At 37.8% G+C, this 57,671-nt stretch carries 30 protein-coding genes and 1 pseudogene (1 of these 31 running past the window's edge); all 31 read left to right on the forward strand.

Annotated elements, in window-relative coordinates; genetic code table 11:
- Window positions 1–4 precede the first annotated feature (4 nt).
- Window positions 5–835, forward strand: a complete 831-nt coding sequence (locus RM539_RS17170; RefSeq protein WP_432264639.1) for an SDR family oxidoreductase — start codon at window positions 5–7, stop codon at window positions 833–835.
- 12 nt (window positions 836–847) lie between these two features.
- A complete protein-coding gene (uxuA, locus tag RM539_RS17175; RefSeq protein WP_311504653.1) occupies window positions 848–2,035 on the forward strand; it encodes a mannonate dehydratase in 1,188 nt (395 codons plus the stop codon).
- Window positions 2,036–2,158: 123 nt separating this feature from the next.
- The gene (locus RM539_RS17180; RefSeq protein ID WP_311504654.1) at window positions 2,159–3,205 is read left to right on the forward strand and encodes a LacI family DNA-binding transcriptional regulator; all 1,047 of its coding nucleotides are present in this window, start codon (window positions 2,159–2,161) and stop codon (window positions 3,203–3,205) included.
- A 309-nt stretch (window positions 3,206–3,514) separates the two neighbouring features.
- Window positions 3,515–4,186, forward strand: a pseudogene (locus tag RM539_RS17185) (3-keto-disaccharide hydrolase); the annotation flags it as partial.
- A gap of 11 nt (window positions 4,187–4,197) precedes the next feature.
- A complete protein-coding gene (locus RM539_RS17190; protein WP_311504655.1) occupies window positions 4,198–5,526 on the forward strand; it encodes a Gfo/Idh/MocA family protein in 1,329 nt (442 codons plus the stop codon).
- A 9-nt stretch (window positions 5,527–5,535) separates the two neighbouring features.
- Window positions 5,536–6,726 carry a Gfo/Idh/MocA family protein gene (locus RM539_RS17195; RefSeq protein ID WP_311504656.1) on the forward strand — a complete coding sequence of 397 codons (1,191 nt, stop codon included), beginning with the start codon at window positions 5,536–5,538 and terminating at the stop codon, window positions 6,724–6,726.
- Window positions 6,727–6,972: 246 nt separating this feature from the next.
- Complete coding sequence (locus RM539_RS17200) at window positions 6,973–8,649, forward strand: sulfatase family protein (protein WP_311504657.1); 1,677 nt, start codon at window positions 6,973–6,975, stop codon at window positions 8,647–8,649.
- 162 nt (window positions 8,650–8,811) lie between these two features.
- Window positions 8,812–11,841, forward strand: coding sequence for a SusC/RagA family TonB-linked outer membrane protein (locus RM539_RS17205; protein WP_311504658.1), 3,030 nt, complete (start codon window positions 8,812–8,814; stop codon window positions 11,839–11,841).
- Between the two features lie 12 nt (window positions 11,842–11,853).
- Window positions 11,854–13,587, forward strand: coding sequence for a RagB/SusD family nutrient uptake outer membrane protein (locus RM539_RS17210; protein WP_311504659.1), 1,734 nt, complete (start codon window positions 11,854–11,856; stop codon window positions 13,585–13,587).
- A 52-nt stretch (window positions 13,588–13,639) separates the two neighbouring features.
- Complete coding sequence (locus tag RM539_RS17215) at window positions 13,640–15,697, forward strand: twin-arginine translocation signal domain-containing protein (RefSeq protein WP_311504660.1); 2,058 nt, start codon at window positions 13,640–13,642, stop codon at window positions 15,695–15,697.
- Between the two features lie 90 nt (window positions 15,698–15,787).
- Window positions 15,788–17,812: a GxGYxYP domain-containing protein gene (locus RM539_RS17220; RefSeq protein ID WP_311504661.1), complete on the forward strand. Its 2,025-nt coding sequence runs from the start codon at window positions 15,788–15,790 to the stop codon at window positions 17,810–17,812.
- Between the two features lie 65 nt (window positions 17,813–17,877).
- Entirely contained in the window at window positions 17,878–19,356 is a 1,479-nt protein-coding gene (locus RM539_RS17225; protein WP_311504662.1) for a glycoside 3-dehydrogenase, read from the forward strand.
- 32 nt (window positions 19,357–19,388) lie between these two features.
- Complete coding sequence (locus RM539_RS17230) at window positions 19,389–20,213, forward strand: 3-keto-disaccharide hydrolase (RefSeq protein ID WP_311504663.1); 825 nt, start codon at window positions 19,389–19,391, stop codon at window positions 20,211–20,213.
- Between the two features lie 99 nt (window positions 20,214–20,312).
- Window positions 20,313–21,713: a sugar porter family MFS transporter gene (locus RM539_RS17235; RefSeq protein WP_311504664.1), complete on the forward strand. Its 1,401-nt coding sequence runs from the start codon at window positions 20,313–20,315 to the stop codon at window positions 21,711–21,713.
- A gap of 16 nt (window positions 21,714–21,729) precedes the next feature.
- A complete protein-coding gene (locus RM539_RS17240) occupies window positions 21,730–22,260 on the forward strand; it encodes an RNA polymerase sigma factor (protein ID WP_311504665.1) in 531 nt (176 codons plus the stop codon).
- A 721-nt stretch (window positions 22,261–22,981) separates the two neighbouring features.
- Entirely contained in the window at window positions 22,982–24,148 is a 1,167-nt protein-coding gene (locus RM539_RS17245) for a FecR family protein (RefSeq protein ID WP_311504666.1), read from the forward strand.
- 402 nt (window positions 24,149–24,550) lie between these two features.
- Window positions 24,551–27,658, forward strand: a complete 3,108-nt coding sequence (locus tag RM539_RS17250) for a SusC/RagA family TonB-linked outer membrane protein (protein WP_311504667.1) — start codon at window positions 24,551–24,553, stop codon at window positions 27,656–27,658.
- Between the two features lie 18 nt (window positions 27,659–27,676).
- The gene (locus RM539_RS17255) at window positions 27,677–29,455 is read left to right on the forward strand and encodes a RagB/SusD family nutrient uptake outer membrane protein (protein WP_311504668.1); all 1,779 of its coding nucleotides are present in this window, start codon (window positions 27,677–27,679) and stop codon (window positions 29,453–29,455) included.
- A 26-nt stretch (window positions 29,456–29,481) separates the two neighbouring features.
- Entirely contained in the window at window positions 29,482–32,313 is a 2,832-nt protein-coding gene (locus RM539_RS17260; protein WP_311504669.1) for a SusC/RagA family TonB-linked outer membrane protein, read from the forward strand.
- Between the two features lie 70 nt (window positions 32,314–32,383).
- On the forward strand, window positions 32,384–33,982 hold the full coding sequence (locus RM539_RS17265; RefSeq protein WP_311504670.1) for a RagB/SusD family nutrient uptake outer membrane protein: 1,599 nt from the start codon (window positions 32,384–32,386) through the stop codon (window positions 33,980–33,982).
- A gap of 327 nt (window positions 33,983–34,309) precedes the next feature.
- Entirely contained in the window at window positions 34,310–36,475 is a 2,166-nt protein-coding gene (locus tag RM539_RS17270; protein ID WP_311504671.1) for a hypothetical protein, read from the forward strand.
- A 145-nt stretch (window positions 36,476–36,620) separates the two neighbouring features.
- Window positions 36,621–39,896, forward strand: coding sequence for an alpha-mannosidase (locus RM539_RS17275; RefSeq protein WP_311504672.1), 3,276 nt, complete (start codon window positions 36,621–36,623; stop codon window positions 39,894–39,896).
- A 101-nt stretch (window positions 39,897–39,997) separates the two neighbouring features.
- Window positions 39,998–41,344, forward strand: a complete 1,347-nt coding sequence (locus RM539_RS17280; RefSeq protein WP_311504673.1) for a sugar porter family MFS transporter — start codon at window positions 39,998–40,000, stop codon at window positions 41,342–41,344.
- Window positions 41,345–41,371: 27 nt separating this feature from the next.
- Window positions 41,372–42,835, forward strand: a complete 1,464-nt coding sequence (locus tag RM539_RS17285; RefSeq protein ID WP_311504674.1) for a sulfatase family protein — start codon at window positions 41,372–41,374, stop codon at window positions 42,833–42,835.
- A 49-nt stretch (window positions 42,836–42,884) separates the two neighbouring features.
- Window positions 42,885–44,933 carry a GxGYxYP domain-containing protein gene (locus RM539_RS17290; protein ID WP_311504675.1) on the forward strand — a complete coding sequence of 683 codons (2,049 nt, stop codon included), beginning with the start codon at window positions 42,885–42,887 and terminating at the stop codon, window positions 44,931–44,933.
- Between the two features lie 110 nt (window positions 44,934–45,043).
- Complete coding sequence (locus RM539_RS17295) at window positions 45,044–46,522, forward strand: MGH1-like glycoside hydrolase domain-containing protein (protein ID WP_311504676.1); 1,479 nt, start codon at window positions 45,044–45,046, stop codon at window positions 46,520–46,522.
- A 14-nt stretch (window positions 46,523–46,536) separates the two neighbouring features.
- Window positions 46,537–48,747, forward strand: coding sequence for a GH92 family glycosyl hydrolase (locus RM539_RS17300; protein WP_311504677.1), 2,211 nt, complete (start codon window positions 46,537–46,539; stop codon window positions 48,745–48,747).
- A gap of 178 nt (window positions 48,748–48,925) precedes the next feature.
- Window positions 48,926–51,205, forward strand: a complete 2,280-nt coding sequence (locus tag RM539_RS17305; RefSeq protein ID WP_311504678.1) for a GH92 family glycosyl hydrolase — start codon at window positions 48,926–48,928, stop codon at window positions 51,203–51,205.
- 39 nt (window positions 51,206–51,244) lie between these two features.
- Window positions 51,245–53,539: a GH92 family glycosyl hydrolase gene (locus tag RM539_RS17310; protein ID WP_311504679.1), complete on the forward strand. Its 2,295-nt coding sequence runs from the start codon at window positions 51,245–51,247 to the stop codon at window positions 53,537–53,539.
- A 131-nt stretch (window positions 53,540–53,670) separates the two neighbouring features.
- Window positions 53,671–56,181, forward strand: coding sequence for a M14 family metallopeptidase (locus RM539_RS17315; protein ID WP_311504680.1), 2,511 nt, complete (start codon window positions 53,671–53,673; stop codon window positions 56,179–56,181).
- Between the two features lie 37 nt (window positions 56,182–56,218).
- Window positions 56,219–57,671 carry the 5' portion of a GH92 family glycosyl hydrolase gene (locus tag RM539_RS17320; protein WP_311504681.1) on the forward strand. Its footprint extends 890 nt past the window's final position, so only the first 1,453 of its 2,343 coding nucleotides appear in the window; its start codon is at window positions 56,219–56,221; its stop codon lies beyond the right edge, outside the window.

A 57,671-nucleotide genomic window follows, 5' to 3' on the forward strand; every position in this document is an offset into this window, starting at 1 on the left:
TAAAATGAATAATAAAATGAAAACGATTGTAATAACAGGAGCTGGAGGAATCTTATGTAGCACTTTAGCAAAAGCTCTGGCTAAAGAAGGCCATCAAATAGCTTTACTTGATCTTAATGTTGAAGCAGCTCAGGATATAGCTGATTCTATTAAGAAAAAAGGAGGCAAAGCCCTGGCCATAAAGGTGAATGTTTTAGAAAAAGATTCTTTAATGCAGGCCAAATATAATGTGAATGAAGAATTTGGATCTTGTCAGGTTTTAATTAACGGAGCGGGAGGTAATCATCCTGCGGCTACTACAGATGATTCTTTTTACAATAGATCCTCCGATCAGAAAGAAGAACTCAAAACTTTTTTTAATCTTGATATGAGCGGAATCAAATTTGTATTTGACCTGAACTTTATGGGGACCCTGTTACCAACCCAGGTCTTTGCAGAAGATATGGTGGATGCAAAGGATGGAAATATCATAAATATTTCTTCCATGAATTCTTTTCAGCCTCTTACTAAAATACCCGCGTACAGTGGAGCAAAAGCGGCAATATCTAATTTCACACAATGGTTGGCTGTATATTTTTCTAAAGTTGGTATACGAGTGAATGCCCTTGCTCCTGGTTTTTTCTTAACTGAACAAAACAGAAAACTGTTGACAAAAGAAGATGGCAGTTTAACAGAGCGTGGAGAGATCATTATAAAAAGAACACCATTAGGAAAGTTTGGCACTCCGGAAGATCTTATTTCTACCACACGTTGGTTATGTGAAGACGGATCAAATTTTATAACAGGAATAGTCGTTCCCATTGATGGAGGTTTCAGTGCATTTAGTGGAGTTTAAAAAAGGTAAAATATGAAATTAGGATTAGAGCAAACATGGCGATGGTATGGGCCAAAAGATAATGTTTCTCTTGCTGATGTTAAGCAGGCAGGCGCAACCGGGGTTGTAACCGCATTACATCATATTCCAAATGGAGAAGTTTGGACAAAAGAAGAAATTTTAAACAGAAAGGAACAAATAGCAGAGGCCGGCTTGGTGTGGTCTGTAGTGGAAAGTGTGCCAATCCATGAAGATATAAAAACGCAGAGCGGTGATTATAAAAAATATATTCAGAATTACTGTGAAACTATTAAAAATCTTGGAGAGTGTAATATAAACACCATCTGTTATAATTTTATGCCTGTTTTAGATTGGACAAGAACAGACCTGGATTATGAAATGAAAGATGGTTCTACAGGATTACGTTTTGAGAAAGCGGCCTTTACAGCTTTTGAACTATTTTTATTAGAAAGGCCCGGGGCTGAAAAGAGATATTCAGAGGAAGAAATTAAAAAAGCTAAAACTTATTTAGCTTTAATATCAGAAGAGTCTAAAGAGAAACTAATCAATAATATTATAGCTGGATTACCGGGAGCTGAAGAAAATTATAGTTTAAATGACTTCAACAACATTTTAGACCGTTATAATACGATCGATGAAAAGAAATTGAAAGATCACCTGAATTATTTTCTTCAGAAGATCATTCCTATAGCCGATAAAGTAAATGTCAATATGTGCATACATCCTGATGATCCGCCATATTCTTTATTGGGATTGCCGCGCGTAGTAAGTACGGCTAAAGATATTCAGGATATTTTTGAGGCAGTTCCTAATCGAAGAAATGGACTTACATTTTGTACCGGATCTTTTGGGGTTAGAGAAGATAACGATCTTCCCGAAATGGTGAAGCAGTTTGCGGATAGAATCCATTTTATTCATTTAAGAAGTACTTTAAGAGATGAATGGGGAAATTTTCATGAGGCAGATCACCTAGACGGAGATGTAGACATGTATCAAGTAATAAAAGCTTTATTAGAAGAACAAAAAAGAAGAATTGCAGAAGGGCGAAAGGACTCCAAAATGCCTATGCGTCCAGATCATGGGCATAAAATGCTGGATGATCTTCAGAAAACCACCAACCCGGGCTATTCGGCTATAGGGAGGCTAAGAGGGCTGGCAGAGCTTAGGGGATTAGAATATGGGCTTATACGTATGCTTTGAATGTAGTGTGATAAACAATTCCCTAACATGGGGCTTTAAGAAAAGTTATAAATAATTAATATTTTATAAAAACAGAGTTTATCTTTGGAATTTATGAATTTCAGTGAATTTAGTTAAAAGAAAATGACGATAAAAGAGATAGCAAAAAAAGCTAATGTTTCATTAGGAACTGTTGATAGAGTGCTTCACGACAGAGGAAAGGTGTCAAGAAAAACAAAAGAAAAAATTCTGGCAATTTTGGAAGAAGTTAATTACCAGCCAAATGTATATGCCAGGGGATTAGCCTTAAATAAATCTTTTATAGTTGCAGTGTTAGTTCCAGACTTTGAAGAGGGAGAGTATTGGGAGGTACCAAGTTTAGGAATTAAAAAAGCCTTAAAAAATCTGGGTCAATTTGGTCTAAAAGTACATTTTTTATATTTCGATCAAAATAGTGTAAAGTCTTTTATAGAAAGAGCAGCAGAGGTGTTAGAGTTAAAGCCAGATGGTGTTATTTTAGCTCCAGTAATCGATTATGAAGCAACAAAACTCTGTTTTAAACTTAAAGCTGAAGATATTCCATTTACTATAATAGATTCAAAAATTCGGGGATGTGATCATCTAAGTTTCATTGGTCAGGATTCATTTCAAAGTGGACGTTTAGCCGCCAAATTACTGGTATCTTCAGTATCAAAAAATGGGAAGGTTCTCATTATTTCTATTAAAAATAATGAGAACCACAATCGCACATTACATCGACGAATAGAGGGATTTAAAGATTTTACACTACAGGATATTAATCAGGATCTAATATTGGAAGAGGTTAATATTGATCAACGTAATACGGAATGGCAAAGCTATTTGGAAGAGGCTTGTTCCGCGAAGGATGTTGACGGAATATATGTGCCAAGTTCTAAAGTTCATTTTGTAGCAGAAACTCTTTATAATCAAAAACTGTCCATTAAACTGGTAGGAAATGACTTAATCAGCAAAAACTATAAATATCTAGAATCAGGGGTAATAGATTATGTAATAGGACAGCGACCTGAAACCCAAGGCTATATGGCACTAGAAAATTTCTATAAATCTCTCGTTGCTAAACAAGAGGTTAAAAAAAGTATCTTTTTACCACTGGATATAATAACAAAAGAAAATCTAATGTATTATAAATCTCAGATTGAACTCCCATAAAGAGTGATTTCTGTTAAAAAAATTGTGTGCGTACACATTTTTGTTAATTTTTTTTGATTTATCGGTTTTATTAAATTATATTGGCTCATAATTAGATTTTACGAAAACGTTTAAAATTGATATCTAAAGTTTTCTTCAAAATCGTTTAAGAATGAATGCAGATAAATAATATTAAAAATTTCTTACATGAAAATCTCAATTACTAAAATTGCAGTTTTATCCACTTTTTCTTTTTTGGTGAGCTGCGGCAATAGCAATACGGAAAAATCAAATCAATTTTCTGAGGAGACATCAGAAAATTCTATTACTACTGAAAATACACTAACTGCAGAAGAAAAAGAAGAAGGTTGGGAAATGCTTTGGGATGGAGAAACCACGAAGGGGTGGCGTGGCGCTCGACTAGATGAATTTCCAGAAAAAGGGTGGGTTATAGAAAATGGAGCACTGGTTGTACTTGCCAGTGGAGGTGCGGAATCTGCTGCGGGTGGAGATATTGTGACTGAGGAACTTTATGATGATTTTGAATTAAAAGTAGATTTTAAAATAACAAAAGGAGCTAATAGTGGGATTAAGTACTATGTCAATACCGACCTTAATAAAGGACCTGGTTCTTCTATTGGTCTAGAGTATCAAATTTTAGATGATGCGAACCATCCAGATGCAAAAAAAGGTAACCACAAGGGTAGTAGGACAGTAGCTTCTCTTTATGATTTAATTAAAGCTGATTCGAATAAGCCGATCAATCCTGTGGGAGAATGGAATACTGCGCATATAATCTCTAAAGATAATCATGTAGAACATTGGTTGAATGGCGAGAAGGTGCTGGAATATGAAAGAAAAAGTGAGGATTATCGCCAGCTGGTTTCCGAGAGTAAATATAAAAAATGGGAAAAGTTTGGAGAATTAGATAGTGGTCAAATTCTGTTGCAAGATCATGGAAATCGCGTAGCTTTTAAAAACATAAAGATTAAAGAACTTTAAATTATAGTTTAATGACAACAAGAAGAAATTTTATTAGAAAAGCGGCTCTTGGAAGTGCAGGGGTGACATTTGGGAATTTAATTTTTCCTAAGATGGGGTATGCTAATATTTTAGGATCCAATGATAATATAAATGTTGCTGTTATAGGTGTAAGAAGTAGGGCAAAAGCTTTAATTAGAGGGATTCATGAATATCCAAATGCTAAAATCGTATACAGCTGTGATGTAGATGAAAAAATCTTGAACTATCACAATGAATGGTGTCAAAAGAATATTGGTTATATACCAAAAAATGAAAAAGATTTTAGAAAAGTTCTTGAAGATAAGGATGTTGATGCGGTTTTTATAGCTACGCCTGATCATTGGCATGCTCCAATTGCCATAGCTGCTCTCCAGGCAGGAAAACATGTGTATGTTGAAAAGCCCTGTAGTCATAATCCGCACGAGAATGAGCTTCTAGTGGAGGCTCAGAAAAAATATGGAAAAAAAGTGCAGATGGGTAACCATCAGCGTTCTGCGGCCACCTCACAGTTAGGTGTAAAAGAAATTCGCAACGGTATAATTGGAGATGTTTATAAAGGAGAGGCTTATTACTCTAACAACAGAGATTCTATAGGTAAGGGAAATATTGTTGAAGTTCCAAAAGCATTTGATTGGGATCTTTGGCAGGGTCCGGCACCTAGAGAAGCCTACAAGGATAATATTCATCCTTATAATTGGCATTGGTTTCGTAAGTGGGGTACCGGGGAGGTTCACAATAATGGAACTCACGAAATAGATATTTGCCGTTGGGCACTTGGAGTAGATTTGCCTAAAAATGTTTCCTCTTACGGAGGTAAATACACTTATGAAGACGACTGGGAGTTTGCCGACAACCAAGAAGTTACATATGGATTTGAAGACGACAAATATATTACTTGGACTGGACATAGTCGAGGAAAGATTGTGCCAGAACAACCTGGCAGAGGAGCAACGATTTACGGTAGCAAGGGAATTATAACTTTAAGCAGGAATGACTATAAGCTCTACGATCTTGATGGAAACCTAATCAAGGAGAAAAAAGAAGAGAGCCAGGAAGCTACTATTGATACTCAAGGAGGGGGTAGCCTTACCGGAACTCATGTGGCAAATTTCTTTGAGTCCATTAAAAAAGATGAGCAATTGAATTCTCCTATTAATGATGCGGCTATCACTACTATGCTTTGTCATTTAGGAAATATTGCCCAGGACGCAGGACCATATATCAAAATAGATCCATCTTCAGGTAAAATTGTAGATAATGCCGAAGCTATGTCTTATTGGAAACGAGAATATGCAGAAGGATGGGAACCAAAATTATAAGGATAAATAATGAAGAGAAGAGAGTTTGTATTAAAAGGAAGTTTAGCAACTATGGCCGTAGCCACCTCCACTTCTATGTTAGGTAATTTTGATTCCTTTCAAGGAGCCAACGATACTATTAATATTGGAGTTATTGGGACCGGCAGTAGAGGTAGCGGCTTAATTCCGTTTATGAATGAAATAAAAAATCTAAATGTAATAGCCTGTTGTGATATTCTTCCTTTTCGATTAGAAAGAGGGATATCAGCAACAAATGGAACAGCCAAAGGTTATAAGAATTATCACGAGTTATTAGATAATAAGGAAATAGATGCTGTTTTAGTTGCAACTCCTTTTAGTACGCATTCCAAAATTGAAATAGACGCCCTGAACGCTGGAAAACATGTTTACGGAGAAAAAACTTTAGCCAAGGGCTATGACGGTATTAAGAATTTATTAAATAAAAATAAATCTTCGGACCAGATTTTTCAAACTGGACACCAGTATCATAGTTCTCGCTTATATCGGCATGTGGTGGATTTGATAAAAAATGGAAAGGTTGGGAATATCGCCGCTTTTGAATGTCAATGGAACAGGCATGGGGATTGGAGGAGAAATGTGAGAGATCCAGAATTGGAAAGATTATTGAACTGGAGATTATATAGAGAATATTCTGGGGGACTTTTGGCTGAATTATGTTCTCATCAAATAGATTTCGTGAATTGGGTTTTAGATGCTACTCCAAAACAAGTCATGGGAGTTGGTGGAATAGATTACTGGAAGGATGGAAGAGAAACTTTTGATAATATCCATGTGATTTACAGTTATCCTAATGGGGTGGAAGCAAAATTTACCTGTCTTACAACTAATTCCAAGGATGATTATCAAATTAAAGTTCAGGGCGATAAAGGAACCATAATCTTAGATTATACCAGAGCCTGGTTTTATCCGGAAGGTGATTATAAAAAGGAAATAGGAAATGTAGACGGTGTTTCCGGGGCGACTATAAAATGGGATGAGGGAAAAGGAATTCCTATAGAAGTAGGCCATGAGGATCCAAGTAAACAAGCAATTTTAGATTTTAAGAATAATATAATAAATAACAGAAAACCGGAATCAGATATGATTACTGGTGCTAAAGCAGCAATTTGTGTGCAAATGGGATTGGATGCTATGTGCAATAATCAAATTGTGAAATGGAAAGATGAATTTGAGGTGTAAACCGCCTCTTTAACATTTTACGAAAACGATTGATGTTTAGAGAGTAATTTTAAAATTGTAACGTGAATAATTTCAAAAAGCGTTAACGCAACTGATTTTTGAATTTGGCTACTGAAACTCTTAAAAACCCTTGGTCCTCGCGATTTCTTTTCAAAGTGGAAAATTAATCATAAGAGAGTAGTAGGAAGGATAACTTAAGCAAGAGAATACTAAACACTAGTAAACTAAAGAACTAAAGATTTTAAAATGAGTAAAGAATTTTTTAAAAGCTTAGCAGTAAAATTGAAATTTAGCATGTCTGTTTGCTTTTTGGTTGTTTTTCTTCCATTTATTTCTTGCGATAATAATGCAAAGAACCTATCTGCTAATGCGGGAAAAGGGGCTGTTAAAAATGCCCCTAATATATTGTTTGTCATTTCTGATGATCAGTCATATCCACATGCTTCTATTTATGAGGAGAACTGGATCAAAACTCCGGCTTTTGATAGGATAGCCGGTGAAGGCGTCATATTTACAAATGCTTTTTCTGCTTCTCCAGGCTGCAGTCCCAGTAGAGCTGCAATTTTAACCGGTATGAATGATTGGCAATTAGAACAGGCTGGAACTCATGACAGCGAATTTCCTATTGAATATACTGTTTTTCCAGATATTTTGGAACAAATAGGGTACAAAGTCGGATATACCGGTAAAGGCTGGGGGCCAGGGAATTGGGCCAAAAGTGGGAGAAAGCGAAACCCTGCTGGCGAAGCTTATAACGATAAAGAACTGACGCCTACCATTAGCGGTGTAAGTACTACCGATTATGTGGGTAATTTTGTAGAATTTTTAGAGGAAAGAAAAGAAGATGAGCCATTTTATTTCTGGTTTGGATCACACGAGCCCCATAGGAAGTTTGAAAAGGGATCAGGAATAGAAGCGGGTAAAAATCCAAATGAAGTAACTGTACCATCCTTTCTTCCAGATACTCCGGAAGTGCGAAGTGACCTGCTAGATTATGCTCTTGAAATTGAATATTTTGATCAACAGCTTTCCGGAATGTTAGAAGAATTGGAGAAAATCGGTGAGTTGGATAATACTATTATAGTAGTTACGTCTGATAATGGTATGGCCTTTCCTTATGCCAAGGCAAATGCAAATGAATATGGAATTCATGTACCCTTAGCTATAAGGTGGGGTGATGCCGTGGCTGGAGGAAGAACTATTAATGATCTTGTAAGTCTAATAGATATAGCTCCAACTTTTCTTGAGGCAGCATCAAAAGGAGGATCTTCTAATCTTTTAGATCAACATCCCATGGAAGGAAGAAGTCTTATGGAGTTGTTTAAGAAAAGTTCCAAAAATCAAAATGAAGCAGCAAGAACGGCCATTTTTGCAGCAAGAGAAAGACATTCCAGTTCGCGTTGGAATAATTTGACCTATCCGCAGCGAACTATCCGAACTCAGGATTATATGTATGTAAGAAATTTTAAACCTGAAAGATGGCCTGCAGGTGCACCGCAAAAATTTAATTCCGATGGAACCTTAGGCCCAATGCATGGTGGATACCATGATATTGATGCCTGCCCTACTTTCGACTTTATGATAGAGAATCGTAATGATCCTGATGTTCGCCCTTACTTTGAATTAGCTGTTGATAAAAGACCTTCAGAAGAACTTTTCGATATTAAAAACGACCCGTACTGCTTAGTAAATTTAGCAGAAGACCCAGATTTCAAAAATGTTTTGGAGGAACAAAGGGCGGCATTGGGTGGTTATCTTATGCAAACCAATGATCCCAGAGTAACTGGTAATGGAGATATATACGAAGCATATATCCGATATTCTTCAATTAGAGAATTTCCTAAACCAAATTGGCTTGATAAATCTTCTTTAAATATTCTGCCTATAGTCAAAGGCAAAAGAAGTAATAGAAAACCCGATTAGGTGTACTCTTATCACTCATTAATTTACTCTAGAGTGAACAAACTAAACAACTAAAAAACTAACTATAAGATTTTATGTATGTCAACTACAAGAAGAATTAAATCTGATGCCACAGAAATGATTTCAGTGTATGGAGAACCATTTATTCGTAAAACTAAAATTATGAGAACAAAAAATAAGAATAGGTATTACCTGCTGTTATTGGGGTTACTATTATTTGTACCCATGTATGGTCAGGAATCTGTAAATATAACAGGCACAGTTGTATCTTCAGAAGACGGTCTACCCCTACCGGGTGTAAATATTCTGGAAGAAGGCACCAATAACGGGGTAATGACAAATTTTGATGGAGAATTCGGCATTGAGGTTACAGAGGGAGCGACACTTCAGATTAGTTTTTTAGGGTATGCTACTACAGAAATGCTGATTGAGGGCCAAACAGAACTAAAAATTACACTAGATCCTGCGGCCTCCGAGCTTAGCGAAGTTGTTGTAATAGGTTATGGAACAATGGAAAAAAGCGATTTAACCGGGGCAGTTTCACAGGTTGATCAGGAAACCGTTCAGCAACGGGCCACGATCTCCCTTACAGATGCACTTCAGGGTGCAGCTCCTGGATTGAATGTTGGACAGGTAAATAGCGCTGGTGGAACCCCCACGATTAGAATCAGGGAAAGGACTTCCATTTCAGGAGAACAGTCTCCTTTGCTTGTATTGGATGGGGTTATTTTTCGGGGTAGAATAAACGATATAAATCCTAATGACATTCAATCCATAGATGTATTAAAAGATGCGAGTTCAACTGCCATTTATGGTTCCCAGGCGGCCAATGGGGTTATTATTATCACTACAAAAACCGGTAGGATACAGAAAAAACCGACGATAAATTATACAACTACTTATTCTTTTCAGGAACCAACCAAGAGTTTCAAAACTGAAAGTCCTGAAGAATTCATTGAACGTGTAAGAGCCGGATATTTTTTTGATAGTAGAACAGAAGAATCTGGATATTTAGAACCAAATCCGGATTTTGATATCACCACTATATTTTCTACCCCTGAGCAAAGGGAGGCATATGAAAATAATAACCCTACAGATTGGCACAATATTCTTACCAATGACAGAATGTATACCCAAACCCATAATTTATCAATGACTCAGAGGAATGAAAATAGCGGGTATTTTGTTTCGCTTGGTCTCGTAGATCAACAGGGTTTTCTGGTAAATGAAAATTATGATAGATGGAATGCCAGAATAAATCTTGACAATTCAATTACAGACTGGTTCGATGTTGGAGTACAGACATTTTTTACATCTAGCGATTATTCAGGAGCAAATGCAGGTATCGATGCAATCTGGAATCAAAGCCCCTATGCTCCTGCATATAATGAAGATGGTTCTCTTGTACAGTCCCCAAACAGTACCACTATCAACCCTTTATATGTATTGGACCGGGATAATTTCAACAAAAGGCTAAATTTATTTGGAAATATATATGCTAACATTGAGCTCCCTTTTATAGAAGGATTGTCTTTTAGAACTAATTTTAGTGCTAACTACTATACAAACCATACATATAATTTTCAAATATATGGGAGAAGTTTTACAGGAAGTGGAGATAAAACAGAGGGAAGAAGAACCGACTGGATTAATGATAATATCTTAACCTACAAAAGGGCATTTAATGATGTGCATGAGGTTAATCTAATGCTAGGTTACGGTAGAGAAAAGCGTGAATTTACTCGTACTACAGCCGGTGCTGCGGAATTTAACTCACCGGTATTAGGATATAATAATCTTCAGGCAGGAAATGCGGAATTACAGAGAGCTGAATCTGAAGCCTGGATGGAAACATCGCTCTACCAAATGGGCCGTTTACACTATAGTTACGACGAAAGATATTTTATAACAGGTACAGTTCGTAGAGATGGGTTCTCAGGTTTTAGCGAAGAGAATAAATATGGAGTTTTTCCTTCACTTGCTGTAGCCTGGGATGCGTCCAAGGAATCATTTCTAAAGGACAACTTGCTTCAAAAATTTAATCAATTAAAATTAAGAGCATCCTATGGATCTAACGGGAACCGTACCATAGGTAGGTATCAAACTTTAGCCACCGTAGGAGATGCCTTTGGATATGTGGATGCAGATGGTACTCCGTTATATATAAAAAGTATTTCTGGACTCGCAAGTCCAAATTTAAAATGGGAAACGACCACCGGTTTTAATCTGGGCCTGGATTACGCTTTGTTTAAGCATAGATTAAGTGGTTCTATAGAATATTATAATAATAATACTAAGGATTTACTCTATAATGTGGATGTTCCTGCAATCTCGCGCTTTACTAAATTCCCCGATAATTTGGGGAAATTGCATAATTCGGGACTTGAAATTTCACTTGCTACAGATAATATAAGAGGAGATAACTTTAACTGGTCGTCTCAGTTCTATTTCTCCCGTAGTAGGAATGAATTGAAAGAACTACTTGGATTTGATAATGACGGCGATGGAGTAGAAGATGACCTGGTGTCTGAAGGCCTATTTATTGGAGAGTCCTTAGGAACTATTTTCGATTATTATACTACCGGAGAGCTTTATCAGCTTGGAGATGAGATCCCTGAAACAGCAGATGTAGGAAGTTATATTATTGAAGATGTAAATGGTGATGGGCTTATTAATCCTGATGATCGAAAAATTATCGGACAGGCTGAACCTGATTTCAGGTTTAGTCTAGGAAATGAATTTTCCTATAAGAACTGGGATCTTTCAATCTTTATTAATTCCGTTCAGGGAAATGATAATTATTATTTAGGACAGGATGTTAATCAATTTATTTATCCTAATTCTACTGCTTGGGAAAGAGATGCTTTCCCCCGAAACCTTGATGTCTGGACACCTGAGAATCCAAACGCAAGATACCAGCGATTAGGAGTGCAATTTTCAGGAGGATTAGGAGCTCAGCGATATATGCCACGAAGTTTTGTAAGACTTCAGGATGTACATCTGGCTTATAATTTTAACGCAGATTTTTTGGAACAATATAACATCAGTAACCTAAGGTTATACTTCCATGGAAAAAATCTTAAAACCTGGACAAAATGGCCAGGTTGGGATCCTGAAACAGGAGAAGCTATAACAAGAGATGGTAGACCTGTAGTACGAAATTTCACTTTTGGTCTTAATGTTGAATTTTAAAAAAAAGAAATCATGAAAAATTTAAAATATTTATTCCAAAAGCACTTAAAAGAATGTGTGTTTACCATCTGTTTAATATTCCTTTTTTCTTGTGATGATGATGGCTTCTTAGAAGAGGAACCCCTTAGTTTATACACGCCGGATAATTCTTTTATTACTTCTTCAGATTTTGAGGCTGCAATTAACAATCTTTATTCAGGATTTCGTGGAGGGTTTTATACGGATACGAACGATTGGGAATTGTCTCCAAGAAATAAGGTGGAGGGTACAGATTTAACCACTTGGTCTCAAAACGCAAATAACTATCCTAATGAATTGATCCCTACAAGTGGTTTAGTATATAGTGCCTATTGGCGACCTGCCTATAATATTATCTATGATGCCAATGTTATTATTGCGTATGCTCAAGCTGAATCTTCTGAACTTTCTGAAGAAGAAAAATTAAGGGTAGAAGCTGAAGCAAGATTTTTCAGGGGGTATATGTACAAGCTTCTGGCCAATTTCTATGGGGGAGTTCCTATAGTACTAGAAGAAGTTACGGAGCCAAAAAGAGACTATGTAAGAGCCACCCGCAATGAAACCTATGAGCAAAGCGTAATTGACTTAAATTTTGCGGCAGAAAATCTGCCTGGAATAGCTGAAGTTGCCAGTTACAGGATAAGTGCTTTGGCGGCATACCATGCTTTGGCTGAGGCTTATATTTCATTAGGAGAATGGGATAATGCCATTGCCGCGGCAAGTGTGACTATTGATGATCCAAATACAGCGTTAATGACAGAAAGATTTGGTGAACGTTTAGATGATGAATTTAATCCTGCTATTCCTTGGGCTAATGGAGGGGACGTCTATTGGGATCTTTTTAGAAATGGAAATCAAAATCGTTCAGCGGGGAACACAGAAGCTCTGTGGGTAATTGAATTTGAATTTGGTACACCAGGCGGTATGGGTGGAGGTACTAGGTGGGAGACTTTTGCTGTTCCACAATTGTATAATCTTCAGGTTATCAATAGTGATGGTAGTAGATCAGATTTAATTCCTGAAGTAAATACTTATTACGGAGGAAGAGGAAACGGCCACTTAAATCCAAGTGATTATTTTCTTACTCAAATCTGGGATGAAAGTGGCTTTGAAGAGGATATTAGGAATGCTGATCATAACATCATCCGTGATTTTAAAGTAAACAACCCCGCATCTGAACACGATGGAAAGTGGATATATGAAGATAATCTTGAGCTAAGAATCAGTAATCCAAATAGGGTTGTATTTCCTTTGATTGCAAAGGTGACCAGTATGGGTGACCACCCAATAGAATTATGGCTAGAAGATCAGACGGTTCAAGGCTCTATGGTATCAAGAGGGCCAGATGCCAATACTACATATCATGATGATTACGAAATGAGGCTTGCCGAAACTTACTTGGTACGAGCAGAAGCATATGTAGGTAAAGGAGATTTTGAGAGTGCTTCACAGGATATTAACGTGGTACGTGCTCGTGCCCAGGCACCGGAAGTTTTGGTTTCAGATGTAGATCTTGAGTATATCTTAAACGAAAGAGCTCGTGAATTATATGGAGAAGAAAATAGAATGGAAACATTGTTAAGACTAGGACTGCTCGTGGAAAGAAATAACAGATATAATGACCAGTTCGATTTTTATCCCCATCAAAATCTTTGGCCTATTCCGTTCAGCGAAATTGAAAAGAACACCGGAGCTGTACTGGAGCAAAATCCAGGGTATAATCAGTAGGTTGTTTTATTGAGCCAATTTGAGGCTAAGTAATAATATAAATTATAAATTGATGAATAGTTCTAATAAAAATACTAAATCCAATTCTTTAACTGATAATAAAAGACGGGATTTTATAAAAAAGACAGGAATGTTTGCTGCTGCCGGCGGTTTAGGAAGTGTTGTTCCGCAACCTTTATTTGCAAAGAAGAATTCTTCAGTGAATGAACATGAAGATCAAGTTTTCTATTGCGATACAGTGGGAGAGGCAGCCAGTGCGTCACTTTCTTATTGGGAGTCTTTGTTCTTTCGATGTTATCAGGGAATAGTTAATAGAGATTCGGCAAAGGTTTATTTCAATAAATATCAAAAGAGAACTTTTTTAAACTGGTATAAAAACTATGAACATTTGAATTTTAAGGAATTTAATGATCCATATAGTTTAGTAAACGCAAGAGGTTTTGATGGAGTAAAGGGATATGTATTAATTGATCCAAATGCTGCAGATATTGTAAACATTGCTGCCAATTATGCCAGTTTGGAAGATCTCATTCCAATTACAGAAGAATTACTGGCAGATGAACGTTTTCCAAATTTAGAAGTGATCTATGATTTACGGAAATCCATTAACGGAGTGAACTTTAAGAGTATGAGCAGACTTGAAGCGAACCAATGGATTTTTGAAAATCAATGGCCAAACGCCAGTCGTGAACTTGTATCTATTACAAGTGCTCCTTCATACAATAATGATAAAGCCGAAACTACTTTTTATTCATCGAATAGTTCCCGTGATTATCCTGTAGCGGAAAGAGCTATATTTTTTGATCTGTCTAGCAATCCTGCTCATCCGGAAGAATACGAATTGAAGGATAAAATTTTGGCTGAAATGAGCCCTCACACAATTGTTTGGGGATGGCATGTTGATCGTGATTCGGAACATCAACATATTGGTCAGCTTTCAAAACATGGCAAAATAGCTGTTGGAGGAGCTAATATAGCACCCAACTTTTCTTTCCATAGTCGTGTAAAGGTTCCAAAGGGAGTAGAAAATTTTAAGAATTTTAATAAGAATAAGAAAATTGTAAAGGAAGTGGAAGATAAGGTTTATTTAACCTTTGCTATGTCAGACGGAGATTCTCTTAATCATATTATGAGGAATGCCCATGGAAATCAATGGCTCGCAAAAGACCGTGGAGAGATTCCTTTTAACTGGGAAATGCAGCTTAAACTTGCTGATATTGGACCGGCTATCCTTGATTATTTTCAATCCACTGCGACTAAAAATGATTACTTCATTGCATCTGCTTCTGGTATTGGCTATACTTTCCCGAGTAACATGCCAATAGACAAGTTAAGATCCCACCTTTATACCACTAAACCATATTTGCGAAAAACCGGGATGAACTCTATGGTAGTGCTCAATAGTTATGGGGCAGTTTCAAATGAAAAAAAGGAAGCTTATAATGAAGCTTTGGGAGAAGATATTACCGGTGTAATGCAGGGGTACACACGTGCACCGGGAACTCAGCATTTATATGGTGAAGCTGCTGCAGATTCCATCGATGATTATATGGTATGGATGTCTACGGCATTGCCCGTAGCACATACTGACACTGTTGAGGAATTAGGAGAATATTTAAATCTTTTAGCCGAACGCAGAACTGAACGCCCTTTATTTGTTCCTGTCCACCTTCCCAGAAGTTATTTTTACTATTCTGAGATTGTAGGTTTGATGAAGCGTCTTGATAGTACCATTTTTGAGGCTGTAGACGGAAGTTCATTTAATGCCAAGTTTGCACATTCACATTCCAATAAAGTAGGGCTGAATCTTCCCGAATTTTTTATACCTGATCCTGTTGAGCTCAAAAATGGGCGCATGAATAAAATGTTTGCAAAATTTAAGAATTTCGGTAAAGAACAAGCTCAGGTTAAATTACAAGCCAGGTTAACCTGTGATGCATGGGATAATCCGGTTACTTCCACCCAGCACCTTACACTTGATAAAAAAGAGGAAACAGAATTAGGATTCAACTTGGGTCTTCGTAGAAGAGATGGTGAGGGAAAGGGTCAGTTAGAATACCTGATCAATGATGAGTCTATTGTGAAGGTGCCTGTAATTTTTAAAGGATAACCCGTAGATATAAGAAAAGAGAATTATTAAAAATGTAGATGAAAGTTGAGTAGTTGAATTTAAGTATGGGAACATCTTAAATCTAATTAAATGAAAAAAAGGAGAAGAGAATTTCTTAAAAAATTAGGGCTGTTGTCCGGGGGAAGTGTGATGGGTATTATGATTTCCTCCGCACTTCAGGCCGGGGAAGCCGATGAAACAGTACGGGAAGAACAAGCTAGGATTTTAGTTCCAGATATGCGGGGCACATCCTACTGGGAAATGTTGATGTTCAGTTGTCTGCAAGGGCTTATGAATAGGAACAAGGCTAAAGTATTCTTCTATTACCCCAACAAAACTAAAGAAAGCTGGTATTCCGAATACCCTGTTGGGAATGATCGCGTTTTTTACGAGTGGTATAAAACTTATGAACACCTGCAGTTTGATGAAGTTGGTGATCCATATACTCTTTTCAATAAATTTGATATCAATAAACCATTTCAAATAAATGGTTATGTCATAGTGGATACCGAGGCGCCTGTGACCGCGAATATTGGGGCAAATTATGCAAGTATTGAAAATTTATTGCCCATCACAGCATCGATCCTAAAAAGGAAAAAAAATGATTTACCGGATTTACCCATAAAACGGGATTTGCGTGGGCGATTCCAGAAAATGAGCAAACTCGAGGTATATCAATGGGCTTTTGAAAACCAATGGTCCAATGCGAATAAAGCTCGTGTTTCTAACTTAGGTACACCCGGTCCCGATTCAAAAGGTGAAATATCAACCAATTCCTTCTATACATCTAATAGGGCGCGTGATTTTACCGTAGCCGAAAGAGGTTTCTTTTTTGATTTGGAAAGCAAGGGCGACGAATTTGATCTCAAAGATCGGATTCTCAAAGCTATGGAACCGCAGGGATATGTGTTTGGTTGGCATCAGGGAGCTGGAGAAACAGCCCATATCAGTCACCTTTCAAAACATGGACAATTAGCATTGGGAACATCCACCTATGCTGCTAATTTTTCCTTCCATAGCCGGGTTAATGTTCCTGGAGCTGTTGAAAGGTTTAGACAAAAAGTTGTAAATAAGACAAATACTGCACCATTGGAAGATAAAATTTATCTAACCTTTGTCCTTTCTGATGGGGATTCATTAAACTTTTTGACAAGAAGGGCTCAAGGAGGTCAGTGGCAGTTGCCCGAAAGAGGTAAAATTCCCTTCGGATGGGAAATTCAACCGCTATTGGTGAATGTGGGACCTGGACTACTCGATTATTTTCAAGCGACAGCCACTGATAATGACTTTTTTGTTAACGGTATTTCGGGAATTGGTTATTTCTATCCGGAAGAAATGCCAAAGGACAAACTTCGTGAGATTTTGAATGAAATGTCTAGCTATATTAAAAAAACTGGTTTATCAGAGCTTTCGGTTATGAGCCCCTCTGGAGCAGTGAGCGATGAAACCGCCAAAATTTATCGTGAAGTTTTAGGAGGTAAGCTCACAGGGGTGATAGAAGGTTATGACAGGCGAAGTGCGAAAGCAGTAAGGTTATTTGAGAGTAAAAGTGCGAAAGCTACTACGTGGTTGCCAACATCGAACCCCAAGGGTGAGAAGACTGTTGAAAATTGGGTGCGCGGATTGAAAGAGGTAGCCAGATGTAGAAAACAGCGACCACTTTTCATTCCAATACATGTACCGGCCCATAAGCTGACCATAGCAGATATGGTGAAAGTGGTAGATCAGATTGGGAAGGAATTCAAAGTAGTTTCACCTAAATCTTTTTTTAGACTTTTTGCAGAGGCTCGTTCTAATTCAGTCCTGATCAATCCCCCGGAAAGTTTTCCAACAGAAAAAGTAGAATTAAGTGCAGGAAAAAGAAACATTTTAACACCTACACTGCAAAATTTAAGTAATGAGCCAAAAGATATAAAACTGAAGGTAAAATTAACCTCAGAGGATTTAGATGAAAATCTAGAATTTGAAAAAGCTATCAATCTAAAAGCTGGTCATACTTCCAAGTTTGATTTTGGAGTTGATATCCCTAAACAGTTCAGCAACACAAAAGGAAAAATTTTATATATAATTCCTGCTGAACAAAACGAGATATGGATTCCAGTATCATTTTTATAGAAACTAAATCAAAGGAGAAAATTAATCGATAATAAATAATTATTAATATATAAAATTTCTGATTTATGAACAAAAATAAAGGAGGGACAAATAATCTTTCACGTAGAAAATTTATTACCCGAACAGCAACAGTAGCTGCCGGGATCACAATTGTCCCCAGGCATGTGCTTGGAGGTGCAGGTTATCAGGCACCTAGCGACACCCTTAATATAGCTGGTATTGGTGTTGGTGGTATGGGTGCGGCCAACCTAAAAAATATTAATGGACAAAATATTGTTGCACTAAGTGATGTCGATTGGGCATATGCAAAAGGCGTTTTTAACGATTATCCAGATGCAAAAAAGTATAAGGATTACCGTAAGATGCTTGAGGAGATGGATAAGGATATCGATGCGGTGGTCATTGCCACTCCTGACCACACTCATGCCATTACTGCTGCAGATAGTATGAAGATGGGTAAACATGTTTTTCTACAGAAGCCACTTACCCATTCTATTTATGAATCCAGGTATTTAACAGGTCTTGCCAAAGAAACTGGTGTAGCTACCCAAATGGGTAACCAGGGCCATTCTGGAGAGGGCACAAGGCTTTTTGCAGAGTGGATACGAAATGGAGAAATTGGCGACCCCTTGGAAGCACACTGCTGGACTAACAGACCTATTTGGCCGCAGGGGCTGGAAAGACCGGAAGAAAAGCCTTCTGTGCCATCTACGCTTGACTGGGATTTGTTTATTGGTCCGGCGAAATATCGGCCTTATCATCCTGCATATACCCCATGGAACTGGAGGGCCTGGTGGGATTTTGGAACGGGAGCATTGGGAGATATGGGGTGCCATATCATGGACCCCATATACTTTGCCCTTGAACTAGGTCATCCCATAGCATTTGAAGGTAGTTCTTCGCAGCTAAATACTGAAAGTGCACCTATTGCAGAAAAAGTTACTTATTATTTTCCTGAAATGGAAAGACTTGATAAGATAAAAAGACCTCCTCTCAAGATGACTTGGTATGATGGTGGGTTAATGCCGGAACGTCCTGAAGGCCTAGAACCCGGCCGAATAATGGGAGACGGTGGTGGAGGCGCTATGATTGTAGGTACAAAAGGAACCATTATTTGTAGTACTTACGGTCGGGATCCTTATATCATAGGAAGAGAAGATAATCCTCCACAGAGTAAAAAAGTGATTCCCCGTGTAGAGAGTAATCATGAAATGGACTGGGTAAGGGCTAGCAAAGAATCTAAAGCAAACCGTGTAGAGGCAAGCTCCAATTTCCTATATTCAGGACCTTTCAATGAGGTTGTTGTAATGGGCAACTTAGCCGTACGTTTACAGGACCTCAAGAAAAAACTGGAATGGGATGGCGAAAATATGAGGATTAAGAATATAGGAGCAAATGAAGAACTCAGGATTGTGACTTCCGATAAATTCACGGTTATCGATGGCGATCCAAAATTCAACACCCAGCATATGACGATCAATGCTAAAGAGGCAGCACAAGAATATATCAAGCACAATTACAGAGATGGCTGGAAATTGTCATAATTGTATTAATAAAAATCTAAAATAAATTAAAAATGAAAGATAGGATTATTTTAAGCCAAAATAAAAGCAACGCACTCCCTCCCCTCATTATTATTTTTATTGTGTCTGTTTTGATCTCTTGTGGTGAAAAAAAAGAGGGATCTGCAGAGCAAGAGAATACAGAAGCTGAGACAGTAGCCAATGTAGGTGTAAATGAACTCTCCCAAAAAGAAAGAGAGGATGGTTGGGAGCTGTTGTTTGATGGCGAAAGTACAGAAGGATGGAGGGGTTATGGAAAAGATTCGTTTCCGGAAGGCTGGACCATTGAAGATGGTGCTATGAAAGTAGAGGGTACGGGTGCCGGTGAGGCCGGTGGTGGCGGTGATATCATTTATGATGAAGAGTTTAAGGATTTTGAGCTATCCCTGGAGTGGAAGGTGTCCGAAGGAGGAAACAGTGGTATCTTTTATCTAGCAGAGGAAATAGAAGGAGAGCGAATATTTGCGTCTGCCCCTGAAATGCAGATCCTGGATAATGAACGTCATCCCGATGCGCGATTAGGAGAGAATGGGAACCGACAATCAGGTTCTTTATATGATCTCATTCCGGCAGAACCTCAAAATGCGAAACCTGTTGGTGAATGGAACAAGGTTTCCATAATCGTGTATCGCGGTACAGTGGTGCATGTTCAAAATGGTGAAAATGTGGTGGAATATCATTTATGGACCGATGAATGGGAAGAAATGGTACAGAGCAGCAAGTTTAAGAAATGGAAAAATTTCCTTAATGCAGGTGGCGATGACAAAAAAGGCTATATCGGCCTGCAGGATCATGGTGATGATGTATGGTTTAGGAATATTAAAATAAAAAAACTTTAGCAAATAGATAATTGAGCTATCTCAAAAGAGGGATTATTTTCCCTCTTTTGTCTGCTTTTCTCAATCAATAACAATAAAAAGACTATAAATTTTTTTATAATGAAAAACCAAACATACCTCATTTTAATTACCATTGTTTCGGCTTTAGGAGGATTGCTTTTCGGGTATGACACAGGTGTTATTAACGGCTCACAATATTATTTTAGTCAATTTTTCGATCTGGATGCCGGTATGAAAGGCTGGGTAGTCGGAAGTGCTCTTATCGGCTGTTTTCTTGGAGCGATAATAGCCGGACCTATAAGTAATGGTGTTGGAAGAAAATATTCTCTTGTAGTCTCTGCAATCCTATTTTCCCTTTCAGCGTGGGGTTCAGGATTACCGGAATTTTTGCCTCAATCAGTTTCTTTATTAGTTATATTCCGCCTTTTAGGAGGATTAGGAATTGGTATAGCCTCAATGAATGCTCCTACTTATATTGCTGAAATAGCACCAGCTAAGATAAGGGGCACCCTTGTTAGTTATTATCAATTAGCTATTGTTATTGGATTTTTTATTGTGTTTTTAGCCACTTATTTTATCGGAAAAAGCGCAACTGAGGCTGAAAATATTCAAAACGGATGGAGGTATATGCTTTGGTCGGAACTCATCCCGAGTTTGGGCTTTCTTATTTTATTGTTTTTCGTGCCAAGGAGTCCCAGATGGTTGGCTCTAAAAGGAGAGAAATCTAAAGCCCTGGATGTTCTGGTTAAGATCCATGGAAAAGAAATAGCCGATATGGAATTCCGAGAAATTGAAAATTCAATAGAAAAGGATAACAGGAAAGAAAAGGTAAATATCTTTGCAAAAGGGGTTTTTTCCATAATAATTATGGGGACAGTGTTATCTATCCTTCAGCAATTTACCGGTATAAATGCAGTATTGTATTATGGCGCGGATATTTTTGAACAAGCCCTTGGATTTGGTTCAGAAGATGTACTACAACAACAGGTTCTACTGGCCGGAGTTAATTTGGTATTTACTTTTGTAGCCATGGCCACTGTAGATAAATTTGGACGTAAGCCTCTTATTTATATTGGATCAGTTGGAATGTTGGCTGGGTTCTTGCTATTGGGATCTACCTTAATGAGTGGTTACATCGGCATCTGGTCCTTAATTGGAGTGCTCTTGTTTATTGCTTCTTTTGCTATGTCAATGGGGCCTGTAGTATGGGTGATTCTATCGGAAATGTTTCCTAATAGGATAAGAAGTGTTGCTATGTCCACAGCTGTTGCGGCACAGTGGGCAGCAAATTATATGGTGACACAATCCTTTCCAATTGTAGCCGAGAGTGATCTGAATAATATAGATTTCTGGAATGGTTCTCTTCCTTACTTCCTCTTTTCCATTTTTATCCTTGGTATCATCTTCTTTACGTACAAATTCATCCTGGAGACAAAGGGAAAAACTCTTGAACAGTTGGAAGATATATGGAATATTTTAGAAGAAGTGAAAGAGGTCTAATAACAAAACTTTCTATATGCTGGACACAAAATTATTTTTAGAAATTCAGGGAGGAAATCGGGAAAGTTTTAAACGCTTATTTTATCTTTATTATGATTCTTTAGTAATATATGCCGAGGGATATCTTTACGATCGTGCTAGTAGCGAAGATGTAGTACAAGAAGTATTTATTTGTTTTTGGGAACATGCAGATACTATTAATATTACCACTTCTATAAAAGGATATATGTATAAAATGGTTAGAAACAAGTGTTTGAATCATTTAAAGAAGCTTGATATAAGCGATAAGCTTGAGATTTTAGAATATACCCATATCAGGGTGCCTGATAACCACCCAAATAAACTGCAGGATGAAAGAATTAAAAAATTCAATAAGGTTTCACATCTAATAGAAAGTATGCCAAATAGAATGAGAGAAATATTTAATTTAAAATATAAGCAAAATTATTCCTATTCAGAAATTTCCAGGGAACTTAATATTTCCACTAACACAATTAAAACTCAGTTAAAAAGGGCTAAAGATCTCTTACATAGTCACTTTCTATAAAGGAGCTTCAGGATCGCACAAAGAATTGATTGGGATATTATAATTCGATTGGTAGGCTAAAAATTATCCGTCAAATTGCGGTGCCGGGACTATAGATGCTTGTATTATAATAACTGTTCTGATCAATAAGTACATATAGGTTAAAGAGGACGGTGGTGCTTTAGAGGCAATTATGAAATATGTATTAGTTGTAATTTTTTATGGATTAGAATTCAGGTATAAAGTGATATGTGACTCACTACTGTTTTTAACCGTAAGAGTTATGAGTGTGAAGTTTTTGCAATGGGAATCAAAGTATCATCCCAGAGACCAAAAGGAAGTTGACAGAAAAGAGGAAAATCAAAGGAAGTTGCAGGCCAATGCTACGGTCTGTTAAGTAGATATTAGCTACCCCCCCGATATAAACCTACTCAATGATGCTCGGATCTGAAGAACTTAGTGATGTGCGTTACACAGAATGGGAACTGAGAAAAAACCGTGCACTTTCCCACAGATAGCCTGTAAGAAATTCTTGAACCTTTTAAAGAATAAAGTCACAGCTGAAGGGGAATAAGAAAGGGTTTACGAGAGCCCTTAAAGTTTGTCCGACGGAGCCACACAAAAGGATCAAGTGTGAATGTTTCATCCTAATGCCTCTTTGTTCTCATAAATATCATTTTTTTAAAAATTTTGTCACCCTTTTTCACAATTATATTGTCTTAATAGTAAAGGAGCATTAAAAATGGAATTTGAAATCATTGTTAAAAAGCTAAATAATGAACTTTCTCCCAAAGAGAAAATTGCTTTTGACAAATGGTACCATGCGTCTGCCAAGCACAGAGCTTATTATGTAAAAGTTAGAAATAATTATTTAAAAGAAGCGAAACTTGTTAAAACGGACGATGCTTGGAAATTCATAAGTTCAAAAATAGAGAAGGATCAAAAAAATCAATACTTTAAAATTGCTCTCGCTGCATCTATATTAGGAATTATTGGCTTGTCTATTTTCTTTCAGTTTATAAACGATCAGCCAGTGTCGACCATTCTTAATCCTTCTGCCATTTCTGTAACGGATTTTAGAAATGATAAAGCAATTTTAACTTTAGGAAACGGAACTGAAATTGATTTAACAAATAAAACCTATCAAACCACTCATATAAAAAGTAATGGATCGCAGATTGTCTATGAACCTTTAAAGCATCAATTTACAGATGAAGCTATAGTTTACAATTACTTAACCGTTCCAAGGGGCGGGGAATATTTTATAAAATTTTCCGATGGTACTGAGGTATGGTTGAATTCCGATACCAAACTAAAATACCCAGTTCAGTTTACCGAGAGGTTCCGGAAAATTGAATTAATATACGGGGAAGCGTATTTTAATGTGTCTTCAAGTACTATGCATCAGGGCGCAAGTTTTATTGTAGGAACTCCAGATCAGGTTGTAGAAGTTCAGGGAACCAAGTTCAATATAAAAGCGTATAAAGAAGATGAGATTATTACTACAACGTTGGTAGAAGGGAAGGTTACTGTTATCAATAGTGAAACTAAAATAAAAGAATTTCTAATTCCAAATCAACAGTTAGCACTTAATACTATAACAAATAAATATAGTATTCAAAAGGTCAACCCTAAAAATTTCATTTGTTGGAAAAATGGGTTATTTACGTTTAAAAACAAATCTCTGGAGGATATTATGATTGTGTTATCCAGGTGGTACGATATAGAGGTAACCTTTAGAAATGAAAAACTTAAAGAGAGGAAGTTTAATGGAGTCTTTAGGAAAAATCAACAAATAGAAAATATTCTAGAATCAATAGAAAGGACTCGAAAAGCCGCTTTTGACATAAAAGGAGGGAAAATATATGTTGAGACTATAATATCATCAGAAGATAGTAGTAACAAATAATTGAGAATAAACTAAGAAGAAAGTCTAAATAAAGATAAGGGTGAGCAAACTTTCTCATCCAATTTCCTCGACTCAATTTCAACAACTAAATGTAAATCTATGATAAATCTTTTTTTAAATTTTCTTTTTCTCAAAAAGAAAAACTTATCGCTCGTTCTTATGAAAATTTTTCTAATTATTTGTTTTCTGACTTCATTCGGATTTACAAGTAAATCTGTGTTTTCCCAAAACACAGAAATTGTTATTAAATCTGATAAGATTGTTTCCGTTGAAGAAGTGTTTGATCTTCTAAGAGAACAAACTACGCATAATTTTATATATAGCACTGACCTATTTGTCGGAATGCCACAAACTGTGTTAAAAAAAGGAAAGACCACTGTTGGTCAGCTTTTAGAAAGGAAGGTGTCTAAACTGGGCTATAAAATTGAATATAGAAAGGATGGAACTATTCTAATCTTTGGTTCTGGGACGATTCACGAAAACGATGGCGTTAAGCAGGAGCAGTTAAGAGTTTTGGGAACGGTTACCGATTCTAAAGGAATACCAATTCCAGGAGTAAATGTAATTGAGAAAGGTACTTCTAATGGCACCGTCACTAATTTTGATGGAGAATATGCTATTGATGTTCCTCCAGACGCGGTTCTTGTATTCAGTTACGTAAGCTATGAACCACTTGAGGTCGAGGTGGGTGGTCAGGCACAATTGAACATTTCTATGGAATCTTCTACTTCGGCCTTAGAGGAAATTGTAGTTGTTGGGTATGGTACGCAAGAAAAGTCTGCTGTAACCGGTGCGATAAGTTCGGTTAGTAGTGATGAAATTACTGAAGCGCCTACAGCTAACATAGGAAATGCTTTGTCTGGAAAGGTGCCCGGTTTACAAACCATTCAACGCTCAGGACAACCTGGCGCGGATGCGCCTGATGTTTTTATTAGAGGTGTTGCATCATTATCTGAAGGACGCTCCAGTCCTATATTTGTCTTAGATGGGATAATTCAGAGTGGCTCTAATTCCGTGATGCAGCTTGATCCTAATAATATTGAAAGTATAAGTGTTTTAAAAGATGCTTCGGCAACAGCTGTCTACGGTGTAGAGGGAGCCAATGGAGCAATCGTTGTGGAAACCAAACGCGGCAAAGAAGGGCCAGCACAAATATCCTTCAATACATATGCCGGTATCCAGGTGCCCACTTATATACCAGAGTTTGCTAATAGCTACGAAACCGCAATGGCATATAATGAGGCTCAATTGAATGATGGAGTAAGCCCAGACCGCCTACGGTTTTCGCAAGAAGCTCTTGAGGCGTTTCGGACCGGCTCCGATCCACTTATTTACCCTGATATGGATTGGGTAGATTATATGACGAAATCAGCCGCCTTCCAAAGTAGGTCAAATATTAATATCTCTGGCGGTACTGAGGATGTCCGGTATTTTATAGCTGGAGGTTACCTTAAACAGGATGGTTTCTTCAAAACCTTTGAATCTGATTATGATTTCAATCCGACTTATGATCGCTATAATTTTCGTTCTAATATAGATGTAGATGTTACCCCTATAACTACTATATCATTAACAGCAGGTGGTAGGATCGATTCTCAAACCCGTATTAGAAACCCGAATTTGTGGTATCAAGTATATCGATCACCGCCATATGGTGGTGCAGGTTTGGTAGACGGTAGGGTCGTCACTGCTAGTGGTTCAAATCAGTATATACCTGGAAACAGTGAAGATATCTTTAGTAGAGTGTATGGAAGCGGGTACAATAAGATTAACCGTAATACCTTAAATTTGAACCTTTCAGTAAGACAGGAACTTGATGTTCTTATCAAGGGATTGGAACTACAGCTAAAGGGTGCTTATAATATTTATTCTACAAAAAGAATAAATAGGAACTCCTCTGTTGCTAATTATCAACCATATTACAGAATGGATGTTGATCCCACTGCTCCAGAAGATTCCACCATTGTATTTCAAAGACTGGGTTCAGATAATTTATTAAGCTATTCAGAAAATTATAATCGAGATCGCGATTGGTATTTGGAAGCCCGTCTGGCTTTCAGCCGGAGTTTTGGTGCCCATGAAGTAACGGGACTCCTATTATACAACCAACGCAAAAATTATTATCCTGATCAATTCACCGGGATTCCCAGAGGCTTAGTAAGCTCTTTAGGGCGCATAAATTATAATTATGACAAGAGATATTTGCTTGAAGTGAGCATGGGGTATAATGGATCAGAAAATTTTGCACGTGGCAGGCGATTTGGTACTTTCCCTGCTATATCTGGAGGGTGGATTATTAGCAATGAATCCTTTATGCCCGATGTATCTTTTTTGAGTTTCTTGAAATTGAGAGGGTCTTACGGTATAGTGGGTAATGATACAGGGATTGGAAGATTTCTTTATTTAGCTGATCAATATGATGCATCTTCAGGAGGATATAATTTTGGTATTGAGGTGCCACAAGATCAACCCGGTGCCTCAGAAAGACGAATTGGCAATCCGCTAGTAACTTGGGAGGAGGCTAAAAAACAAAATTATGGTATTAATATCCGTTTATTTGATGATAAGTTGGATGTAGTTTTTGATTATTTTCAGGAAGATCGCAGTAACATCCTGACTACGTTGAACACAATTCCCAACTATGTTGCTGCTAACTTACCAGCTGTAAATGTTGGAGAAGTTAAAAACAGAGGTTATGAGGGACAGATCAATTGGAAACATCAAACGGGAGATTTTTTCTATTCAATTGGAGGGAATATGACATTTTCACGTAATGAGATTGTGTATATGGATGAGGTGCCTAGAGGGGAACCGTATATGCGACGTACAGGCCATTCCGTGGGACAGCCATTCGGTTATGTTTTTGATGGCTATTATACGGAAGCTGATCTTGCTCCCGACTCAGAAATACCCAATCCTCCCTATTCGGCTAAACCTGGTGATCTAAAGTATAAAGATTTAAATGGGGATGGCGTAGTGAATGGGAATGACCAGAAAGCCATTGGATATCCGGAATATCCTCAATACGTATTTGGAGCTAATCTGGGGTTAAATTATAAATCCTTAGATTTTTCAATGCAGTGGGCAGGGGCTACAAATGTTTCTCGGGTCTTAGATTTTGCACCTCATAGGGTTCCCTTTGGAGGTGGGGGGCAGTTAAGTATTGCAAAGTATCAATGGGAAGAACGCTGGACGCCAGAACGAGGTCAGCAAGCTGGCTATCCCCGATTGTCACTTAATGCAAGAGGACGTAGGATCCAATATGATTCTGATTATTGGCTAAGAGATGCGTCGTATTTGAGATTAAAGAGTGCAGAATTAGGATATAATCTTCACAAGAATTTTTTGGATAACATTGGCTTAAGTCAAGCTCGAATCTATCTAAGTGGATATAATTTACTTACATTTTCAAGCTTAACTTTTGTTGATCCGGAACAAACAGGAAATCCGCAACAAGCTCAATATCCTTTAATGAAAATATATAACCTCGGTGTGAACGTGCAATTTTAAAATATAAATTTAAGAACTATGAAAAATTATATTGTGAAGTGGATCAAAAGATTTGATCTTCTGATTTTAGTTATGTTTATAGGAGTGATTCAGGCATGTACCGATTTCACCCCATTGGGTGATAATTTTCTCGAAAAACCTCCAAGCCAGGATGTCACTATAGATACTATTTTTAGTCGTGCTGATTTGGCTCAACGCTTCTTAACGAATAACTATCGTACATTACCATATGGACCAGGTATTGTAGATGCACCTTACGACAGGGATAAATTAGGGCGTGCAATGCTTGCCTCCTTGACAGATATAAATCAATCTTATCTAACAACATCTGGTGCGAATAGACACTACTATTCAGGATCCTATACTGCTTATACTGCCCAAAACAATTCTGGTGCTGTTAAGTATAACTATAGTAATTCTGGTGCTTGGCAAGGTATTAGGGGTTCTTATATTTTTATTGATAACGTTGACCGGGTGCCGGATATGACGACGGAGACCAAAAAGCGTTTAATAGCAGAGGCGCGAATGATTATTGCAGTTCATTATGTAGATATGTTTAGGAATTACGGCGGAATGCCTTGGGTAGATCATGCTTATGGACCTAATGAAGATTTCGAGTTGCCCCGTTTAACTGCAGAAGCTACTTTAGATTCAACAACAGCTATGATTGATCGGGCTATACCTGATCTGCCTTTTAGCCTTAATAATCCAGGTACAGAAGCCGGACGTTTTACACAGGCTGCAGCTATGGGGCTTAAGGTGCGATTGCTGCTATTTGCAGCTAGTCCACTGTTCAATGCCTCTCAACCATATATGGAGGGGGAGGCCACCGATCAGAAGTTGGTTTGGTTCGGTAGCTATGATCCAAGTCTATGGCAAAGAGCAGCCAATGCGGCCAAGGACTTAATCAATAAGGCCGAAGGATCAGGGTATCATTTGCTTGACACGGGCAATCCCCGTCAAGATTTTCAAGATGCTTATAATGATCGGGATAGTCCTGAAGTATTAATTTCGACCAGGGTACAATATCAAGCTGGCGGTGATTATTATTTTTTTGATTTGGAAGAGAGGAACGTAGGTCCAGTTACGCATAATTACGTCAATATGTTTCCAATGGACAATGGTAAGCAAATAACTGATCCAGCTTCCGGATATGATCCTCAAAACCCATATCAAAATCGCGATCCCCGACTCTACGAGACTGTTTTAATTAATGAAGATATTTATCAGAATCGCACTGCTGAAACGTGGATAGGGGGACGTGAGAGGCTGGCACAAGGTGCCCTTGAAATTGCGACCGGCTACCGGATAAGAAAATTTGTATTAGACGGAATTGAATCCAGGGGTGCCACCGCCCATTGGCCATTGTTGAGATTACCGGAAATATATCTTTCTTATGCCGAAACTCTAAACGAAATCAATGGGGGTCCTACCCCTGAAGCTTACGAATATGTGAACAAAGTACGAAGGAGGGTAGACTTAGGAGATTTGCCGACCGGCCTTTCACAAGTGGAATTTAGAGAAGCTGTACTTAGAGAGCGAGTATTGGAATTAGGTTTTGAAGAAGTCAGGTGGTATGACATGATACGCTGGAAAAGAGAAGAGGTTTTTAAAAAAACCTTGTATGGTATGGACATAACCAAGAATGACAATGGCAATTTTAATTATGATCAATTTGAACTTCCTTCCAGGTTTTGGCAAAACAATTGGTCTCCAAAATGGTACTTGAGTGCGTTCCCTATAAATGAAATCTTGAAGGAGTATGGGCTCATTCAGAATCCCGGTTGGGAGTTATGATTTTAATCTTGATTAAATACTCTTTTATGATACGAATTATATTAAAAAAATGTTTATCCCTAGGATTATTATTAATATGGTTATTTACCTCTTACAATACAATAGCCCAACAACACGATGGTAGAGAAGAATATATACTGTACGCGGATACTAGTGATATTCATATCGGATATGAATTGAAAAGAAGCCTTAAGGAATTAACTGGTGCAGTTGATGTTATAGAAGGATCTAATCTCCCAAAGAGCAGAACTATAATCAATCCTGCAAATTCTCTTTATGGCCAAAGTGCTGGATTACAGGTTTTGCAAAATGCCGGGGAACCTCCGGTCTCACCTACGATATTTATTCGCGGTCAGGGAACTTTCGGGAACAATTCACCTCTTGTTTTAGTAGATGGGTTTGAGCAACCTTTTGATGCACTATCCATTGAGGAAATCGAAAATATAAGTGTTTTAAAAGATGCTCCAACTTTGGCTATGTATGGTCAAAGAGGTGCAAATGGGGTTGTATTGGTTACTACCAAAAGAGGAAAAAAACAAGCTCTTGAAGTAGAAGTTTCTTTTGAGCAAAGCTTTACCCAACCCATAGTAACTCCTAATTTCCTTCAGGCATCTACTTATGCTCAAGCGGTAAATGAAGCACTTCAAAATGACGGCTTATCCTCAAGATATACTACAGGTGACATTGAGGCGTACGAAAGTGGTAGTTCACCTTATTTATATCCTAATGTAGATTGGGCCGACGAAACTTTACGTGATCTTGCTACGCGATCAAATCTTAATTTTTCATTTAAAGGTGGAGGAGAAATTGCACGGTATTTTGCAATGGTAAATTATGTGCGTGACGTTGGAATTTATAGGGAAATATCAGCAGCGGAAGATTATGACACACAATTGAAGTATGGGAAATTTAATTTCCGCAGTAATTTAGATATTGATATTACAAGTGATTTGTTACTCAAAATAAATGTTGGAGGAAACCTTATGGAAAAGAATGCACCGGATAGAGGTATAAGTTCAAATAATATATTTGGTGCTATTTATTCAATTCCTTCTGCTGCTTTTCCTGTTCGAACACCTGATGGAAATTTGGGGGGGACACCCATATATGGCAACAATCCGGTGGCCACTTTGACATCCACCGGTTATAGTAGGCCAAATGAGCGAGAAGTATCTTTTGGTGGGACTTTAAGGCAAAGCCTGGATAAATTGATAGAAGGGTTAAATGTTGAAGCCTCAATCAGATATAACAACAATAGCAGGTTTGACGAAGGTCAGTCCAGAAATTATACTTACCAATCTTTGTTTCCTGTTCGCAACAACAATGGAGATGTTGTGGATTACACAACCACGGAATATGGGCAAGATACAGATTTGAACTTCTTCGGTGGGCTTGATTCGCAGCGGACTTATTTTGATATAGTAGGTAAAATGAATTATGAAAGGAATTTCGGCAACAACGAATTGAAAGGTACGGTTCTTTTCCATCAGAATTCACGAAGCTTACGAGGTCAAAATAACACTTACCATGGCCAAAATGTTATGACAAATCTTCATTACGGAATTTCGGAAAAATATTTTATAAATCTAACAGCTTCCTATAATGGGTACAACGTTCTTCCTGCAGGTGAGCGATTCGGTTTTTTTCCCGCAGTTTCGGTCGCGTGGATGCTGTCTGATGAAGATTTTTTACGGAATAGTGAATTTTTGGATTGGTTAAAGATAAGGGCATCATGGGGAATGAGTGGAAATGGGGCCGATCGATTACCTAACAACAACTATTATGAATCGACATATGGTGGAGGATCCGGGTATTGGTTTCGAAACGGTAATAATTTCCGAAGTGGAAATGAGGAAGATCGCCTGGGTTCACCTAATTTCACCTATGCAACCTCTCAAACTACTAACATAGGGGTTGATGTGGCGCTTTTTAATAAACTGAATTTCTCTTCAGATCTTTTTTATTCACGGCGGGATAATATTTTATCTGGTACGGGAGGGGGATATTCACAAGTATTGGGTATTAATCCTCCTATGACTTCTAGCGGTATTGTTAATAATAAAGGAATTGAAACAAGTTTACATTGGCGGGATGCTATAGGAAATGTAAATTATAACATCGGTGGAAATTTTTCTTTTACACGTAACAAAATAGAAGAAATTAACGAGCAATATCGGCCTTATGATTACTTGCAGCGCACCGGTAAAAGAGTAGGACAATTTTTCGGGTTGGAAGCAATTGGATTTTTTGAAGATCAAAATGAAATAGATAACAGTCCTTCTCAATCGTTTGGAGAGGTAAAGCCGGGGGATATTAGGTATAGGGATCAGAATGGTGATAATGTAATCAACGAGTTTGATGAAGTATCCTTGGGTTATGCCGGGGGATACCCAGAGATCTATTTTTCTTTTTCATTTGGTGCTGAATATAAGGGATTTGGAATTTCTGCGCTCTTGCAAGGCACAGGAAATCAGACTGCTTTTCTAAATACTTCCAGTGTGTTTTGGCCTTTGACGAATAATAACAATATATCAGAATATTATTATGACCGACGATGGACAAACGAAACAATGGAAAATGCTACTTTACCTCGTTTAACAACAGAAGACAATGCAAATAATTTTCAGTCAAACAGTATCTGGTTGAGAAGTAAATCATACGCTAAATTGCGTAATCTGGAGATTTCTTATACATTACCCAATTCATTGGATTCCTGGAACATGAAAAGTTTGCAAATTTATCTAAGCGGCAGGAATTTATTTTCTATAGATAATATACCCATCATGGATCCCGAACAGTTGTCCGCCTCATATCCCCTTTTACGTTCTTATCAGTTAGGTCTGGAAATGAAATTTTAAATATTTAAAAAAATAAGTTATGCATTTGTATTCTTCTAAATTTTATATATGTTTCGGTTTAATCTTAATTTTGAGTGGATGCAGTAAGTTGGATTACGACGAGAATGATTTCTACACTAAAGAAGACATTTTTGGCGAATTTGACCGCACTGAGGGTTTCCTAAACAATATTTATAATAGGCTGCCTGCTGGCTTTAACAGTGTTGATGGGGCAATGCGCTCTTCTGCTTCTGATGATGCTGAAGAGATTTTTAATGGATCTAGGGTGCAGCAATTCAATGATGGTAGCTGGAGCCCAATGAACCTACTGGATAGTAGATGGGACGACTCGTATGAAGCGATAAGAGCTGCCAATATTTTCATCGAAGAATTCGATATAGATAATTTCCAAGAGCTCGAGTTTAACAATAATTATGAGAACCTCATGATTCAAGCAAGGCTATATCCATATCAAGCACGTTTTTTACGAGCCTTTTTTTATTTTGATTTGATAAAGCGCTATGGAGGAGTGCCTTTAATTACAAAACCTTTAAATCTTGAAGAATCCAATTCAGTTGAGCCAACTTCTTTTCAGGGAATTGTGGATTTTATAGTAAATGAATGTAACGAAATTATCCCTGAACTGCCTGTAGATTATCAATCTATTCCACGTAGGGAAACGGGTCGGGCAACACGTGGTGCTGCTATGGCCCTTAAATCTCGCGTTCTTTTGTATGCAGCTAGTCCTTTACATAACCCTAGTGGAAATGAAGAACTATGGGAGGGAGCTGCAATTGCCGCTAAAGCTATTATTGATTCAGGGTATTATTCGTTGGAAAATGACTATAGCGACGTTGTGAACAACCGAAATAGTGATGAACTTATTTTTGAACGGAGAAATTCAAATTCCAACTGGTTTGAACGCTCTAATTTTCCTATTGGCTATGAAGGAGCTCAACCTGGCACCGCACCCACTCAAAATTTGGTTGATGCATATGATATGCAATCCACAGGTTTAGATATAGAAGATGCCAATTCAGGATATGATCATTCAAAACCCTATGAAGGACGCGATCCAAGGTTATACAAGACTGTAATTTTTAATAATTCTATTTGGAAAGAACGTCCTGTTGAAACCTGGATTGGAGGGGTTGACGGGCTACCTCAGGAAAGGGCCACGGAAACGGGTTATTATCTAAAGAAGCAGGTTATAGAACGGGTGAGTTTAGATCCTAATAATACAACACAAGCTATTCACACTTGGGTACATTTTCGTCTTGGAGGAATACTACTTGATTATGCTGAAGCCATGAATGAGGCATATGGTCCGAATGATCCCGCTGGGATGGGATTAACTGCCCTTCAGGCAGTGAACAAAATACGCAGTCGGGCAGATATGCCAGATTTTCCTGTAGAACTGACGCAAGAGCAATTCCGTCAGCAATTACGAGATGAACGTCGTGTGGAACTTGCTTTTGAGGATCATCGTTTTTGGGATATACGTCGTTGGAAAATTGGACCGTCCACTACAGAAATTTATGGTATGGAGATTATAAACAATAATGAAACCTTTGATTATCAACGGAAATTAGTGGAAATCCGGGTGTGGGATGATCGAATGTACTTCTATCCCATTCCTCAAAATGAAGTGTATTTGAATGAAAACCTACAGCAAAATCCGGGTTGGTGATAGACGAAGGTCAAATAAATAGTTGATTAATATATTTAGCTAATAAATGTTCAGATAAAAGTCCGCTCAAGAATAATTCCTAATCAGTTAAAAGTTAAGAAAATGGATAAAATACCTCTTAAACAGATATAAAATCGGGGAAAAAATATTTCTGGCTCTTTTATTTTTCGGTGCTTTCCATAGCTAGTGCCCAGGAAAATAAAGATTCAAATCATATTACTTGTGTGTGCAATTTGCTATTTAAACACCTGGAATTCTAAATATCAAATTTCATAGGGAGTGCGAGTTGATATCAAGCACAAATTCAATTTAAAATTATTCGAAATAATGAAAAACATTATCAGTCTATCTCAGTATAAAAAGGAAATTAATTCATTATCTTTTATGATACTCTTCATATGTTCTGTCTTAATTTCTTGTGGTGAAAAAAAAGTTGAATCTGCAGATGAAGCGAATGCAAAATCTTATACAGAAGGTTCTTCCCGCCTTGATAAATTACAAATTCTTCAAAGCGATCAAGTGCCGGCAGCTTACTTTTTTCGTGATGCGGAGCAAATAGGTAGACAGCCTTCTACCACCTGGGAGGAATGGTATCCTGCCTTTAGTAGTTTAATGGGAATTGAAGGCAAAGCTTTAAAAGAGGAAGTTACCGTGGGAGACTTCGAACAGGTACGGGAGTATTTCGATAGATTAAAGGAATTACATCCAAACCAGGCAGAACTTATACACCTCTGTGGTAGAGGAAGAGATCCTCATTTGGCCAGGGAACCATTTTTTGCAGGACACTGGGCTTATTATGTTGGAGCAACGGTTGAACAAGATCTGCCTGCTAAAAATGGTGTTATGGAAATCAAAGTTTCCGATGTTGATTTATTCAATTTAAATGTTGGTCCCAAGGGAAGAGAAGCGAACGAGGATATAGGGCTTTGTCGATTAGATGCTAATGGAGGACCAGATTGGAATTATAGCGAACAGGTCAAACTCCTGGATATCGATTATGATAGGGGGACGATTAAAGTAGAAAGAGGTAGCTATGGAACTAAACCCATATCTTTTGATGCTGATAATGCATATGCAGCAGCCCATGTTTACGAGGGCCCGGGGGGTGCAATATCTAATAACCTCAGATGGTATTATAACTATTCAACTTTAAGTCCACGTGATAAAAATGGTAAGCAGGCGGGAGAAGTATTTGCCCAGCAAATTGCTGACTGGTTTGATAAAGAAGGACTTTTGGAACATTTCGATGGGGTAGAATTTGACGTGCTTCATCATGTGCCGGTAGCAAAATCTAAAGGACGAGGAATGGATTTGGATGCCGATGGAAAACCGGATGGGGGAGTATTTGATGGTAAGCAAACTTACGGGATAGGAGCTATTAATTTTTTGATAGAACTCCGAAAGCTTTTAGGCGAAGATCGTCTTATAATGGCGGATAATGATAAATGGTTTCACCAAAGATCAGTCGGTATTTTAAATGGAACAGAACATGAAAAATTTCCTACTGGCGGTGATGAGGAGGAATTTAATGATTGGGGTGGAGGGATTAACCGACTTTTGTTCTGGAAAGAAAATTCCCGGGCGCCCATCTTTAATTATATTAAATCGAAGCCTGATGATAAGCGTATGGCCGATATTAGATTGGCTTTTGCAGCTGCGGTTATATGTGACGCGGGCATTTCAATGACAATTCCTAGTGGTAGAACAGAATTGGGAGAGGATGTTTTTGTTTGGGATGAGCTTCGTAAAGGAAAGGAAAAAGAGCTGGGTTGGTTAGGAAAAGCTATTGGACCTATTCAGCGGCTTGCCATTAAAAAACCTAATCTTCTTTCTGCATCGGCATTGGATCAAAAAATCACTTCTTCTAACAGTTCCGTGAAGGTGGAAGATGGTGTGATTACGTTGAGCAAGAAAAAAGACGGACAAGAATATTTAAAATTTGAGATAAATGATATTAATACTGAAGGTCAAGACCTTTTCGTGACCGCTACAGTTAGTGGTGAGACTATGGCTGGATACCCGAAGGAAACCGCCCGACTCATGCATGTGGAAGTTTCGGGAGGAATACAGGCTTCTGATGAGGATAACTTCATGAAAAATATGACACTTATTCAGGATATGCAGTTTGAAAGAATTTTAGAGAACATGGCTCTTATTCATGAAAAACCATTCGACGCTGGATTCTATTACCGAGAGTTTAATAATCCTGCCAGTATAATATTTAATTTTGAGGGAGATGAGCTGGTGACAATTTCAAATCTTGCAGTATATGCTGCACCCGATGTCATTGTGCGCAAATTTGAAGGCGGAATGGTTATCGCAAATCCTGCAGCGCATGAAGTTGAAGTAGATGTAAATAAGATATGGCCTGGAGAAAGATTTAGAAGACTGAAGGGTTCTGCAGATCAGGCTCCAGATATTAATAATGGTGAAGAAGTGGATGGAAATATAAAGATTGGGAAATTAGATGGAATTTTTCTGGTGCGTACTTAGGTGAAGCTTTAACTGATCTAATTATGGCAGGAAGTACATTTTTAGATTTATATATAAGAGGAGGTTTTACTTACATGTGTGTCTATTGAAAAAGATTAAACATTATAAAATATTAAGGTATAGTAAGTTATAATTTAAAATTAATATGAGAAATAGAATTTTATGGGCTATTATTTTTTTGCCACTAGGTTTATTAGCTCAATCTGCCGCGGAAGTAGAAGATAGCAATTCTAAAAATTATGATATAACAAAAGATAAAGTTTTATACACCATAGGATATTCTCATTTGGATACAGAATGGCGCTGGACTTATAAAAGGTCGATCAATGAGTTTATTAAAAACACGATGGACGAAAACTTTTTGCTTTTTGAAAAGTATCCGGAGTACACTTTTAATTTTACCGGATCCAGGCGGTATAAGATGATGAAGGAATATTATCCGGAAAAATTTGAAAAGGTAAAAAAATATGTAGATGAGGGGCGATGGTTTATATCCGGTTCTTCTGTAGACGAATCGGAAGTAACTGTTTCATCTTCTGAATCCGTTATTCGGCACATATTATATGGCAACGATTTTTTTCAAAAAGAGTTTGGTAAAACCAGCAAGGACTATATGTTACCAGACTGTTTTGGCTTTGTTGCCAGTCTTCCTTCCGCTATAAATCATACAGGCCTAATTGGATTTTCAACGCAAAAACTAACCTGGGGATCTGCTGTGGGTATTCCATTCAATGTCGGGGTATGGAAAGGACTTGATGGAAAAGGAATTGTTTCCGCACTCAATGCAACCAAATATACAGGTGGTGTAGAAAAGCGGCTTGATAATAGTATTGAATATTATGATCGTCTTGAAGAAAATTACAGGCGCTCAGGCTATGGTTTTGACTTCCGGTATTATGGTATTGGAGATCAAGGAGGTGCACCTCGGGAAAATGATGTGCTTAATGCCATAGAAAGTTTAGATAACCCGAACAGTAAAATAAAAGTTGTTTTAGCCTCTTCAGATCAAATGTTCAAAGATATTACTCCTGAAATCAGGGAGAAGCTTCCTACGTATCAGGGCGATTTGTTGCTAACGGAGCATAGTGCAGGAACACTTACTTCACAAGCTTTTATGAAACGAATGAATAGAAAAAATGAAAATCTCGCCCAATCTGCAGAACAAATGTCGGCTATGGCAGTAGTGCTTACAGGAGCAGAATATCCTCAGGACAAAATCAATAATTCCTGGGATTTAGTATTAGGTAGTCAGATGCATGACATACTTCCTGGGACTGCTATTCCTGAAGCTTATGAACTTGCTTGGAATGATGAATTTATTGCTAATAAAGGCTTTGAAGAACCATTAAAAAATGCTTTAAGTCTTGTTTCTTCCCAATTACATACTACTGTAAAGGGGAGGTCTGTTTCGGTATATAACCCTGTAGCTTTTGATAGGGAAGATGTAGTGACAGCGGAACTGGAATTCGAGAAAATGCCACAAAATATTCAAGTATTTGATAAGAATCAGAAGGAATTGCCTTCCCAGATTATTTCTAAAGAAGGAAATAAGTTCAAATTTATTTTTCTTGCTCAGGTTCCTTCAGTTGGAATTTCAGTTTTTGATGTGCGAAGTTCAAATAAAACACCTGGCCGTTCAAGCCAGGAATTACGGGTAACTGAGAATTCCCTTGAAAACAGGAACTATAAGGTTGTTCTTGACAAAAATGGTGATATTACCAGTATCTATGATAAAAATCTCCAGAAGGAGCTTTTGGCAAAACCAGCAAGACTAGAGTTTTTATTCGAGAAGCCTTCCCGTTGGCCTGCCTGGAATATGGATTGGGAAGAACGTCAAAATTCTCCTATTGATTTTTTGAATGGGGGTGCTGAAATCAAAATTGTTGAAAGAGGGCCGGTACGAGTTGCCCTGGAAGTAAATCGGCAAAAGCGAAACTCAACAATCACTCAGGTCATCAGTCTTTCTGCTGGAAATGCCGGTAAAAGACTAGAATTTGATAATAAACTCAACTGGCAATCTAAAGAAGTAAGTTTAAAGGCATCCTTTCCTTTTTCAGCTGAAAATGAGAAAGCTACTTATAATCTTGGTTTAGGTGCCGTGGAAAGAGAAAATAACGATCCCAAAAAATACGAAGTGCCTTCAAAAGGATGGTTTGATCTAACTGACAAATCTGGAGAATACGGAATTTCTGTTTTACAGGATTGCAAGTTTGGTTCTGATAAACCTGATGATAATACACTGAGATTAACTTTGCTATATACACCTGGAATCGATGATGAAAGATTTTGGCATCAGGCTACTCAGGATTGGGGGATACATGATATAAAATATGCTCTTTATCCTCATCGTGGTGATTGGAAAAGTAGCGAAACCGCTAAACAAGCTGAGTATTTTGAGAAGCCGCTTATTGCTTATGAAACTCCACAACATAATGGAGTTATGGGCAAGGAGGTGTCTTTAATAAATTTTGATTCGGAGGCATTAGGTTTAATGGCTTTTAAAAAAGCAGAAAACAGTGATTATTTTATCGTTCGGGTGAATGAGCTAAGGGGAGAAGATCAAAAGAATATAATGATGAAATTTATTGCTCCTATCGAAAATGCTTATGAAGTGAATGGGCAGGAACAAAAAATAGGTGACCTGAATTTTTCAGGAAAAACAGCCAATTTCGATATCGGTTATTTCGGGATTAAAAGTTTTGCAGTTAAGCTCAAATCAGCTTCCTCTCCTAAAAAGTATCAGAAGCCGGTGGAACTTCCTTTTAATGAAGATATTGTGACATTTGATTATCATCGCACCGATGCTAACAGCATTGATAACAATACCAAGGACATGTTTTTGTATTCCATGAAGAGTTATCCTGCAGAGCTTTTCCCTGAAACAATAACCAGTGAGGGGATTATGTTCGAAATGGGAGATGCCGAAGATCGCAAGATGAATGTGATAGGTTGTAAAGGTCAAAAGATACAGCTTCCGAAAGGCAATTATGATAAACTCTTTCTATTAGCTGCAGCTACCGAGGATGTTACAGATTCATTCTACCTGGATGAGAGGGAAGAAGAATTATTTATCCAAAAATGGACAGGTTTTATAGGTCAATTTTATAATAGGGAATTTAATGAAGACGAAACAGAGGTTTTAAAAATGAATGATCCTTTTTTTAAGAAGAGCAACATTGCCTGGTTCTCGTCCCATCATCATAACCATTATCCCTCAAAGAACGTGGCATATGAATATGCCTATATCTACAAATATGCGATGGATATTCCCGAAGGAGCTACTTCAGTACAATTGCCGGATAACGATAAAATAAAAGTTTTCGCTATTACGGCAGCACAAAAGGAGGGAGATGATATTGATTTTCTTCAGCCTCTCACAAAAGATTTTTCTAAAAATGAAGAATTTTATTTAAGGGAATGATGTATTATGAAGATTTAATCAGCTTGTAAATAGAATAATAAAGACAATAATGTCAGCAGATTATAGAGCGAATTAAGGTATAATATTTCTAAAACGAACCAATGGGAATTATGAGAAGTAACAATACATCAAATAATAAAATATTCTTTTGGTCCATAGCTGCTGCTCTGGCAGGCTTTTTATTTGGTTTTGATACGGTAGTTATTTCCGGAGCCGATCAGCAGTTACAGGAATTATGGGGGACCTCCAATGCATTCCACGGCTCAGTAGTAATGGCAATGGCCTTATGGGGTACGGTTTTAGGAGCGGTTACGGGAAGTATTCCTACTAATAAATTAGGAAGAAAAAACAGTCTCATTTTAATAGGTCTCCTGTATTTCGGTTCAGCATTAGGTTCGGCTTTGGCTAATGATCCCTTGACCTTTGCAATTCTTAGATTCATTGGTGGCATAGGAGTGGGAGTCTCTACTATAGCAGCGCCTGCTTATGTTTCTGAAATTGCTCCGGCAAAAGACAGGGGGCGACTGGTTTCACTATATCAGTTTAATATTGTGCTGGGAATCCTTATTGCTTTTTTATCAAATTACCTACTGAGAGATACCGGTAATGAGCCTTGGAGATGGATGTTGGGCGTAGAAGCTATTCCGGCTCTCATCTATACCTTATTTGTTTTTACAATTCCTGAAAGTCCGCGCTGGCTTATTTCGAGAGGAAAAATTTCAAAAGCCGAAGCAACTTTGAAAAAAATAAATCCAGATCTTAATGTACGGGAAAAAATTAGGGAGATCAAAGACCAATCTCAAACTCAGAGGAGTGGTGAAAATATATTCATGAAAAAGTATCGTTTTCCCCTTTTACTGGCATTTCTTATTGCCTTTTTTAATCAGCTCTCGGGAATCAATGCTTTTCTTTATTATGCTCCCAGGATCTTTGAAGAAGCCGGTCTTGGTGAAAATACCGCATTGTTAAGCAGTATAGGAATTGGCGCTGTTAATCTTGTTTTTACACTTTTTGGTGTTTTCTTAATAGACAGGATAGGCAGGAAAAAACTGATGTATATAGGTTCTATCGGATATATAATTTCCTTATCTCTGGTGGCAGCCGCATTTTTCCTGAATTGGGGTGGCTATTTTGTCCCAATATTTTTATTCATATTTATTGCATCTCACGCTATAGGTCAGGGCGCCGTGATCTGGGTATTTATATCTGAAATATTTCCAAATCATATAAGGGCGTCCGGGCAGGCTTTTGGTTCTTCCACTCACTGGCTGCTTGCTGCAATAATACCTTCTTTGATACCCTATCTCTTTTCAACAATAGGTGCAGGCACTGTGTTCGCCATTTTCGCTTTTATGATGGTACTGCAATTGATGTTTGTAATATTTATGATGCCTGAAACCAAGGGAATACCTTTAGAAAAACTAAGTGAAAGGCTATTTAATAGATGAAAAGCCTTGGAACTAAAAATTGAAAAAATGAAATTAGGCATAGCTAAATTACTACTACTTGTAACTATTAGTCTTTTTAGTACTGGAAAAGTACTTAGTCAATCTGCAGAGTTGAGCCCCAACATAATTATTTTAATAGCTGATGATGTAGGGGTGAATGATATAGGGTGTTATGGGAATTCATTCGTTGATACGCCAAATATCGATTATTTGGCTTCTAACGGTTTGAAATTTAACAATGCTTTTTTAACCACCAGCTCCTGTAGCCCCAGTAGGATAAGTATTATAACGGGAAGATATCCACATAATACTGGAGCAGCAGAGCTGCATACAGAGCCGGATGTGCATTTTTCCTCTATTGCATCCCAGTTGAAAGAGCAAGGATACTATACCGGGCAGGCAGGCAAATGGCATATGGGAAATTTATTAAAAGAAGGATTTGATCAAATATTTGAGGATCGGGAACAAAATGGAGCAGGAGGGGAAAAAATGTGGATTCCATCTTTGCGAAATAGGGATAAAAATAAGCCTTTCTTTTTTTGGTTTGCTTCTTATGATGCCCACAGGCCTTGGGAAGAAAATACATTTTCTTATACACATGAACCTAGCCAAATAAAAGTGCCGCCCACCTTAATTGATAATGACAGCACCAGAATCGACCTTGCTCAATATTATGATGAAATAAAGCGATGGGATTATCATATAGGTAAAGTTGTTAGAGAATTGAAGCGACAAGAAGTTTTTGACAATACGCTCATAGTGATAATGTCTGACAATGGAAGGCCTTTTCCCCGTGACAAAACACGAATGTATGACTCTGGATTAAGAACTCCCTTCATTGTCCACTGGCCAAAAAATATTAAGAAAGCAGCTATTAGTAATAGTTTGATCAGTGCTGTTGACATAGCACCGACAATCCTGGATATATGCAAGTCTGATATACCTGAAACTTTTCAAGGCCGGAGTTTTAAAGGTTTGATAGAACACCCAGGTAAGGCTTTTAGAAATTATGTTTTTGGAGAACACAACTGGCATGATCATGAAGCATTCGAACGTATGGTTCGAACAAAAGAGTATCTATATATTCAAAATTTCAGACCCGAACTTCCTAATCAGGGACCTGCAGACGCAATTAATAGCCCATCGTTTAGATCTCTTTTAAAAGCAAAAGAGCAAGGTACTATTACAGAAGTACAATCGGATATTTTTCTTGCGCCGAGACCTAAGGACGAACTGTATCAGATTAAAACCGATTCACTTCAAACTTTAAACTTGATTAGCGGGAAAAAACATTCTGATGTCCGGGATAGGTTAAAAAGCATCTTGAAAGGATGGATGAGGGAAACTTGTGACAACGTACCAAAGGAGCTAACTAAAGATTGGTACACGAGAGATACAGGAAAAAGAATTGAAGATAACTTTCAAATTAGGGGTGATATGCCAGGAGAGAAAAATAATGCAGAACGATGTAATGCAAAAGGAGCTTTTTAGAAAGTGTGTCTTTTTTGGGTAGAAGAATCCTTCAACATGTAGAAAATAAATGAAAAAGAAGAGTAGTATGGGAATAGAAGAAGAAAAGAGAAGGGACTTTTTAAAAAAAATAGGAGTCCTTTCAGGAGCGGGTCTGATGGGGATGTTGCTCCCTTCCTGGTCTGTAAATAAGGAAATGTACCCGGGAACGGAAAAAATTTTAGTGCCAAACATGAAAGGAGCTTCATATTGGGAAACGTTGTTGTTCACTTGCTTCCAGGGCATTTGCAATAGAGAAAGAGCTAATGTTTTTTTATACTATCCCAGAAAAAGTGGAGAAAGTTGGTATTCCAAATATCCAGTTGAGGAATCACGTGTTTTTTACAATTGGTATAAAAAATACGATCATTTACAATTTGAAGAAATTCAGGATCCATATAAACTTTTTGATGAAAGATATAAAGCCTATCGGTATAATATCAAGGGTTTTGTAGTTGTTGATATAGAAGAAACGGCTACTGCTAACATTGCAGCTAATTACGCCAGTATTGAAAATTTGTTACCCATTACAGAAGAACTTTTACAGAAAGAGGAAATTAAATTATTGGGACTTCCTGCAAAAAGGGATTTACGGGGGGAATTTACAGGGAAGAGTAAGCTGGAGATAAATCAGTGGGCTTTTGAACATCAGTGGCCACAAGCTAACCATGCACGCGTAGCTAATCTCAGTACCCCCAAGCCAGAACCTAATGCTTCTTTACCTACAAATTCATTTTTCACGTCTAACCGTGCTCGGGATTTCACCGTAGCTGAAAGAGGCTTTTTCTTCAATCTGGCAAGCAAAAATGAAGATTACGACCTGAAAGATCAGATTCTCAAAGAAATGGAGCCGTTGGGCTATGTATTCGGCTGGCACCAAGGTGCGGGGGAGACAGCTCACATTCGCCATCTATCGAAAAATGGGCAATTAGCTCTTGGTGCTTCAACTTATGCAGCCAACTTTTCCTTCCACAGCCGGGTTGAGGTTCCCGGGGCAGTAGAAAGGTTCAGAAATAGGGTGGTCGCTGGTTTGGGAAAAGAGGAAGTGCTCGAAGAAAAAATATATTTAACATTTATTCTTTCTGATGGTAATTCTCTAAATTTTATAACACGTAGAGGATTGGGAGGTCAATGGCAATTATCCAAAAGAGGGCAAATACCCTTTGGCTGGGAAATTTCACCCCTTTTAGCAAAAGAAGGGCCTGGGATTCTTGACTATTTTCAAGCAACAGCTACTGAAAATGATTTTTTTGTGGCAAGTGTTTCCGGGATAGCTGATTTTTATCCTCGTGCCGTGCCAATGGATAAACTTCGAGATATTTTGCAGGAAACCGATGTATATTTGAGAAAGACAGGATTGTCATCCGGAGTTGTTATGGGGCCTAAAGGACCTACCGATGATGAACGGGTTGAACTATATGAGGAAATCTTGGGTGATAAAATTAATGGAATTATTGAAGGTTATGAAAGGCGCTCTGCGAAGAACCAACGAATATTTTATAGAGAGAAACATTCTCAGCATGATATGGTCTGGATGCCTACTTCCAATCCTAGAGGTAAGAAAGTTTTGGATCATTGGGTACATGAATTAAAAAAACTATCTCAATACCGAACACAGCGGCCTCTTTTTGTTCCTCTGCATATTCCTGCACACAAGCTTACGATAACTGATATGGTTAAGTTGCTGGAAGAGTTGGGTGATGATTATAAGGCCGTATCTCCTGATATGTTTTATAGATTGTTTGTAAACTCCCATAGAAATTCTATTGTAGTTAATCCTCCTGAAAGTTTCCCAACAGAAAGAGTAGAGTTAATGGCGGGAGAGGAGAATTTGCTCAATCCTACCATTCAAAATTTCAGTAGGGAAGTAAAAGACATAAAATTAGAAGTACAAATCGTTTCTCAGGACCATAAAAAACCAATCTTAATCGGCCAAACCTTTCGTTTAAAAGGAAATAATATTTCTGATTTTAAAATAAAGGTTTTTATTCCACAAGATTTTAAGAATTCCGAAGGAGAACTGATTTACAAGGTTGCCTCCGACGGAAATGTGGTAATAGTCCCCGTAAATTTTAAATGATAAGTAATTTAATGAAAATGAAAACTATGTTGACAACAGCGAAATTAAATTTTCTTTTTTTTCTGTTAATCTTTCTTCCAACATCACCGAATATTTTTGCACAAAAAACAATGGAAACTTCCATTTATGACAAAACTTTTCCTGCCCTGTCCATAGGGAACGAAGAGGAGATACAAAAAGAATTTGTTTTTCATATGGCGTTGGGGGATGTTTATTCCAACATACGTTTATACAAGGCTGGTCTTCTCAAAGAAGAAAAGTTAGGTTTTATGGCAGGCATAAATTATAACAAACCTTGGACACGGGATGCCGCCATTAACACTTGGAATGGTGGGGGACTTCTTTTTCCCGAGGTTGCCAAAAACACGCTGCTCTCGACTTTAACCAGAGATACTGAAGGTAATGTCATAATAGGAGGACAGTATTGGGATAAAGTAATTTGGGCAGTTGGGGCTTGGAATTATTATTTATATACCGGAGATAAAGAAATGCTTCAACTGGCTTATGAAACCACTCAACGCACTTTGCAAAAAATGGAAAAAGAAGAGTTTGATGCCAGTAACAATTTATTTAGGGGGCCAGCGGTTTATGGGGATGGTGTAGCTGCTTATCCAAAGGTATATACCCGATCTGTAAATAACAAAACATATAGTGCAATAAGTGATTGGCCCGAAGAAAATCCTGATTTACGGTCTAAGGTTGGTTATGGAATACCCATGCAGTCACTTTCTACGAACATACTTTACTATAGAGTTTACCAGATTTTACCTGAGATGGCCAAGGAATTGGATAAGAAAGGTAACCCTGAATGGGATGAAAAAGCAAAACGCTTGAAAGAAGCTATTAATAAGAATTTTTGGAACCCGGAAAAACAAACATACAACTACTTTCTTGGCCCTTTCGGAGGCAGTGAGGCTCAAGAAGGAATGGGAATCTCTTTTGCTATAATGTTTGGAGTAGCAGATTCTAATCAAACGGAAGCTTTGTTTGAGAATACGCTTGTTGAACCTGCTGGAATCCCAGTTGTATGGCCTTCTTATCCCAGATATATAAATGATGAAAGAACCAGCTATGGACGGCATAGCGGTACGGTTTGGCCTCATGTACAAGGTTTCTGGGCGCATGCCGCCGCTTTGAATAACCGGAAAGAGATATTTTTGTATGAATTTAACGCGTTAACGAATAATGTATGGAGGGATAAACAGTTCGTAGAGATTTATCATCCTAAATCCGGAGCAAAATATGGAGGGATTCAGGAAAACGCCAGCAGTAAATGGAATCTTACCCATTCCCAGAATAGACAAACCTGGAGTGCAACAGCTTACCTGCGAATGATCCTTATGGGTGTTATGGGGATGCGGTTTGATGCAGATGGAATTGAATTTGAACCCATGTTGCCAGAAGGGATGGGAAGCATTCATTTGGAAAACCTTCGATATCGTGATGCGCTTCTGAACTTAACAATCGAGGGTTCCGGAGATCGCATTGCTTCTTTTATAATTAATGGAAAAAAAACGAATGCTTTTATTCCGTCAGATATTGAGGGATTACAAAGGATAGAAATAAAAATGGAAAAAGCCGGTAACTAGAAAAAAATAAAATTATGTCCTTGAAAAAAAATAACTACACTTTTAAGCTGTCTTTTATCACTTATTTTTCTATAATTTCCCTTGTTTGCTCTGTTGGATGTTCTGAAGCCCCTTCGAATCCTCAGGTGAATCATGCAATTCTGGTTAATACGCAAATCGGGAATAAAGGTAAGCCGGGCAATACAGACAAAAGATATCACGAAGCTGGTTTTACTTTTCCCGGTGCGACCTATCCATTCGGAATGGTTCAGTTTACTCCAACTTTTTTCAATCCCAACAAAGGTTTTGTGATTAACCAGCTTAGCGGTGCGGGGTGTGAACACATGGGGAATTTACCTCTCTTACCACTAAAGGGAGAAATTTCTGAGTCACCCGATGATATGATGCATTTTGATCCGGGCTATGATATCCAAGAAAGTACGGCAGGCTTTTATAAAGCTACTTTATTTGACGATGTTACCGCAGAGTTGACTGTTACCAAAAGAACAGGAATTGCAAAGATAATTTATCCGGATACCTTGCAGAAAGGGACTGTAATTATTGGAACAGGTATTAATGCAACAAAAATGAAAGACGCCTCAGTAAAAATTATCACTCCTAACAGTTTCGAAGGTTATGCTGATGGTGGCTCTTTTTGCGGTGCAGATAGTAACTACAAAATTTATTTTGTTGGAAAATTTAAGAAAGATGCTCAAGAGTACGGAACTTGGGAGAATAAATATTTTAATAAGCAAAATCGCAAGGCAGGTGGTGCTAATTCAGGAGTGTTCTTTACGTTTGATGTTTCAGACAACAAAGAATTGCAGTATGAAATAGGCGTTTCATATGTTTCTATAGAAAACGCTAGGGAAAATTTAGAATCGGAAAAATCAGACTTTGAAGAAGTAAAAGAGAATACACTCCAAAAATGGAATGAATATCTAAAGAAGATCGAAATAAATGATACCACCTCTGAGCATGCTGGGCAATTTTATACACATCTTTACCATGCTTTAATTCATCCAAGTTTATTCAGCGATATAAATGGGGAATATATAGGAGCTGACGGTGAAGTACACTATGCAAATAATTTTGATTTCTACACGGCTTTTAGCAATTGGGATACCTATAGAACACAGATCCAACTTTTAAGCATCTTATTCCCGGAAAAAGCATCAGACATTGTTACTTCTCATTTAGAATTTGCTGAGCAATCAGGAGGGGGATTTCCTCGGTGGGTGCTTGCCAATCGGGAGACAGGAATTATGCAGGGAGATCCCACATCTATTCTTATAGCAAATGCGTATGCATTTGGCGCTACGGATTTTGATACAAAGAAAGCCCTGAAGATTATGCTTAGAGGTGCTGAAGAACCAGGTACTAAATCCCAGAAAAAGCTAACCCGTCCTCAACTGTCATCCTATCTTGAAAATGGATACACCGGAAATGCTTCTATAACCCTGGAATACACTTCCTCTGATTTTGCAATTGCACAGTTTGCAAAACAGGCTTTGGATGATGAGGTTGTCCGTAATAAATATAAGAAGAGAGCTCAAAACTGGAAAAAACTATATAATCCTGAAACTTTTTGGCTCCAATCAAGACATGCGGATGGTTCTTGGAAGGATCAGGAACTAGGATTCCGTGAAGGCACCTATAAAGATTACTTCTGGATGGTACCATATAATCTCTCAGGTTTGATCGATACGTTAGGGGGCAATGAGGTTGCCGTAGAACGGCTGGACAACTATTTTACGCAATTAGATGCAGATTATGACCAGACCTGGTTTGCAGCAGGAAATGAGCCTTCTTTTCAGGCGCCCTGGACCTTTAACTGGACAGAAGCTCCCCATAAAACGCAGGCTCTAGTGAGGCGGATTGTGCAGGAGCAGTATTCACTTAAAGACAATGGCTTACCAGGGAATGATGATTTAGGAGCTATGGGTGCCTGGTATGTTTTTGCGAACATGGGCTTATATCCCATGATTCCCGGCATAGGAGGTTTTAGTATTAGTACCCCTTTATTTGAAAGGATTAAGATTGATTTGCCTGATGGAGAACTTGTGATCACCTCCGGATCAAAATCGCATTCTTACATCGAATCACTGGAGTTAAATGGAAAAAAATATAATTCTACCTGGATTCAATGGGATGAACTGAAGAATGGTGGAACTTTGGAATTTGAAACTTCAGAACAAGCTATTAAAGATTGGGGCAATGAAAATCCCCCACCAAGTTTTCGCTAGGGAGTTCTGGGACATAACGAATAATTTGAAGTAGAGATGAAATGGTCCATTATGGAGTATCATCTCAGGACATAAAAATATAACTGCTGATCGGAATCTGGTACATAATCCTAGAGAGGTTAGCTTTTTTAGGTTTTAAAACATTAATTTTCAGTTATTTGCTTAATATAAAATATATATGAGGTATTTTAAGTATTGCCTAATCGTCTTCGTAATTTTAATAGATGGATTTATATCGAAGGTAAAGTCACAAGCTTCTCTGCAAGTGCTTACGGAAAAAGACCTTGTTGATTATGTAAACCCTTACATCGGTAACATAGATCGTATGCTAACCCCAACTTATCCTACTGTTCATTTACCAAATAGTTTTATGCGGATTAGCCCGTCACGGGTTGATTATACCGATGTCACACTTCAAGGATTATCGCTGCTTCGTGCAGGTAAAGATTTTGCTGCATTTAACCTTAGTCCCATTCAGGGAGATGAGACTGAAATTACACCCGTGATTTCATATAGTTATGACAATGAAGAAGTTACTCCGTATTCTTATTCTGTAATTCTTGATAAGCACGAAACTGAAGTCAATCTTGGGGTATCTCATCAATCTGCTATTTATCAGGTTAGTTTTAAAGAAGAGAAGGATGCATTCCTTATTCTTAATGCTGAGAGAGGGGAAATGAGATGGGACGGAAAGGAACTTTCCGGATACCAGCTCCTCGAGAACGGTGTTCGGGTATATGTTTACCTGTTACCGGATAAGGCGCCGATAAACACTTATGTATTGGAGAATGAAGAATTAATCGATAGAAGTCAGGCTGAAGGTAAAAATGCCAGTATGGTTTTGAAATACTCCAAAGATACCCCTGAAATAAATCTTCGTTATGGGATTTCTTTCATTAGTGTGGAACAGGCAAGAAAGAACATGGAAAGAGAAGTTCTTTCGACCAATATCGATGAATTGCAATCAAAAGGACGAAAAATATGGAATGATGCTTTAAATAAAATAAAAGCAGATGGTTCCGAAAATGATAAAACGGTGTTTTATACCGCTCTATATCGTTCTTATTACCGTCCCGTTTCCATGTCGGAGGATGGACATTATTTTAGTGCTTTTGATGGAAAAGTACATGAGGATAAAGGTATTCCTTTTTATACCGATGATTCTGCATGGGGTACTTACCGTGCGCTGCATCCGCTAAATGCATTATTAGATGCCGAAAAGGAAGAGGCCTTACTAACTTCTTATTTACGCGCGGCTGAACAACTGGACCAATTTAGAATGCCAAAAACCATGAATGTCACCGGGAACCAGCCAGGGATGCATTCAAACGATATACTTATATCGTTTCTGGATGCTTATAATAAAGGAATAAGGGGTTTCGATCTTGAAAAAGCTTTCAGGGTCGGTAAAAATGTGGTAACGAAAAGAACACTGGCTCCTGGTTCCGATGAACCAGCTGGAAGATTGAATAAATTTTACCAGGAGCACGGCTATGTTCCGGCGATATGGGAGACTGATAAAGAGTTAACTCCTCAGGTTAAACCTGAAATAAGACGTATGGCTGTTTCGGTTACCTTGGGAACAGCTTATGATGACTGGGCTTTAGCCCAAATGGCAAAAGAATTGGATCTTCAGGAGGATTTTCAATATTTCTGTAACCGCTCATTTAATTATCGCAATTTATTTAATTCCAGGACTAAATTTTTTCATCCCAAAGACACCGAAGGAAAATTTTTATCATCTTTCGACTATGAATTATCGGGAGGACAGGATGGTAAACTCTTTTTTACTGAAGGTAATGCCTGGAATTATCGTTTCGGGCTACAGTATAACCTGCAGGATCATATTAATATGATGGGAGGTAGGAGTGCCTTTGCTGAAAAATTAGATTCTTTATTTTCAAAGTCCCTGGGATTACCCAAATACCGCCATTATCTTCAATATCCAACTCAGACCGGAATTGTAGGAGGCTTTGCTATGGGCAATGAACCCTCGTTTCATATACCCTACCTATATAATTATGCCGGAAAGCCATGGAAGACCCAGGAACGTATTCGGATTTTACTAAGGCAATGGTTTCGTAATGACCTAATGGGAATGCCAGGAGATGAGGCTGCGGGATCAATGTCTGCTTTTGCCGTATTTTCTTTTGTGGGACTTTACCCCGTTACACCGGGGATGCCGGTGTATAATATTGGGAGTCCGGTATTTGAGCAGGTAAATATTGAACTGCCGAATAATCTAAATTTTGAAATTATAGCTAAGAATAATTCTGAAGAGAACAAATATATTCAATCTGCGATCCTCAGCGGGCAACCATTGAACAAACCCTGGCTAAATCATTCAGATATTATAAATGGTGGGAAGCTCATTTTGGAAATGGGCCCCAGGCCAAATAAGGAGTGGGGAGTATCTGCTTCATCTGCGCCGCCATCCATGCCGATCAAGTGTAAGTAAAAGGAATATATAGAATCAGATCATTCTAAATATAGAAAAATGAAATATTTACGAATTCATATTGCTGCATTTCTAATAATGGGCTTTATAGATGTAGCTAGCCTAAGAGCACAGGAAAGTAATACAAAAGATTTTGTGGATTATGTGAATCCTTATATAGGAAATATCAGCCACTTATTGAAACCGACTCATCCTGCAGTGCATTTACCAAATAGTTATTTATGCCTAACTCCAGACAGGTATGATTATACAGATGTAACCTTAAGGGGTTTGCCGTTAGTAAGATCGGAGGGATATTATTCTGCTTTTCATCTTAGCCCCTTTCAGGGAGATGTAAATGAAATGAGACCCGTTATTTTGTATGGTTATGACAATGAGAAAGTTACTCCTTATTCTTATTCTGTAATTCTTGATAAAAAAGAAACTGAAGTTAATTTTGGGGTGTCCCATCAATCTGCCATATACCAGGTTAAATTTGAGGAAGAAGAAGATGGTTATTTAATTCTTAATTCAGCGAGAGGAGAAATGAAATGGGACGGAAAGGCTCTTTCCGGACATCAGGTACTTGAGAAAGGAGTACATGCATACCTTTACCTCTTACCGGATCATGTTCCAACATCAAGCTATGTGCTGGAAAACAATAAATTAACAGATAAAAGTCAGACTGAAGGTAAAAATGCCAGTATTGTCTTGAAATATTCCAAGGAAACCAAGAAAATAAATCTTCGTTATGGAATTTCTTTTATTAGCGTTGAACAGGCAAAAAAGAACATGGAAAGAGAAGTTTTGTCGAATGACATTGCTGATTTACAATCGGAAGGTAAAAAAATATGGAATAATACTTTAAATAAAATTAAAATTGAAGGAGGTTCTGAAGATGATAAGACAGTATTTTATACGGCCTTATATAGAAATTTTCGTTTCCCTGTTTCCATCTCGGAAGATGGCAATTATTTCAGTCCTTTTGACGGAAAAATACGTGAAGATAATATAAATCCATTCTACTCAGGACTTCACGATTCGGGGTGGAATGCCTACCTGGGAGTTCGTCCTTTAGCCACACTCCTTGAACCGGAAAGGGAAGAGAAAATTCTTAATTCAATGCTTGAGGTTTCCAGCCAGTTGGAATATTTCAGAATGCCCAGATATATAGGACTTACCGAGCATAAAGTAGGGATGATTTCCAATCATTATATCATCTCTTTTTTGGATGCATATAATAAAGGAATTACAGATTTCGATTTGGAAAAGGCGTTCAGAGCGGGTAAAAGTGCTGTTATGGAAAGAACCCTGGCCCCTGTTTCAGATGAACCTGCAGGAGAGTTGAATCGGTTTTATCAGGAACATGGCTATGTACCGGCTTTGTGGGAGGGTCAGAAAGAAAAGATTCTGCCTCAGGTAAAGCCATTTACAAATCGTATGGCCCTTGCCGTAACATTAGGAACTGCTCACGACGACTGGGCACTGGCACAGATGGCCGAAGAGCTGGATATGCGTGAAGATTTCAATTATTTTTGTGAACGTTCCTTCAATTATCGTAAGCTATTTAATTATGGAACAGGCTTTTTTCACCCAAGGGATAAGTCAGGACGTTTCATATTACCAATAGACTATGTCTATTCCGGAGGTTTGGCCGGGAGGGACTTTTATGACGAAAGTAATGGATGGATCTATCGATTTGCACTGCAGTATAATATTGAAGATGGGATTGATATGATGGGAGGTAAAGCGGCATTTGCTTCAAATCTGGATGAATTATTCTCTAAGCCATTTCCTGGAAAAAGAAATGTTCAGTTGTACCGCTACCATAACCAAACCGGAATTGTAGGGCATTTTTCTATGGGCAATGAACCTTCTTTTCATATTCCTTACCTGTATAACTATTTAGAAAAACCCTGGGAAACTCAGAAGCGCATTCGTATTTTAATGAAGCAATGGTTTCGTAATGATCTGTTGGGTATTCCCGGGGATGAGGATGCGGGGGCTTTGTCGGCCTTTTTTGTATTTTCTTCAATGGGGTTTTATCCTGTGTCACCGGGAATACCTATTTACAATATAGGCAGTCCCGTATTTAATAAAATCAATATTAGATTATCCGGTAATCGTAATTTTAAGATCATCGCTAAAGATAATTCAGAAAAAAACAAGTATATCCAGTCGGCTGTCCTAAATGGGGAACCTTTAAATAAGCCCTGGTTTAGTCATTCTGATGTAATAAAAGGGGGAAGGCTTACTTTGCAAATGGGGCCGAGGCCTAATAAAGAATGGGGAATCGGGCCAGATGCTTCCCCTCCATCCATGCCACTGTTAGAATGTAGCTCTGCGGATAAATAGTGAATTCATTCACAGCAATAAAATATGAGATATTTTTAAAGTATCAATATCCGAATTCCTAGTCTGGTTACAAACATGACAGTAATGAACAACTTCTAATTGAAAAATTAAATGAAAGTATTTCAAAAAGTATGAAAAGAACTTATCTATTCCTTTTACTGATTGCCTTTCCAGGATTCGCTCAAAAAACGATGGAGCTCGATTATTATCTTCCACAGGAGATACATTACAATCCTAAAATTCCGAAGCCGCAAGAGGTGCTGGGATTTGTACCAGGGGAATGGCATGTAAGCCATGATCGTTTAATCATGTACATGCAGAAGCTCGCTGAGAGTTCACCGCGTGTTAAAATTGAAAACAGGGGAACTACTTATGAGGGACGCCCCTTAATGCTTCTCTACATATCTTCCGAAGAAAATATAAATAATCTTGAAAAGATTAGGCAGGATCATTTGGGTTTGATTGAAGAAAATTCAGGGCCTTTAAATCTTGAAAATATGCCGGTGATCGTAAACCAGGGCTTTTCAATCCATGGAGATGAGCCCAGTGGGGCCAATGCAGCTATGGTTCTCGCCTATTACCTTGCCGCAGCTGAAGGTCCGAAGATTGAAAAGATATTGGATAATAATGTTATTCTCTTAGATCCTTCTTTTAACCCGGATGGTTTACAAAGATTTGCATATTGGGCAAACACCAACAAAAGCAAAAATATTAACAGCGATCCGCAGGATCGGGAATATGATGAGGTATGGCCCGGTGGAAGAACCAATCATTACTGGTTTGATATGAACAGGGATTGGTTACCTGTGCAATTACCGGAATCCCAGGCAAGAATAGAAACATTTTATAAATGGTACCCTAATGTCTTAACCGATCATCATGAGATGGATTCCAATTCATCATTCTTCTTCCAGCCAGGAATTCCATCCCAAACTCATCCTCTAACCCCACAACATAATCAAATCCTCACTAAAGAAATTGGTAGTTATATCGCTGAATCCTTTGATGAAATCGGGTCATTGTATTATACTGAAGAGGACTTTGATGATTTCTATTACGGAAAAGGGGCTACTTTTCCAGATATTAACGGTGGGATAGGCATTCTGTTTGAACAGGCAAGTTCAAGGGGCCATGCCCAGGAAACCGATAATGGTGTACTTACTTTTCCTTTTACCATCCGTAATCAATTTACCGCAGCACTTGGGACGCTTAAAGCAGCAACTGAAATGCGCCTGAAACTCCTCAATTATCAACGTGATTTTTATAATAATGCCCGTCAAGAGGCCTCCGAAGGAGCCTATATATTTGGGAGCAAGGAGGATCCGGTAAGTGCTTTTAAACTCGCTGAAATTTTAAAGAAACATCAAATCAAAATTCATAATCTTTCGAATGATTTTTCTAAAAATAGAAAACATTTCAGCAAAGGCAATGCGTATGTTGTGCCTAAAAATCAAAGTCAGAACCGCTTGTTAAAGGCCATGTTTGAAACCCGTACCAGTTTTAAAGACAGTTTATTTTATGATGTTTCTGCATGGAGCTTGCCATTGGCTTTTAACCTTAATTTTGTAGAAGACATCTCGAATGAGAAAATAGGGGAAAAGATTGAAAACCTTATACTACCGAAACCTGCGAAGATAGAAAAAAGCGAGTATGCTTATTTGATGGACTGGCGCAATTACAATGCACCTGGTGCACTTAATAGGATGCTCACCAAAGGCCTGCGGGCAAAAGTGGCAATGAAGAATTTCTCGGTGAATGAGGAAAATTTTTCCTATGGAACTATCATGATTTCTGTTAAGAATCAAAGTTTATCGGTGGATGAAATATATAATTTAATTCAGGAAATTAGTGAGAAAACTGCAATTCCCTTTAAAGCTCTAAAGACTGGACTTACCGGCGGAATAAGCTTAGGCAGTAATAATTTCAGATCTATAAAGCCTCAATCCGTGGCGCTCATTGTTGGAGAACGTATCAGGCCTTTTGATGCTGGGGAAATCTGGCATTTATTCGATCAGCGGTTTGACATGCGTATTACAAAACTGGATATTAAGAATCTGTCGCAAACTGATCTGAGCCGTTATACCGATATAATTTTAACGGCATCTTACGGTGGTGCAATTAATAAAAATCAAACCACGCAACTTAAAGAATGGGTGAAATCCGGAGGAAGTTTGATTGCCTATAGAAGCTCAGTAAAATGGTTGAAAGAAAATGAGTTTATAAACCTGAAATTTAAAGAAATTGAGGATACCGCCATAAATATAAATTTTGAAGAAATTCAGGATTACAAAGGAGCTCAACGCATTGGTGGAGCAATTTTTAAAGTGAATATGGATCGCTCTCATCCTATCAGTTTTGGATATACAGACAATAATATTGCAAGTTTTAGGAATACCGAAATTTTTATGGAAGCTGATAAGGATAGTTATAATAATCCTTTACAGTATGCTGATGAACCTTTGCTAAGCGGGTATATCAGCAAGGAAAACCTTGATTTGCTTGCCGGTTCAGTCCCGTTAAAGGTACAAGGACTGGGAAGAGGAAAAGTCATGGCATTTACCGACAATCCTAATTTCAGAGCATTTTGGTTAGGAACCAATAAGCTTTTAATGAATGCAATATTTTTTGGAGATGAGATGTGATTTTAAGTATAGAATTAATCAGATTATTCTTAATATTATGTGTAAGCATCATAGAATGGGGGATTTCCATAAGATTTCTCTGTTACTCCTTGTGTTTTTTATTACTTCCTGTACTCAGAAAACAGAATCTAATTCAGCTATATCAGAGGTGAAGGAATTTGAATACGTAGATAAAGTCTATCCTCTTTTAGATACCAAGAACTCAAGGTGGTTTTATTTTTCATCGGCAAGCAGGCCTTTTGGAATGGTAAATTTAAGTCCGGATACGCAAATAGATGGTGCCTGGGGTAGTGGCTATCGATATGATATAGATACAATCAAAGGGTTTAGTCATATTCATGCATGGCAACTGTCTGGTGTTTCGGTTATGCCGGTTACTTTTTCAAAGGATTCTGAACAGGCGATTTATACAGACTTTTATTCAAAATTTAGTCATAAGCAGGAAGAAGTTTCGCCTGGATATCATCAAATCACGCTTGAGAGATACCAAATAGAAGCTACTCTTAGCAGTACCCAACGAATTGGTTTTCATCAATATTCTTTCCCAAAGGGCAGGGAAAAAGGAATTCTTTTTAACCTGAACACAATTCTGGGATCTTGTGAAAATTCGGAGGGAAGCTTATCTAAAATTGATGATAAAAGTATTTCAGGTTCTGTCGTCGCTTTATCCACTCATAGAAGGCCAAAACCAGTTAAGATTTATTTTTATGCTGAATTAGATAAATCTTTTGATGAGATAAGGAATGATAAGAATACAGGAAATTATCTTTTAAAATTTAATGGTGATACAGAGAAACTACTCATGAAAGTAGCCATTTCTTATACTTCTGTTGAAAATGCTATACAAAATCTTGAAGCGGAATTACCACATTGGAATTTTAAAAAGGTAGTAAAGGAATCGAAAGAAGAATGGAATAGTCTTTTGGGAAGGATAGAAATTAAGGGTGGATCTTCAAAAGCACAAAAAAGATTTTATACCGATTTGTGGCATGCCTTGCAGGGAAGAAGAGTTATTAGCGATTATAATGGCACTTATCCAGATTATTCGGGAGATTCTTTAAGAATTGGAAATTTACCTTTAAATAAAGATGGAAGACCAAAATTTAAACATTATAATTCTGATTCCTTTTGGGGAGCACAATGGACTATTAATACCCTTTGGGGATTAGTTTATCCTGAAATTATGGAAGAATTTTCGTCGTCTTTAATGCAATATTATAAAGATGGTGGCATAGTTCCCAGAGGTCCGTCTGGAGGTAATTACACCTATGTCATGACTGGTGCTTCATCTACTCCTTTTATTGTGAGTGCTATTCAAAAAGGAATCGTAACAGAAAAGCTTGATTCCCTATATTTTGCCATGAAGAAAAATCATATGCGGGGAGGTATTATGGAGAAAGCCGGATATGAGCATGATACAAAGATGGGTGGAGGATTATCTTATTATATTGATAAGGGTTATGTTCCTTATCCTTTACCTGATGGTGAAT

It is taken from the genome of Autumnicola musiva, assembly GCF_031846585.1.
GTDB classification, from domain to species: domain Bacteria; phylum Bacteroidota; class Bacteroidia; order Flavobacteriales; family Flavobacteriaceae; genus Autumnicola; species Autumnicola musiva.

Excerpts from the sequence above, each read along its gene's own strand:
- RM539_RS17170 (WP_432264639.1), top strand. The coding sequence starts at position 5 with ATGAATAATAAAATGAAAACGATTGTAATAACAGGAGCTGGAGGAATC.
- uxuA (WP_311504653.1), top strand. The coding sequence starts at position 848 with ATGAAATTAGGATTAGAGCAAACATGGCGATGGTATGGGCCAAAAGAT.
- RM539_RS17180 (WP_311504654.1), top strand. The coding sequence starts at position 2,159 with ATGACGATAAAAGAGATAGCAAAAAAAGCTAATGTTTCATTAGGAACT.
- RM539_RS17190 (WP_311504655.1), top strand. The coding sequence starts at position 4,198 with ATGACAACAAGAAGAAATTTTATTAGAAAAGCGGCTCTTGGAAGTGCA.
- RM539_RS17195 (WP_311504656.1), top strand. The coding sequence starts at position 5,536 with ATGAAGAGAAGAGAGTTTGTATTAAAAGGAAGTTTAGCAACTATGGCC.
- RM539_RS17200 (WP_311504657.1), top strand. The coding sequence starts at position 6,973 with ATGAGTAAAGAATTTTTTAAAAGCTTAGCAGTAAAATTGAAATTTAGC.
- RM539_RS17205 (WP_311504658.1), top strand. The coding sequence starts at position 8,812 with ATGAGAACAAAAAATAAGAATAGGTATTACCTGCTGTTATTGGGGTTA.
- RM539_RS17210 (WP_311504659.1), top strand. The coding sequence starts at position 11,854 with ATGAAAAATTTAAAATATTTATTCCAAAAGCACTTAAAAGAATGTGTG.
- RM539_RS17215 (WP_311504660.1), top strand. The coding sequence starts at position 13,640 with ATGAATAGTTCTAATAAAAATACTAAATCCAATTCTTTAACTGATAAT.
- RM539_RS17220 (WP_311504661.1), top strand. The coding sequence starts at position 15,788 with ATGAAAAAAAGGAGAAGAGAATTTCTTAAAAAATTAGGGCTGTTGTCC.
- RM539_RS17225 (WP_311504662.1), top strand. The coding sequence starts at position 17,878 with ATGAACAAAAATAAAGGAGGGACAAATAATCTTTCACGTAGAAAATTT.
- RM539_RS17230 (WP_311504663.1), top strand. The coding sequence starts at position 19,389 with ATGAAAGATAGGATTATTTTAAGCCAAAATAAAAGCAACGCACTCCCT.
- RM539_RS17235 (WP_311504664.1), top strand. The coding sequence starts at position 20,313 with ATGAAAAACCAAACATACCTCATTTTAATTACCATTGTTTCGGCTTTA.
- RM539_RS17240 (WP_311504665.1), top strand. The coding sequence starts at position 21,730 with ATGCTGGACACAAAATTATTTTTAGAAATTCAGGGAGGAAATCGGGAA.
- RM539_RS17245 (WP_311504666.1), top strand. The coding sequence starts at position 22,982 with ATGGAATTTGAAATCATTGTTAAAAAGCTAAATAATGAACTTTCTCCC.
- RM539_RS17255 (WP_311504668.1), top strand. The coding sequence starts at position 27,677 with ATGAAAAATTATATTGTGAAGTGGATCAAAAGATTTGATCTTCTGATT.
- RM539_RS17260 (WP_311504669.1), top strand. The coding sequence starts at position 29,482 with ATGATACGAATTATATTAAAAAAATGTTTATCCCTAGGATTATTATTA.
- RM539_RS17270 (WP_311504671.1), top strand. The coding sequence starts at position 34,310 with ATGAAAAACATTATCAGTCTATCTCAGTATAAAAAGGAAATTAATTCA.
- RM539_RS17275 (WP_311504672.1), top strand. The coding sequence starts at position 36,621 with ATGAGAAATAGAATTTTATGGGCTATTATTTTTTTGCCACTAGGTTTA.
- RM539_RS17280 (WP_311504673.1), top strand. The coding sequence starts at position 39,998 with ATGGGAATTATGAGAAGTAACAATACATCAAATAATAAAATATTCTTT.
- RM539_RS17285 (WP_311504674.1), top strand. The coding sequence starts at position 41,372 with ATGAAATTAGGCATAGCTAAATTACTACTACTTGTAACTATTAGTCTT.
- RM539_RS17290 (WP_311504675.1), top strand. The coding sequence starts at position 42,885 with ATGAAAAAGAAGAGTAGTATGGGAATAGAAGAAGAAAAGAGAAGGGAC.
- RM539_RS17295 (WP_311504676.1), top strand. The coding sequence starts at position 45,044 with ATGGAAACTTCCATTTATGACAAAACTTTTCCTGCCCTGTCCATAGGG.
- RM539_RS17300 (WP_311504677.1), top strand. The coding sequence starts at position 46,537 with ATGTCCTTGAAAAAAAATAACTACACTTTTAAGCTGTCTTTTATCACT.
- RM539_RS17305 (WP_311504678.1), top strand. The coding sequence starts at position 48,926 with ATGAGGTATTTTAAGTATTGCCTAATCGTCTTCGTAATTTTAATAGAT.
- RM539_RS17310 (WP_311504679.1), top strand. The coding sequence starts at position 51,245 with ATGAAATATTTACGAATTCATATTGCTGCATTTCTAATAATGGGCTTT.
- RM539_RS17315 (WP_311504680.1), top strand. The coding sequence starts at position 53,671 with ATGAAAAGAACTTATCTATTCCTTTTACTGATTGCCTTTCCAGGATTC.